Source organism: bacterium, assembly GCA_016703265.1.
Taxonomy (GTDB): domain Bacteria; phylum Krumholzibacteriota; class Krumholzibacteriia; order LZORAL124-64-63; family LZORAL124-64-63; genus CAINDZ01.
In genome coordinates this window covers 1-57,671 of the sequence record JADJCK010000012.1, presented here as the reverse complement: position 1 = coordinate 57,671, position 57,671 = coordinate 1, and the positions used below count along the sequence as shown (strand labels likewise).

The following is a 57,671-nucleotide window of genomic DNA, read 5'->3' as shown; positions in this document are numbered from 1 at the left end:
CCAGGCCGGCGCCGCCGTACTGCTCCTCGACGTTCATGCCGAGCAGGCCCAGCTCGCCCATCTGCTTCACGATCTCCTTCGGGAAGCGCTCGGTGGCGTCGAGTTCGGCAGCCACCGGCACGATGACCCGGTTCGTGAAGTCGCGCGCCATGTCGCGGATCATGCGTTGCTGTTCGTTGAACTGGAACTGCACGGGAGTCTCCCGGGGTTGGGAACGCCGGCCGCCCGCTGGTCACAGGCTCCGGCGTCCAGCCTATTTCTGCTCGTACTCGTAGAAGCCGCGGCCGCTCTTGCGACCCAGGTAGCCCGCATCGACCATCCGCTTCAGCAGCGGGCAGGGCCGGTACTTGCTGTCGCCGAAGCCTTCGTAAAGCACGTTCATGATGTCCAGGCAGATATCCAGGCCGATGAAGTCGGCCAGGGTCAGCGGCCCCATCGGGTGGGCCATGCCCAGCTTCATGACGCTGTCGATGGCGTCACGCTCGGCCACGCCCTCCATCAGGCAGTAGACCGCCTCGTTGATCATCGGCATGAGCACGCGGTTGCTGATGAAGCCCGGGTAGTCCTGCACCGTCACCGGGATCTTGCCCAGCTCCTGCGAGGTCTTCGTCACGAACTCCAGCGTGGCCGGGCTGGTGGCCTGGCCGCAGATGATCTCCACCAGCTTCATCACCGGCACGGGATTCATGAAGTGCATGCCGATGACCTTGTCGGCGCGCTTCGTCACCGCCCCGATCTTCGTCACCGAGATGCTCGAGGTGTTCGTGGCCAGGACCGCTTCCGGACCGCAGGCGGCATCCAGCGCCGTGAAGATCTCCTTCTTGACCGGGAAGCTCTCGAAGACCGCCTCGACGACCAGCGCGCTGCCGGCTGCAGCCTTCAGGTCGGTGGCCGTCTTCAGGCGGCCGAGGGTGGCCTTCGCGTCCGCTTCGCTGATGGCCTCCTTCTTCACCTGGCGCATGAGGTTGCCTTCGATCGTCCTGAGGGCGCGCTCCGCGAACTCCGCCTTGACATCGATCAGGGTCACGTCGTGACCGTTCTGGGCGAACACATGGGCGATGCCGTTGCCCATGGTGCCGCCGCCGATGACCGCCATCTTCATGTCGCGTTCCTTTCGGTTTCCCTCTGCGGGTCAGGGCAGGGTGATCGCCAGCGAGACGGCGTCGCCGCCACCCAGGCACAGGCTGGCCAGTCCGCGACTGACCTGGCGGTCCTCCATCGCGTGCAGCAGCGTGACCAGGATCCGCGCGCCCGAACAGCCGATCGGGTGGCCCAGGCTGACGCCGCCGCCATGCACGTTGACCTTGGCCGCGTCGACCTCGAGCTGGCGCATGACGCCCAGGCTCTGCGCCGCGAAGGCCTCGTTGAACTCGAAGAGGTCGTAGTCGGCCAGCTTGCTGGCCGTCTTCTTGAGCAGGTTCTTGACGCTGGTGACCGGCGCCATCATCACCTGGTGCGGCTCGACGGCGCCGGTGGCGGCGCCCTCGATCACGGCGCGCACCTTCAGGCCGTTCTTCTTCGCGAACTCCTCGCTGCACACGAGCAGGGCGGCGGCACCGTCGTTGATCGTCGAGGCGTTGCCGGCCGTCACCGTGCCGCCATCGCGCTTGAAGGCGGGCTTCAGCTTCGCAAGCGAAGCGGCGGTGACATCGGCGCGCGGGCCCTCGTCACGGGCCACGACGACGGGATCACCCTTCTTCTGCGCGATGCTCAGCGGCGCCACTTCCCGCGCGAACTTGCCGGCCTCCCAGGCCGCGATGGCGCGACGATGGCTCTCGGCGGCAAACGCATCCTGGTCCTCGCGGCTGATCTTGTAGGTCTCGACGACCCACTCGGCCGTCATGCCCATGTGGAAATTGTTGTAGATGTCCCACAGCCCGTCGTGCACGAGCAGGTCGGTGATGGTCCCGTCGCCCAGGCGCAGGCCGTCACGGGCGCCCATCAACGCGTACGGGATGCGGCTCATGTTCTCGAAGCCGCCGGCGATGACGCAGGCCTGGTCGCCGGCGCGGATCGCCTGGTCGGCCAGCGCCACGGCCTTCAGGCCCGAGCCGCAGACCTTGTTCACCGTCATGGCGCTGACGGTGTGCGGCACGCCGCCGAAGATCGAGGCCTGGCGGGCCGGGTTCTGCTGCAACCCGGCCTGGCAGACGTTGCCCATGATGACCTCGCCCACGAGCTTCGGGTCCAGCTGGGTGCGTTCCAGCAGGGCCTTCACGCAGTGCGCGCCGAGTTCCGGCGCACGCACGCCGGCCAGTCCGCCCTGGAACCTGCCGATGGGCGTGCGGACTGCTTCGCAGATGACCGATCGCTTGCTCATGTTCTTGGCTCCCCTGTCCTGTCCTGCTGTCATTGTGCTGCCCCGCGGGCGGCGGACCTTCCGGCGCCCGTCTTCGAACCGGTCGGGCTCAAAGGCCCAATGCGTAGCGCCCGATCACCAGTCGCTGGATCTCGCTCGTGCCTTCGCCGATGGTGCACAGCTTGGCATCGCGGTACATGCGCTCGACGGGATACTCCGTTGTGTAGCCGTAGCCGCCGAGGATCTGGATGGCGCGGTCGGTGACGAACATCGCCGTTTCGCTGGAGTGCAGCTTGGCCATGGCCGACATGTGGCCGAAATCCTCACCGGCGTCCTTCAGACGGCAGGCCTCGTAGGTCAACAGGCGCGAGGCCTGGATCTGCGTGACCATGTCGGCGATCATGAACTCGATGGCCTGGAACTCGGCGATGGCCTTGCCGAACTGCTCGCGCTGGCGGGCATAGGCGCGGGCCGTGGCCAGCGCGCCCTCGGCCAGGCCGAGCGCCACCGCGGCGATGGAGATGCGCCCGCCGTCGAGCGTCTTCATGAAGTACTTGAAGCCGTCACCCTCCTGCCCCAGCAGGTTGGCATGCGGCACGCGGACGTCGACCAGCGTGAGCGGCGCCGTGTCGGAGGCGCGCATGCCCAGCTTGTCTTCCTTCTTCTCGACGGTGAAGCCCGGCGTGTCGGTGTCGACGATGAAGGCGCTGATGCCGCGGCTGCCCGTGGCCGTCGGATCGGTCTTGGCAGTGATGATCAGGGCTGCCGCGTAATGCGAATTCGTGATCCACATCTTCGAACCGTTCAACACCCAATGGTCGCCGTCGCGCACCGCCATGGTGCGCGTGCCGCCGGCGTCGCTGCCGGCGCCCGCCTCGGTGAGCCCGAAGCTGAGCAGCGACTTCCCGGCCGCCGCCGCCGGCAGGTACTTCCGTTTCTGTTCCTCGGTGCCGAACGCGGCAATGGGCCAGCAGCCGAGGCTGTTGTGGGCCGCCACGGTCAGCCCGTGGCTGCCGCAGACCCGCGACAGCTCCTCGACCACCAGGGCGTAGCTGGTGATGTCCGCGCCCGAACCCCCATAGGCCTCGGGCACCGACAGGCCCATAAACCCGAGTTCTCCCATCTCCCGCACGGTGGCCTCGGGGAAGGTCCCGTGCTTGTCGATGTCGTGGGCGATGGGGGCGATCTTGGCGTTGGCGAAGTCCCGCGCCATCTGCCGGATCATGCTCTGGTTCTCGTTCAACTGCATGGTGTCTCCCGGGAGAGGGCACGCGCCCGGACCGCGGGCGCGTAACAGGACGAAACGGCACCTCGGCAGCATAGCGGTTGACCCGGATACAGGAAAGCGAAAACAGTGGGAAACGGCCCGTTCAGTGGGTTTTGGCCGGTTCCGGCCCCGGGGCGCCCCCTGCGGAAAGGCGACGGCCCGGGACTCCATTCCCGGGCCGTCGGGCGACCTCACACCGCCGGAAAGGGGTCAGCGGTAGGTCGCCTTGACATCGCCGAAGCTGGCGGCCTCGGTGGGCACCTGCTGGCCGCAGAGATTCGGGGCCCCGGGGCTGGGCGCGCAGCCGCTGCCGACCGGCTCCACCACGCCCGGGTACGGGTTCAGGACGTCGAACAGCAGCCACTCGACATGGGCCGCGTCGAACCCGCAGGACCGGTCGTCCTCGGCCCCGTGGTCGTAGATGCTGACGGCGAACATCAGCTCGTACTGCACCGGATCGGTACCGGGGATGGTCCTCAGCAGCTGCACCAGGTCACCGGTGTTGTTGAGGGCGAAACCGGTCTGCGACAGGCCGTTGGCCGCCTGCCAGGCCACCGAGTCCGAACCGAAGAAGACGATGTGCTCATCGGGATCGGCCATGCCGCTCAACTGCAGGTCGGGCGTGTCGCCGGAACTGTCGCGCAACCAGTACTGCGACAGGTCGATCGGCACCGTGTCGATGTTCCGGATCTCGATCCACTCGTCGTTCTTCGCGTCGACCACGCCGTCGCCGTTCCAGTCGAGGGCCGGGTCGGCGAGCACTTCGTTGATGATGATGCCGGGGTCCAGCTCGGCGCGGGCGGTCTGGGCGGGCAGCGCCCAGGCCAGCAGTACCGCCAGCACCGTCAGCGCCAGCCAGCCGGCGGCGGTTTGTCCTCTGCCATGGGTCATGTTAGGCTCCATCCTCGGGAGGCAGGTAAACGGGAGACAGGTACACGGGAGGGCGAGGACGCCCCGCAGCCAGAAGCGAGCCATGGCCATGGAGTTCAGGATCGGGATCATCGGCGCGGGCGCCCACGGCGAGCGCTATGTACGGCACGGGCTGAAGGATGTGCCGGGGCTGACGGTGACGGCCCTGTGCCGGCGCGACCCGCAGGCCGGCCGGGACCTGGCGAGCCGCTACGGCGTCCGTTACCTGCCGGAGGCGGCAGCGCTGGTCGCGGATACGGCCGTTGACGGCGTCGTTGTCTGCACGCCGCCGTCATCGCACCACGACCTGGCCGCCGCCGTGCTGGCGGCCGGCAAGCCGCTGCTGCTGGAAAAGCCGATGACCGGGACGCTCGCCGAGGCTGAGCGGCTGGCAACGCTCGACGCCGGTGCCACCCACCCGTTGTTCCTGGGCCAGTCCCTGCGCTGGAACCCCGTGATCGCCAAGGCCCGCGAGTTGTGGCCGCAGCTGGGGCGCGTCCACCTGGTACGCCTGGCCCAGCGGCTGGCCCCCACCGCGCTGGACTGGCAGCGCGACCCGGGGCAGACGGTCGGCGGCTCGGTGCTGCTGACCGGCGTGCACCTGTTCGACCTGGCGCGGTTCCTCAGCGGCCGCGAGTTCGTCGCGGTGCAGGCACGGCACAAACAGGTGTTGAACCCGGTGGTCGAGGATCTGTTCCTGGCGCGCGGCGAACTGGACGACGGCTGCTGGGTCTCGCTCGAGGTGAGCAAGTACACGCAGTCGCGCGCGGCCTGGCTCGAGGTGGTCGGGCAGGACGGCCAGTTGTGGGCCGACTACCTGGAAGGCGGGCTGGTGCTGCGCCGCGGGCGCAGCGAGGAACGGTTCGACGTGCCGGCCACCGTGCCGACGTTGCCGCTGGTGCTGCAGGACTGGCTGCGCTGCGTGCGGGCAGGTACGCCGCCGGCGGTCGGCGTCCGCGACGGGCTGGCCACGCTGCGCATGGTCGACGCGTGCTACCGCTCGTCGGCGAGCGGGAAGGCCGAACCGGTGGCGGGTGCAGGGCCGGCACGTTCCTGAGCGGACGAGCCGCCGTTCGCGGCGCCGGTGGCCGCCGTGCGCCCGGCTGACGCGCTCCTGACCACCGCATCCTGCACCACCAGCCCCGCCAGCATCATCCCGAAGATGGCCGTCATGTGCACCGCCGTGCCGTTGATGACCTTTTTCTCGGAGCACCAGTCGCGGTGCTCGGCTTCATCGGCCGGCACGAACTTCGGGCAGTAGCAGGTGTGCGTGCCGCAGGCCACGCTGGTGGCCTCGACCGGCTCGATGAACTCCGGCGACCAGACCACCGGAAAGTCGCCCTGGAATCCCGACTCGCGCAGGCGACGGCGGATCCACTTGGCCAGCGGGCAGCCGGTCGATTCCCAGATCGAGGTCACCCGCACCTGCGTGGGGTCGAGCTTGGCCGCCGCCCCCATCGCCGAGAACAGCGTGCAGCCGGCGGCGTACGCCGCCCGGATCAGCGCGACCTTGCAGGTGATCGAATCGATGCAATCCAGCACGTAGGTGTATTGCCCGACATGGAACGTGTCGACGGTGGCCGGCTCGCAGGCGCGCATGACCGGCGTGACCTCGCAGCGCGGGTTCAGCAGGCGCAGGCGGGCCGCCAGCTCCTCCACCTTGGGTTTGCCCACATTCTTCGTCGTCGCCTGCAACTGCCTGTTGACGTTGGTGATACAGATCACGTCGTTGTCGACCAGGGTGATCGCGCCGACGCCGGAACGCACCAGGGCCTCGGCCGTCCAGGAGCCGACACCCCCGATGCCGAAGACCGCCGCGCTGGACGCCCCGAGGTGATCGAGGGCCGGCGTGCCGGTGACCAGCTGGAGCCGCTGGAAGAGGGGATTGGTCGTCATCGGCGTTCCCGGGCTCGAGGTGGCGGCAGATGGATCAAGGCCCCTGCAAAGCGGCGGGGCCGGAATCCCGACGGGCCAAGATAGCACCGGGCGCGGCCTGTGCCCAACCGGAGCCGCGGCCCAGCGGCAGTTGCGCTGATGGTCCTTCCCGGATACACGCGGTCCCGCACATGTGTTATCATCCATTCTTGTCCCACCGCATTTTTTCTTGTGCTTGTCGCTTCCGGAGGCCCGCTGATGAACCGCCCCTGCCGCGCCCTGATCCTCCTCGGCCTGCTCGTATCGATGATGGCTGCCGTCGCCGCCGCCGCGCCCGCCCCCACTGTGGCGCCCGGTGTCGCGACCGCCCTGGCCGACCCCGCCTTTGCCGGGCGCAACGCCGACGGCACGGTCGCCGTGTGGGTCTGGTTCCGGGACAAGGGCCTGGCTGGTGCTGAACTGGAAGCTGCGCTCGATCGCGCCCAGGCGGATCTCGACGAACACGCCCGCGTGCGGCGCGCCAAGATGGGCGCCGCCCAGGCCGGCCCAGGCAAGCGGGCCCGCCTCGTCGACGCCACCGACCTGCCGGTGGCTTCCGCACACCTCGACGCGGTGGTTGCCACCGGCGCGCGGCTGCGCCGGGTCTCGCGCTGGCTGAACGCCGCCAGCTTCGATGTCGACGCCACGCAGGTCGCCGCACTGGCCGCCCTGCCGCACGTGCGGTCGGTCACGCTGGTGCGGCGGGCCCGGCCGATGCCGGCTGTGACTTTGAGCGCGCCCGCCGGGCTGCCGCCGCTGGGCACCGACAGCACGCAGTGGTCCATCAACTACGGCGGCAACCTCGCGGACCTCGAGCAGATCAGCGTGCCGCAGGTGCACGACGCCGGCTACCACGGCCAGGGCGTCATCATCGGCATGCTCGATTCCGGATTCCGCACGACGCACGAATGCCTGTCGCCGCTGCCGGTGCTGGGGCGCTGGGACTTCGTCGACAACGACGGTGTCGTCGAGAACCAGCCGGGCGACCCGTCCGACCAGGACAGCCACGGCACGATGACCATGTCGACGATCGCCGGCTATGCGCCCGGCAGCCATGTCGGGCCGGCGTTCGGCGCCACGCTCGTGCTGGCGAAGACCGAGGATGTCTCGCAGGAAGTGCCGGCCGAGGAGGACAACTGGGTGGCGGGCATCGAATGGTTGGACACCTTCGGCGTCGACGTGGTCTCCAGTTCGCTGGGCTACATCGACTGGTTCACGTTCGCCGACCTCGACGGCAACACTGCAGCCTGCACCATCGCGGCCGACCTGGCCGTCGGCAAGGGCATCGTCGTCTGCAATTCGGCCGGCAACGAACGCGGCGGCGCGTGGAACCACATTGTCGCGCCCGCCGACGGCGACAGCGTGATCGCGGTCGGCGCGGTGACGAGCAGCGGCACCTACTCCAGCTTCTCTTCACCCGGCCCCAGCGCCGACGGCCGCATCAAGCCCGACATCTGCGCCCTCGGCTCGGGCAACCACGTGGCGTCGGTCGGCACCATCAGCGACTACGAGACCGCGTCGGGGACGTCGTTCTCCTGCCCGCTGTCGGCGGGTGTCGCCGCGCTGGTGCTGTCGCGCGTGCCGTCGCTGACGCCCTTGCAGGTTCGCGAAGCGATGCGCGCCACCGCCAGCCGCGCCGGCGCGCCGGACAACGACTACGGCTGGGGCATCCTCGACGCCTATGACGCCGTCTTCTACTTCGGCGCCGCGATCGGGCACGCGCCGCTGGGCGACACCGAGAGCACCGCCGGCGACTACACCGTCACGGCGACGATCACCGACCGCCTGACGCTGGACCCGGCCCAGTTGCAGGTGCACTGGCGCGCGAACGGTGGTGCCTGGCAGGTTGTCGCGCTCGCGGCGGCCGGCGCCGACACCTGGACGGCGGTCATTCCCGCGCAGGCGTCCGGTACCGACATCGAGTACTACCTCTCGGCGGGCGACACGGCCGGCATCGTTACGACACTGCCAATCGCCGGTGCCGCGGCTCCTTTCGCCTTCCATGTGGGCCCCGATGTCACCGCACCCGTGGTCACGCATGTCGCCATCGGCGACCAGCCGTTGCTGACCTGGCCCGCGCAGGTCCGCGTGCACGCCACGGACAACCTCGGCGTGGCCGCCGTGACCGTTGACTGGGAGCTCAACGGCGCGCCGCAGCCTGCGTTCGCCCTGGCCGCCCTGGGTGGCGGCGACTACGCCGCTGCGTTCCCGGTGGCGGCCGGCTCGCTGGTCACCGGCGACACGTTCACCTACACGGTGACGGCCACCGACAGCGCCGCGGCGCCCAACAACGCGAGCTCGGGACCGCACACCTTCGCGATCATCGACGCGCTCGGCGTGGCCCTGGTCATCGACGACACAACTGCAGCCAAGTCCGCTGCGGTCGATGAGAAGTACGACGCCGACAAGCGCCCCCTGGCCCCGGCCGCCGACAAGGCGGCGCCGGCCGACCTCGACCGCTGGCTGCGCGAGGCCGGCTATGTGACGCATAAGGTAGCCGCGGCCGATGTCGTCGCCGCGGACTTCGCCGGCCCGCAGTTCGTGGTGCTCACCTCCGGCGCCAACACCGCGCCGGTCGCGAGCGCGCCCCTGCGCACGCTCGTGCAGGACTGGGCCGCCGCCGGCGGCAAGCTCATCGTCGAAGGCGGCGAGGTCGGCTACGACGCGATCTCCTCGCCCGGCTATCCCGCGTTCGCGAGCGGCGTCCTGCACGCCACCGCCTGGCGCGCCGACAGCGCCGGCGCGCTGCAGGTCGCGCAGGCTTCCCACCCGCTGGCCATGATCCCCCACGCCCTGCCGGCAACGCTCAACGTGACCTACGGCAGCTACGGCGACGAGGACGGCCTGACGGCCGCCACGGACGCCACGGTCGTCTTCGACACCGCCGGCTACCCCGGCGCCGCCGGCGTCCTGGCCTACGACGACGACAACGTGCCGCAGGCCGGGCAGGTGGTCGTGCTGGCCTTCAACGTCGGCGCCCTGGCCGACACGACGGCGGCCCGACATCTCGTGGAGAACGCAGCCGCCTGGCTGCTGGCGGACCAGGGTGACGCCTCGGCCTCTCTGTACGGGCACGTGATGGCCGTGAACGGCGGCGGTTCGACACCGCTCTCCGGCGCGACCGTGAGCCTGGGCGCCGGGCACAGCACCACGACCGGTGCCGACGGTTCGTACCTCCTCGAAGACCTTTATGCCGGCGCCTACACCCTCTCGGTGAGCGCCCCCGGCGTGAGCTCGTTGAACCGTGCACTCGTCCTCGGGGAAGGGCAGTCGCTGCGCCACGATGTGCAGCTCTACGCGATCGCGACCGCCGACTACGTGCGGGCGGTGCCGGTGGCCATCCCCGACGACAACGCCGCGGGCATCACATCGGTGATCAACGTGCCGCTGCAGGCCGAAGTCTCCGGCGTCACCGTCGACATCGCGCTGACCCACACCTGGCGCGGAGACCTGACCGTCTCGCTGACGTCGCCCGGCGGCACCACGGTGCGCCTGCACAACAGGACCGGCAGTTCGGCCGACAACATCAACGGCACCTACGGCACCACGCTCACCGTGGACGGCCCCGGCACGCTGGCCGATTTCACCGGCGACGCGGCCTACGGCAACTGGACGCTGTTCGTCTCCGACACGGCGGGCACGGACACGGGCACGCTGAACTCGTGGGGCCTGCACCTGACCTACGCGCTGGCGGCCTCGGCAACGCCCGACACGCCGGTGTCCGCGTTCCGCCTGCTGCCCAACCGTCCGAACCCGTTCAACCCGCGGACGGAGATCAGGTTCGAACTGGCCCGTGCGGGCAGCCCCCGGCTGGCGATCTACGACCTGCGCGGCTCGCGCGTGCGCGAGCTGCTGGCCGACCAGCCGCTGGAAGCCGGCGCCCACGCCGTCATCTGGGACGGACGCGACGACACCGGACGCGAGGTAGCCAGCGGACTCTACCTGAGCCGGCTGGAAGCCGAAGGCACGCCGGTCGAGCGCAAGCTGATGCTGGTGCGCTGACCGCACGGCCACTGCCTTGAAGAATCGACGATGAAAAGATGCGCCCCGGGCAATCGTCCCGGGGCGCATCGTTCATAGGGGCGGGCAGCCGCGTCAGGGAAACATGCGTGCGTCAGCGGTAGAGCGCCTTGATGGACCCCCACGATCCGCCCTCGACCGGCACGGCCACTTCGTTGGCGTCGTAGCCCGAAGTGATCGAGAAGCCGGGACCGAACTCCTGGGTCAGGGAGTTCGTGTAGGTGATCGAGTTGCCCGCCATCCAGTTGTAGCCGGTCGAGCATTCGCCCAGATACTGGGCGGTGAGCCCATCGAGGTCATAGGCCTTGAAATTCACGACGAGGAACGGCGAACTGGGCGGCGAATACTGGTAGGTGAACGTGGTCGCCGGCCAGGATGGGTTATTGTTGCCGTCGATGACGGACGTGACCCCGATCAGCGTCCCGTCCACGCGCACCTCGATGTAGCAGTCGCTGTCGCCTTCGAGGAAGCCGTCGGCATCCGGCAGGACGGCGGACATGGGCCCGATGATGACATCGGTGACGGCGACGGCAGGTCCGGCGGTCAGACCCAGGAGCGTGGCGACGGCAAGGACGATGCCCTTCGAATTGGCGATCCGCATGGTGGTCTCCTGATCCGGGGTCTCGGAGGTTCGGCCGGTCTACGATTGTACACCGGCCAGCCCGCAGGGGTCAATCCAAGACTCCGCCAGTCGCCATTCAGGCCGTTGAGACCCGGGCCGGCCCTTTCAGGCCAGGCGACGAACGGTCGCCCGCGTGAGCAGCTCCTCCACCACGCCGCGCCGGGCGATCTCGGTGCCGTCGGTGGTCGCGGTCGCCGCCCCGGCGGCCGAACCCCAGCGGAGGGCTTCGGGCCAATCCCTGCCGTGACAGAAGGCGGCAAGCAGGCCGCCCAGCAGCGAGTCGCCGCTGCCGATCGTGCTGCGCGGGTGGACCGCGACCGGAGGCACGAAGAAGGAGCCCTCGCCGGTCGCCGCAACGGCACCCTCGGCGCCCATCGAGACGATCACGGCCGGGTCGACGGCCGCACGTGCCATCATGGCAGTGCGCAACTCGGCAGCGGCAGAGGCCGCCTGTTCGACGCCCGCGATGGGGCGCCCGAGCAGGCGCGACGCTTCGTTGAGGTTGGGCTTGATCAGGTGCGGGCCGCCTTCGAGCCCGAGCCGCAGGGGCTCGTCATCGGCATCCAGGAGGATGCGCACCGGCAGCGGCCGCAGCAGGCCGATGAGGGTGCGCCAGGCATCGACCGGAATCCCCTCGGGCAGGCTGCCGCCCAGGCAGACCCAGTCGGCTTCCGCGGCCAGCTCGACCACCATCCGCGTCACCTGCTGCCACTCGTCGCCGGTGATGGGCCCGCCCTTCATGTTGAAGGTGGTCGGTGGCCGGTCCGAACCGTCCTGCACTGAAATGTTGACCCGCGTCTGCGCCTGCGTGTGGACGATCGCGGGCGTCACACCCTGCACTTCGAGCACGCGCTGGACATGCGCCCCGGTGCCGCCGCCGAGCAGCACGCAGGCGGTCGTCTTCGCACCGAGCTCGGCCGCGACGCGCGACAGGTTCGTGCCCTTGCCGCCGGCATCCTCCTCGCGCGTGACGACGCGGTTGGTGTCGTACGGCAACAGCCCGTGCGTGCCGAGCAGCAGGTCGATGCAGGGATTCAGTGTCACCGTGAGGATCATGTCCGCTTGCCTCCGGCGGCAGTGCGCCCCGGGGTTCGGGAACCCCGGGGCGCGTCGTGTCGATCAACCCGTGAGCACGACGCCAACCGCTACCCGGCGAGGATACGCTCGATGCCCCCGCGCGCGATCGGATGGTAGCCGCCGCCGTGCTCGGCGAACGTTTCCTTCGCCAGCGCAACGGTGTCCGGGTTCTTGTGCAGCGCCGTATAGAGCGGCTTGAGGTACTTCATGCGGCCGACCTCGCCGAGGAACGCCCGCGTGCGCGCGCGCGTCGCGGCATAGCCGCTGTTGGCGGCGATCGCCAGCCAGCTGCAGAGGATCTCGCAGTTGCCCTGCTTCGACAGCTGGAAGTTCTCGTCAAGCCACCGGCAGTCGGCTTCCGACAGCTGGCGCGGCAGCGCCTGCAGGTAGATCTGCCAGTCCTCCGGCTTCCACTTCTTCGCCACGGCGGGATCCGGGCGTTTGCCGCGAGCCCAGCCGGCAGCCAGGTCCTTCAGCATGGTCAGCTGCGCCGAGGTGAAGCTCGGTGCGTTGGCCGGCACATCCGGCTGGCGGATCCAGGCCTGCGCGCCCACCTGCGCCGCCACACCCGGCAGTTCCTTGTCCAGGAACTCCTCGAACTGCTCGGTGGTGATCGAGGTGAACGAGAAGTGCTTGATGTACTTCTTGATGAAGGCATCGAACTTCTCGCGCCCGACGGTCTGCTCGAGAAGCGACACGAACAGGAATCCCTTCTCGTAGGGAACCAGCGAGTAGAACTCGTCCGGATCCTTGCCCGAGCCATCGGTCTTCAGGCACGTGAACGGCGAGCCCGGGCCGAAGGAAGCCAGCGCGTCGTTCAGCCCGTTGCGGCCGATCGCCGCCGACAAGGCCTGCGCCTCCTTGCCGTACAGCTTCTCGTGGATGCGCCGCTCGGCCCACACCGTGAAGCCCTCGTTCAGCCAGAAGTCGTCGATGGTCGCGTTCGTCACGAGGTTTCCGGTCCAGCTGTGCGCCAGCTCGTGCGCCAGCACGTTGACCAGCGACCGGTCGCCGGCCAGCAGCGTCGGCGTCAGGAACGTCAGGCGCGGGTTCTCCATGCCTCCGTAGGGGAAGCTCGAAGGCATCACCAGGAAGTCGAAGCGGTCCCACAGGTACGGGCCGAACACCTCCTCGGCCGCAAGCAGCATGCTGTCGACGTCGGCGAATTCCCAGGCGGCGCGATCGAGCGTCTTCGGCTCGGTATAGACGCGCGAGCGCGGGCCGAGGTCGCGCGAGACGATGTCGCCCACGGCGAATGCGAACAGGTACGGCGGGATCGACTGCGGCATCTCGAAGGTGAACGAACGCGTGCCGGCGCGGGCGCCCGCCCCCTGCGCACCCGGCGCCGCGGCCATCACCACGGTCAAGGCTTCGGGCACCGTCATCTTCGCCTTGAACGTGAAGCGCGCGAGCGGCGAATCCTGGCAGGGCAGGACGCTGCGCGCGTGGATCGCCTGGCACTGGCTGAACAGGTACGGGTGCTTGCCTGCCCTCGGTCTGCGCCGGTTCGAGCCATTGCAGCGCGCTGGCCTCGGGGCTGGTGGCGTAGGTGATGCTCACGGCCGTCGTGCCGGCCGGCAGTTGCAGGCGCAGGCGAGCGCCCATCACCGGGTCGGTGGCCGCGAGTTCGAACGGGACGTTGGCGCCGTCCTGGGTGGCCGCATTGGTGATGGTCAGCGTGCGCGTGTCGAGGTCCAGCGGGCCGCTCGCGGCGGCGGCCAAGCGCAGGCGCGCGACACCCGTCAGCTTCCTGGTCGCGAAATCGACATCCAGGTCCAGGTCGACATGGGTGACCCGGCCCTGCTCGAGGTCGGCGTATGAATGCGGGTCGCGACGGCTCACGGCGGCACCTCCGGCCAAAACGGTTTTCGGGCACATGGCTCAACCGGACCATTGTCGCCCGGCCGGGGCGCGGCCGCAACCATTCCATGGCGGGCGCGGCACGGGCACCGGTTACGGGCACTTGGTACACGCACCCGGTACGGGCACTTGGCGAAGGATCCAACCCATGGTATTGTCTCACGATCCGGGACGGCGACCAGAGCCGGGACCGGGGCCCCGCAAGCCGGAAAGGAAGACCGCGATGCGCGACGGCATGATCCGCGTGGAGACCTATGGAACCGAGCTCGAGGCCGAGATGGCCCTGGGCCAGCTCCAGGCCATGGGCATCAGCGGCTTTTTGGAGATCGATGACGCCGGCGGCATGGCGCCGTCGCTGGACGCCCAGCGGGGCGTCAGCGTCCTGACCTACCCCGAGGATGCCGCCCAGGCCCGCGCCATCCTCGCTGGTCAGGGCGGCGACGGCTCCGGCGCCTGGAGCTGCCCGGCCTGCGGCTCGGACGGCGAACCCGGCTACGACGCCTGCTGGAACTGCGGCCGCGAGCGGATGTGACGACCCGGCGCCGACAGGCGCCGCGCCCGGGCCAGGCATGCTGAAACGCAGCCTGGCCTTTGTCGTGCCGGCGTTGGCCATGATGGTATGGTGCGCACTGTTCCAGCCGACCGGCGCTACCGCCGCGGATGAACCCGCGGCCACCATCCTGCCTGCTCCCTGCAAGCGCTTCGAGGCACACGTCCGGTCGGGGCAGGCCATCGCCCTGACCGACACGCCCCCACCCCGGGCCGATGACCGCGGCGTCGACATCCTCAGCTACGACCTCGACCTGGTCCTTGATCCATCGCCCGGGCCCACCGCCGGCGTCGTGGCGCTGACCGGCCGTGTGGACATCGGGCTGGTCGCGGTGCGCGCCGGCCTCGACACGCTGGTCCTGGACCTGGTCCCCAGCTCGCCTGCGACGCCGTGACGCTCGCCGGCGTCCCGCTGGTCTACACCCGCGAGGGCGAGGAACTGCGCATCGCGCTGCCGCACGCGCTGGCCACCGCTGCGCCCGAAACGGTGACGGTGGCGTGGCACGGCCGCCCGCCCCGGCACGGCAACCTGTACGTCGGCCTGATGTACCGCCGCGACGACAACGGCACGCCGGCCGTAACGGCCGATGATATCCCGCTGATGTTCTCGATCAGCGAACCGTGGTCGGCGCACGCGTGGTGGCCCTGCAAGGACCATCCCGCCGACAAGGCCCTCGTTTCCCTGGCGGCCACCGTGCCCGCGGGATTGAGCGTGGTCGCAAACGGTACGCTCGGCCAGGTGGTGGAAGGGCCCCCGGGCTGGGTGCGGTACGAATGGCGCGAGGCTTATCGGCTGCCGACCTACCTCGTTTCGGTGTCGGCTTCGCGCTACGTGAGCTGGAGCGAGGACTGCCGCCCGTCGCAGGCCCCGGCCGTGCCGCTGGAATTCCACGCGCTCGAGCGTGATCGCGCGGCGGCCGAGGTGCTGCTGGGCCGCAGCTGCGCGATGGCCGACTTCCTCACCGGGCGCCTGGGGCCGTATCCGTTCGCCGGCGAGAAGTACGCCCAGGTGGAAGTCATCTGGGGCGGCGCCATGGAGCACACCACCGCCACGAGCATCGGCCAGTTCATGTACACCGGCGATCGTCGCTTCGAGCAGGTGGTGCTGCACGAACTGGCCCACCAGTGGTTCGGCGACAGCCTGACGCCTGCGGGCTGGCAGGACATCTGGCTGAACGAGGGCTTCGCCACCTATGCCGAGGCGTTGTGGCTGGAGCACAGCGAAGGTCCTGCCGCGCGCGACGACTTCCTGCAGCTGATCGGACCGGGGCGCCACCCGGCCCTGTTCGCGGGCGAGGGCACGCTTGCCGAGCCCTCACCGGTGTTGCCCAACACGCTGGTCTACGACAAGGGCGCCTGGGTCCTGCACATGCTGCGGGGGATCATCGGCGACGAGGCGTTCTTCCGGCTCCTGCACGACTACGCCAACGACCCGCGCATGGTGCAGGGCCTGGTCTCCACGACGGACCTGGTGGCCCACGCCGAGGCTGCCGCCGGCCGCGGGCTGGGCGCGTTCTTCGACGGCTGGCTCACCACCGATGCGGTGCCGGTGCTCAGCCTCGAGCCGCGCCCTGGTCGGCCCGGGACACCGCCGGGATCTGCCGGCGTGCGCCTGCGCCAGCACCAGGCACCGTTGATGATGCTGCCGGTCCCCCTGCTGCTGCACACCGCCGCCGGCGCCGTGCCGGTCACGGCCGTCCTCGAGGAGCGCGAACAGGACTTCCAGTGGCGCCTGGGTGCCGCGGTCGACTCGGTGACCGTGGGCGCGCAGCCGCTCCTGGCGCGCTGGCTTGCGAGCCCGCCGCCGGCCCTGGACGTCCGGGGACCGATGCCGAATCCGGTCACGGGCGACGAGACCGCCTTCGAGTTGATTCTTGATCAAGGCACACAAGTGACTATTTCCATTTATGATATGCGAGGCCTGAAACTCTCGGAGGCGGCTCTCGGATTCATGCCGGCCACTGAGGCCGGCCAGGGCGGCACCCTCTGGCTCTGGCGCCGCCCCTCCGGTGCGGCGGCCCTGCCGGCGGGAACCTACTGGTTCGAATTCCGCGCCGGGGAGCACCGGGCCGTGCGCCGGGCAACCCTGCTCCGCTAGGCCGCCCACGCCGGCGGCCGGCCTGACGGGCCGGACAAGGAGCGAATCGGTCCCATTGACACCACGGCCCAACGCCGCTAGCGTGGCGGGCATGCGAATCCCCAGACAGACGCTCCGGCCGTACACCGCTCGCGGAAGCGCCGCCTTGGCCGCTCTCGCGACTCTGTCGTTGCTGCTGGCACCCCTGGCCGCGGCGGGGCACCACCACGAGGTCACGCCGTGCAGCGGCGGCGACAGCGCGTGCACCGTCTGCCTGTGGCAAGCCCATCACGCGGCCGACCTGACCACTGTCGGCAGCCTGCCGCCCGCGGCCGGTTCGCGCCTCTCCCCCGCTCCCTCGGCTCCCGCCGCCCCTTCTGCCGCGCTGCCTGGCTGCATCGCGCGCGGCCCGCCCGCCCTCCAGGCCTGAGTTCACCCCGTCACCTGACGCCAGAGGCCCGCGCCAAGCCCGCGGGTCCCGTGAAACTTCTGCGGCACGCGACCGCCTGCCATCCGGCCGGCCCTTGCTGCAGCCGAACCTGGAGGACTGACCATCATGAATCCCTTCGCCGGCAACGCCGTCCTGCGCGCCGTGACGCTTCGTCGTGCCGCGCCGCTGCATGCCGTTCAGGCCGCTCTCGCCGTCATCGTCCTCGTGGCCGTGCACGGGGCGCCCCTGGCCGCGCACGCCGCGACCGGCAATCCCAACCTGTCGGTCATCGCCCAGCCCCGCCTGACGGTCACGAGCAACGCGGATGATCCCGACCACGACCGCCCGGTGTGGGACATCGGCGAGACCGAGTTCGTGCTCGACGACTACCTGAACCCGTTCGTGCGCGGCAACCTGACCCTGGCCTACACCACCGACGAGGGCCTGGCCCTGGAGGAAGGCTACATCGATGTCGTGCGCGGCCTGCCGGGGACCCTCAACCTGCGGCTGGGCCAGTGGCGCTCGGGCTTCGGGAAGCTGAATCCCCAGCACCCCCACACCTATCCGTTCGCCGAACGCCCGGGAGTGCTGGCAGCCTTCCTGCCGGGCGAGGAGGGCCTGAACGAAACCGGGCTGCAGGCCTCGCTGCGCCTGCCTTCGCCGGGCGACTGGGCCATCACGGCATCGGCCGACTGGATGCAGGGCGATTCATTTCGCCTCGAGCGCGAGGACTCGGGCTTCGAGTCCGACCCGTTGACGGCCTCGGACGAGGGCGACCGCAGCGAGGAAGCGCGCCCGGCGATGCTCGGGCGCCTGAGCGCGTTTGCCCCGGTGGGCGAGCGTTCGGGCCTCGAACTGGGCCTGTCGGCCGTCGAGGGCACCAACAACGCGGCAGCCGGCACGAAGACGCGTGTGCTCGGCTTCGACGCCAAGGCCAAGCTCTGGAACAGCGAGCGCTCATACCTCCTGTTGCAGGGCGAGGCGCTCCAGTTGCGGCGCGAGGATGCCGGCTGGGACGGCGACCGCTACACGGACGAGGCCATCTCGCCGTGGGGCTGGTACCTGATGGCCGACTACAACTGGAACCAGCGGTGGAACGCCGGCGCCTCGTTTGAACGCTTCCAGGCCGAGGATGAGGACGGCTGGAACCGGTCGCTGGGCCTGTTCGCCGGCTTCGCGGTGATGGAAGAGACCACGGCGCTGCGCCTGGACTGGCGGCGCGAGCAGGCGGCGGCGGCCGGCGATCCCGAGCCCGACGCGATTGATGTCGTGACGCTTCGCGTCATCTGGTCGATGGGCCCGCACAAGGCGCACCAGTTCTAGGAGGCAGGCATGAAACCGACATCGAACCGGAAGCCGGCGCTGTTGTTCGCCGCCTTCCTCCTGGTCACCGGCCTGGCTTCCGCCGCGCATGCGTCCGGTCGCCTCCAGGTCGTGGCCTCGATCAACGACCTTGCCTCGATCGCCGCCAGTGTCGGCGGCGAAGACGTGGAGGTGGCGGCCATTGCGCGCGCCACCTCCGATGTGCACCGGGTCGAGGTGCTGCCGTCGTACATGGTTCGCGTCGCGCGGGCCAAGGTGTACCTGAAGGTGGGACTGGCGCTCGACCAGTGGGCCGACCAGATCATCGACGGCTCGCGCAACACGAAGCTGGCCGTGATCGATTGCTCGCGCGCCATCACGGCGCTGGACAAGCCCGCCGGCCGCGTCGATGGACGCGGCGGCGACGTGCACCCCGACGGCAACCCGCACTACTGGCTGGATCCGCGCAACGGCGCCCTGGTGGCGGCCCTGCTCGCCGGCGAGTTCACGAGGCTCGACCCCGCGCACGCCGCCGGCTTCCAGGCACGTGCCGCCGCCTTCGGCGACAGTTGCCGTGCACGGCATGAAGCCGCGAATGCGGCACTCGCCGGACTGCCCACGCGAGAGATCGTGACCTACCATTCGTCATGGGTGTACTTTGCAGCCGCCACGGGACTGACGGTGGCCGCCACCGTCGAGCCGGTGCCGGGCATTCCGCCGACCGGCGGCCACCTGCAGAAGCTGGTCATGCTGGTGAGGGAACGCCGGCCGGTCGTGCTGCTGCAGGAACCCTATTTCTCGGATGAGGCGGCCGGGTTCCTCTCCCGGGAAACGGGGCTGCGTACGGCCAGGGTCTCGCCGTCGTGTGCTGAACCGGTCGCCGGGAGCTACCTGGCCCATTTCGATGCGGTGGTCGCCGCGATCACCGCCGGCCGCTGACCGACTGGAGTGGGGGCCGGGCCCGCGCCCGGTCCCCGGTTCGCGTTCCCGAAAGGAACCGCAAATGGAAGCGCTTGGCCTGCCCTTCTTCCGCACGGCGCTGCTTGCCTGCTTCCTGCTGGCCGGCATCCATGCCTATCTCGGCTTCCATGTCGTGCGGCGGGGGGTCATCTTCGTCGACCTGGCCCTGGCCCAGATGGCCGCCCTCGGCGTGGCGCTGGCCGTGGTGCTGGACCATCACGACAACGATGTGCTGACCTACGGGCTGGCGCTGGGCATGACGTTCGTGGGCGCCGCCTGCTTTGCCTGGCTGCGCGGCCAGGAGCGTCAGCACGTGCCGCTCGAGGCGTTCATCGGCATCGTCTTCGCGACGGCCCAGGCTGCCGTTTTCCTGGTGCTGGAAAAGTCGCCCGCCGGCCCCGAGCACCTGAAGGAGACCCTGGTGGGCGCCCTGTTCACGATCGCCCCCGGGCACGTGCTGAAGACGGCGCTGCTCTACGCCGCGGTCGGCGTTGCGCACTGGCTGTTGCGCAAGCCGTTCTTCGAGATCACCGGCGACGCCGAGGGCGCACGCCGCCGGGGCCGTCGGCTGTTCTGGTGGGACTTCCTGTTCTACGCGATCTTCGGCTTCGTCGTCACCTCATCGGTGCAGATCGCCGGCGTCCTGCTCGTGTTCGGGTTGCTGGTGATCCCCGCGGTGGCCGGCCTGATGGCCTCGTCACGCACCGCCGTCTCGCTGGCCGTGGGCTGGATCTTCGCCTTCGTGGCCTGCCTGGCCGGGCTCCTGGGCTCGGTGCGGTGGGACCTGCCGGCAGCGCCGAGCGTGCTGGTCGCCCTCAGCGGCCTGCTGGTGGTGCTGGGCATCGGGTTGCGCGTGGTGCGCGGGCGGGGCCACGCCGCCGGGGCCTGACCCGGCGGCTGCGTCGGCACGCCGGAGCCGCTCAGTCGATCGGCACCAGCGGCGCGAACTTCGGATTGAGGTGCTTGCGCCCGTAGTCGGGGAAGTCGACGGTCACCTGGAGGTCGTCGCCGGTACCCTCGACGCGCGCGACGGTGCCCGAACCGAAGATCCCGTGCGAGACCGACTGTCCCTCGAAATAGGGCGCCTGCTGCTGCACGTCGTCATCCCAGCTGTGCTGCCGCTGCTCGTCGGACCCGCCTTCGGCGCCGGGCGCCGGGCGAGCGCCGCCGCGTGGCCGGTTGCTGCTGCCCCACTCGCCAGGGCTCACGCGGCGCGAGGCCGAGGGACCCTGCGAACCGCCGCCGCCGTTCCAGTTGCGGCTGTTGCCGCCGCTCCAGGTGCTCGGCCGCACCGGTTCGCGCGAATGGGCCCCGCCGCCCTTCGAGCCGCCCCCGCCCGAACCGGAACCGCCGAACAGGCTGCGCGTCATCCCCGCGCCGGCGCCGGCGCCGTAGCCGAGGTTCAGGCGCCGCCGCTCCACAAGGGCGTCGGGCACCTCGCGAAGGAACCGCGACGGCAGCGCGTCCTGCCACGTGCCGAAACGGCGACGGCGCATCGCGTGCAGCAGGTAGATCCGCTTCTCCGCACGCGTCAACGCCACATAGAACAGGCGGCGCTCCTCCTCGAGGCCCGCCTCATCCATGGCACTGTTGATGTGCGGCAGGATGTCGTCCTCGCAACCGGCCAGCACCACGACCGGGAACTCCAGGCCCTTGGCCGTGTGGATCGTCATCAGGCGCACCTGGCCCTCCCCGTCGCGGATCGTGTCCGGGTCGGAGACCAGCGCCGTCTGCTCCAGGAACTGGCCCAGGCTGCCGCCGGCCGATGCCTCGTGGAAGTCGGCCGCCGCATTGACCAGTTCGGCCACGTTCTCGGCCCGCTGGGCGGCGCTCTCGGGGTCATCGGACTCGAGGTGTTCCTGGTAGGCGATGTCCTTCAGCACCTGCTGCAGCAACTCGGGCAGGGGCATGGCTTCGGCCGCCAGGCGCCGCCAGCGGGCAGCCTGGTCGAAGAACGTGCGCACCCGGCGACAGACGGCGCCCGACATCTCGCTCTCGAGCAGGCCGTGCTCGGCCGCCGCCTCGCCGCAGGTCAGCCCGGCGTTGTTCGCCAGGGCCAGCAACCGCGCCACCGTGGTGTCGCCCAGCTGCCGCTTGGGCACGTTGATCACTCGCTGCAGCGAGATCTCGTCGGCCGGGTTGGCGATGAACTTCAGGTAGGCCAGGACATCGCGAACTTCCTTGCGCTCGTAGAACTGCAGGGAGCCGACGATCTGGTACGGCAGGTGGGCGCGGCGCAGGGCATCCTCGAGCACCCGCGACTGCGCATTCGTGCGGTAGAGGACGGTGACGTCGGCGCGCGTCAGCCCGCGCGCGATCTCGGCCCGCACGATATCCACCAGGCGCGCGGCCTCGTCCTCGCCGTCGAGGAACTCCTCCTCGACCAGCTGCTCGCCGCGGTCGCCTGCCGTCCACAGGTTCTTGCCCTTGCGGCGCTGGTTGTGGGCGATGACCGCGTTGGCCGCATCCAGGATGGTACCGGTGGACCGGTAATTCTGTTCCAGCCGGCAGGTGACGGCGCCGGGGAAGAAGTCGTCGAACGCCAGCATGTTCTCGATGCGGGCCCCGCGCCACGAGTAGATCGACTGGTCGTCGTCGCCCACGGCGAACAGGTTCCCGTGCTCGCTCTGCAGCGCCTTGATCAGCACCAGCTGCAGCGGGTTCGTGTCCTGGAACTCGTCCACCAGCACGTGATGGAACCGCTCGGCGTATTTCAGGCGCACGCCGGCGTCCTGTTCAAGTAGGTGAACCGTGCGCAGGATCAGGTCATCGAAATCGAGCGCCTTGCAGCGCACGAGGCCCTTCTCGTAGCCGCCATAGATGGCCGCGTTCTTCTCCTCGACGAAGGTCGTCGCGCGCGCCGCGGCAGCGACGGGATCCACGTCGTCGTTCTTCCAGGAACTGATCATGGAGCGGGCGCCGCTGGGCGTGAACTGCTTGGCGTCGATCTTGAGTTCGTCCAGGACCTGCTTGATCAGGCGCTTGCTGTCGTCGGTGTCGAAGATCGAGAAATCGGAAGGCACGCCGATGGCAGCCCCGTCGCTGCGCAGGATCCGCAAACCGGTCGCGTGGAAGGTCCCGATCCAGAAGGGCGCCCGTCCTTCACCGACACTCCCGGCCACCCGCTCCTTCATCTCGCGGGCCGCGCGATTGGTGAAGGTGAAGGCCAGCACGGCACCCGGGTGCACGCCGCGCTCGCCCAGGAGCCAGGCCACGCGGGTCGTCAGGACCCGGGTCTTGCCGGAACCGGCGCCGGCCACCACGAGGACCGGGCCGTCCGGGGCGGTGACCGCCCCCAGCTGCGCATCGTTCAACTTCGCCAGGATGTCGTTCACGGCAGGTTCGGCTCCGGCTCGGGGTCAGGCGACTTGGGGTCAGGCGACTTGGTCCAGGCTGCGCTGGGAACGCGGAACAATGCCACCGATCGCCCGTCGCCGCAACCGTGGGCCGCAGGCGACCGGCGTCAGTATTCGAAGCGGTATTTCAGGTCCAGGTTGTACGTGGAATCGCCCTGGTTCTCGTCGATCCGGCGGCGCAGTTCCGACTGCAGGAGCAGGTGCTGGTTGATCTGGTACTCCAGCAGCACGTCGCGGTCATCCTGGCGCACGCCCTGCGCGTACTTGAGGTACAGGTCCGAGCCGATGTACTTGCCGACACCGATCAACGGGTCGAATCCCATGGCGCCGGCGGCATCGCTCTCGCGCTGGATCTGGTCGATGTCGAACGTGTCGAAGACAGCCAATTCGCGGGCGATCTCGCGTTCGATGAGGTTGAGGCCCGCCGTGATGGAACTGGACGCCAGCCGCGAAGTGTCCCCGCCACCTTGCCCGGCGCCTTCCGGATCCAGGCCCAGGAGCATGCGCTGGATGGCCTCGCGCGAGTAGCCCCGTTCGCTGGAAAAGTCGACGACGGGGGCCGCCAGCGTGCCGCTCACGTGCACGCCCAGCACCTCGATGGTGGTATTCGCGGCACTTGATGCGCGCAGGCGATAGCGGGTCTGGGCGTCAATATCCAGCATCGGGTCGAAACCGAGTCCCTGGCTGAAATCAAGACGGCCGCGCTGAACCTCGAAGGCGTTGTTGAAGACGATCAGGCTGCCGCGGTTCACGTCGAGCGAACCGCGCATGTGCAGGCCTTCCTCGGTGCGCAGAAGGTCGAGGTCGCCGCCCAGGTCCAATTCCATCTCGCGGTTCACGATGTGCCCCACGCGCGGCGCGGCGTGCAGCCGCAGTTCGGCCAGCCAGTCCGGGGCCACCGTGGCCAGGCGCGGGTCGGCGGCGCCGGGCGTCTCGGCAAAGGTGCCGGTGTAGCGCGCCTTCAGTACCTCGAGGTCGCCGCTGAACTTCGGCACGAGCAGCGAGTCGGGCCCCACCTTCACGCCGGTGATGCGGCCGCCCCGCCCGCTGACCAGCGCCCGCAGGTCGGGAATAGAGGCGACCAGGAACCGGTCCAGGTCCAGGCGTACGTCGAACGTCTCCATCTCCAGCCCGCGGAAGGTGAGGGTGCCATCGCCGCCGAAGCTGCCGGTCAACCCCTCACGCCCGACGATGTCCTTCAAGTGCACGATATCGCCACTGAAGATGGCGTCGCACGACGCCTCGCTGTAAACCTCCTCGAGATGCCTGATGACGAAACCGGCATCGCGGATGTGCGCCGAGCCCTCGTACAACGGGTGCGCCAGCGGTCCCGACACGCGGACGTGGGCCTCGCCCGTTCCGTTGCTGGCCACGAAGGCGTTGGTTGCCGGCGTCAGCGCGGCGAGATTCGAGCCGGGCGGGATGTCGATCTCCATCAGGAACGGCCCGTCCAGCGGCGATGTCGGCTCGCTGAGGAAGTCCAGCTTCAGCGGGACCTCCAGCCGTCCGGTCATGCGCAGGTCGTCCTGCACGGCCACCAGGTCGCCCAGGGCCAGCTGGTTGCGATCGGCATGCACGGTGCCGGTCAGTTCGTCCAGGTGCAGCCAGTGGATGTTGAACGGGGAGCTGCGCAGCTGTCCATCCACGACCGGGTTGTCCGTGGTGCCGGTCACGCGGATCTCGCCGCCGAAACGCCCGTTCAGCCGCTTGAGGGCAGGCAGCTTGAACTGGTCCATGAACGACCAGTCGCCGTCGGGTATCTCGACCTGCAGGTCCATGGTCGCGCCCGGCCAGTAGTCCTTCACCGGCGCCCCGGGGTTCGCTACGGTGCCCGAGGCCCGCAATTGCCCGTACGGCGTGCGCAGGTCGAGCCCCTTGATGTCGACGGCGCCATGGGCGTAGACGGCCTCGACATGCATGGAGTCGACCCTGGCGATGGCGAACGGAGCCTCCAGCAGGTCGGCTGACAGGCTGACGGTCGGTGCGTCCGGTTCCCCGCCGAGGACCACGTCGGCGGTCAGGCGCCCGGTCAGCGGCGCGCGCGTGGAAACGAACGGGTTCAGCAGTCCCAGGTCGAAGCGCCGCAACTGCAGCGCGCCCGCGACGAGGTGGCGCCGGTCGTACACGCCGCCGCCGCTCACGGCGCCCTGGTCCGAGGACAGCGACAGGTCGCGCACCGCCAGGTAGCCGTCGCCGATGCCGACGCCGAGCGGCCGGTCCAGGGCCCAGCGCGTGCCCTCCATGTCGAGCCGGAATTCCTCGACCTGGAACCGGTCGACGGTGTCCGAGAAGGCGACCTGGAGCCTCAGCAGGCCGACCGTGTCACCGTAGGCACACAGGAACGTGTCGAGCCGGGCGCCGGCCGCATCGGCGGACCCGAAGGCCCGGTAGTTGCCCAGCGGCACGCCGCCCATGCGCAGGCTGTCGCCGGCCACGGCGCCGCTGAAACTCGGCGTGCCGAGCGCGTCGGCGATCTCCACGTTGGCGATCAGGTAGGAGGTGCGGGCCGGCCCCAGTTCGACGTCGCCGGCCGTCACGGTTCCAGCCAACGCCAGCGCATCCAGCGGCCCCGACACGGCCAGCTCACCGGAGGCATGGCCGCCCAGTGCCGGCCAGTTCCACTGCGCCGGCAGGGTCCCGAGGTCGTTGGCGGCGAAACTCAGGTTGCCGTCGAAGACGCTCAGGCTGTCGGCCGCCCCCGTCAGGATGGCGCGCAGGTCGCGGTGCCGCAGGTCGACGTGGTTGAACTGCACGCCTGCCGGCGTCGCCTCGACGTCGATCTCGCAGGCGTCGAAGGGCATGATCTCGATATGCCCGTCCTGCACCAGCCCGGTCACCCGCGTCCACATGGGTTTGTCGGTATGCTCGATGCGAAGGCGGCCGTTGCCGCTGGTCTGCGGCAGGTCTGTTTCACCCGGAATCAGGCCGTTGGCCAGGTTGATCCCGGAAGCATCGCCTTCGAGCACGAAGGTGACCGCACGCGAGTCGGTGATGTCGAAGTGGCCCCGCCCCTCGAACGTGGCGCCGTTGACGTTGCCTGCCAGGTCCTCCAGCCAGACATCCTTCTTGCCGATGAGGGCGCGGCAGGTCATGCCGGAGATGTCATATCCCTCGAGCACACCGGTGAAGACGCCTTCGTAGACCAGCGAGTCGGGTCTTCCGCGCAGGGTGGCGTCGACATCGCCCTTGGCCTTGAAGCCCAGGCGCTGCCTGATCAGCGCCTCGATCTCGCGGATGTCGACGCCGCGCGCCGACACCGTCAGGTCGAGACTCTCGTCCCAACCGCGGCTGCCGCTCACCTTCACCGGGTTGCCGTTCAGGTTGCCGGTCAGGTTCCGGGCGTGAACACCCTTGTCATCCAGGCCCACTTCGCCGAACAGGCTGTCGAGGCGACTGCCGTGTGTCTGCCAGTCGACGGCGCAATCGCGCAACACCGCGCGTGTCACCGGACCGGCCTCCACGCTCCCGCGCCACGAAAGGTACGGGATACGCTCCTGCACGCGGCCCCCGGCATCCGCGAGTTCCAGGTATCCCAGGGAGACGAGCAGGTCGTCGATGATCAGGGTGGGCAGCTTAGGGGCGGTGACGGACTTCTTTTCCTTGTCGGACTTGCCCGAGTCGGTGTCCGCACGCACGAAGATCTCGGGGCGCCGCACTACGACACGGCGGAAGCGAGGAATGTCCGCCAGCGCCTCCTTGATCACGTAATCGACCTGGACCGTGTCGGCGGTCACCAGGACCTGGCCGCGGCCGCTGCCGGGCACGGTCAGCGAGACGCCGTACAGGTCCACGCCGTCAAGACCCCAGACGTGGAAGTCGCGCACGCGCAGGCCGCTGTCCTCAAGGCGGAGCAGATGTCGGCCGACCAGGTTCGACAACTGTGGCGCATACAGTTCCGTACGCCCGCCCAGGTAGATGAGCACGGCCAGGAACACCGCCCAGGCGGTCAGGACAGGCAGGCGTGCCGGGCGGCTCCAGTGCATCAGAACGGATACCCCACCGAGAAGTGCCAGACTGCCGAGGGATCCTTGTAATCCCGTGTCGCGCCCAGGTAGTCGCTCAGGTAGCGCGCACGCTTGAGCGGGAAGCCGACGTCGATCCGGACGGGGCCGAACGGCGTGTCGAAGCGCAGGCCGGTGCCCAGGCTGTAGCGGTAATCCCAGTCCTTGGTCGAACCGGAGTCGGTCGGGAGGCCCGGCTCGGAGGTGAGGCGAAACCCGCGCAATTGCAGGTCGCGCAACTCGGCCCAGACATTGCCGCCCTCGAAAAAGACGACGGTAGCCAGTCCCCACTTCCTGAGAACCGGCAGCGGCACGCGCCACTCGGCGTTCGTGAGCAGGAGGTAGTTGCCGCCGCGCGCCGGGTTATCCGGCAGGAGCACATCCGACGTGTAGTTGAGGTAGTTCAGTTCGTCCTCGTCGGAGACCTGCGGACCCAGCGAATTGTTCGCATAGCCCCGAACCGTCGAGGCACCGCCGGCGAAGAAGCGGTCGTCGTAAGGCACTCCGTCGGCGCCCTGGTCCAGCGAGGCGCCGTAGGTCCGCGTTCCGCCGACCTTGACGCGCAGGGCCAGCGTGCCCACCGGCATCTTCCGGTAGTCGTGCCAGGCCGCCGTCCACTTGAAGAAGTGGTAGTCGCCGCCGAGCAGGCCGCCGGCAAGCTGGGCCGTCAACACCGAGTAGATGCCGTCCGTCGGATGGAACAGGTCGTTGCGATGGTCAACGTACATCGCCCAGTTCAGCGAGCGCACGCGGCTGATCGAAGGATTGACGGCATTGAAGCTTGCCTGCGATTCCTCGGGTGCCTGCGGATGAATCTCCGGCTCGGTGACCTTGTAGCCGAGGGAGACGTTGTTCGTCACATACCGATTCGAGCGCCAGAACGTGCCGACGTTGGCGCCCCAGCCGAACAGGTTCAGCCCCGACTCGCCGCGCGTCTCGCGCGACAGGAACAACGTCGTGTCCAGGCTGTAGCGCCCGTCGCGAAGGCGCGGGTTCACGTACGAGACCTCGCCGCGGTAGTTGATCTGCCCCTGGTCGAAGCTGATCTGGCGCCCCACGACATCTTCAACGTTCCACGATCCCCGACCGCGTACCTGCACGCGACGGCCCGTGCCCCAGAGGTTGTTGTGGCCCCATGCCGCCAGCAGGCGCACGCGCTCCAGGCTCCCGACACCGACGCCCAGCTCGTAGTAGGCGGGGCGGCGTTCGATGACGTGCAGCGAAAGGTTGGCGGTGCCCGCGACCGTATCGGTGTGGATGGCATTGATGTTGACGTCGCGGTAGAGGCTCGTGCCCAGCAGGTTGCGGCGGGTGTCCTCCACCTTGCCCCAGCGCAGCGGATCGCCGGGCGCGACTTCCAGTTCACGCTGCACCAGCCGGTCGATCGTCAGGTTGTTGCCCGAAATGACGATCTCGTCGATGCGGTACGACTTGCCGATCACCACGCGATAGTTGAGGTCGGCCGCAAAGCCCGCGTCGTCCCCGAGGGGTTCGAGCGTCAGTTCCGGGTACACGGCGGCATCCAGGTAGGTCTCGTCGCGCAGCAGTTCCCGCAGGGTGTAGATGTCGGCGCCGAACGCGTTGAGGTCGGCCGGCGCGGGACTGCCCTCGCGCAGCGTGACCGCCGTGCGCAGGCGGGCCTCCGAGACCGGCTCGAAACCGGAAAATGTCAGCCGGCGGATGTAGGTGCGCCGGCCCTCCACCACCGAGATATGCAGGACGTCGCCGCCGCCACCGTCGACGGTGATCGAATCGACGCTCGTGACAACCTGGTGGAACCCGCGGTTGCGGTAGTAGTTCCTCAGCAACCGCACCTGCGTCTCGACCAGGTGCGGCTGGTAACGGGCGGCACGGAGCGGCCGCATCCAGCTGCCTTCCTGCAGGCGCATGATGCGCTTGAGCTGGTCGGTCGGGAAGGTGATGTTGCCGTTCAGCTCGACCCGGGAAAGCCGGTGCGTCTGCAACCCGAAATCGAGCTCGTCGTCGGCGCGGGCCGCCGCGGCCGGCAGCAGGCAGGCCAGCACAAGGATGGCGATCCGGAGCGCAACGGAGGATGGCGCCAAGAAGTAAGGCGCCAAGAAGCAAGGCGCCAAGGCTCGGTTCGCTGCCCGGAAGCAACACTGCACAATGCCGGCGGCGGCCCCTGCGGGCCTCCTGCCGGTGTTGGTCGATGTCGCCTCGCCGGCGCTGGCATCCACGATGGTCGCTCCGTCCGGGCGCCCGTCCGGAAATCCCGTGACAAGGAGGCGTCCCGATGTTATCCCCGACCACGCCCGAATGGTGGTCCCTGCTTCCTGACCCGGCAGCGCCATTGACGGCGATGCCCGCACCCGAGGTGATATCCGTGCCGCTGCCCGCGCTGCCGACTTCCCGGTGCACCACCGGCTTCTGCGCCGCGGTGCGCGCGGCGACGGCACTGGTCCTGGTCCTGACCATGCTCCTGGTCCTGCTGGCAGCCGCCGGTGGCTGCGCGCGGCGCGAGCGACCGCTGACGCCGCGCGACCTGACCGACGACGAGTCGGTCTACGTGACCCGCATCCTGGTTCTCGAACGCGTTCGCGCTGCCCTCGTCGACGACCCCGTCCGGGGCGCCGTACTGGGCGATTCGCTTACCGCCGCCTGGGGCGACAGCGCCCGGGCCCGCACGCTCGACCTGGCCCCGACCGACCCCGACCGCGCGGCGCTGGTCCACGAACTGCTGCTGCGCCTGCTCGCAGCGGAACAGGATTCGCTGCTGCGCCTCGGCGGTCGCCGCGCCATCGACGCGGCGTGGCCCGCACCCGCAGACAGTGTCCCGGGTGCAGGCTTTCCCGGCGCTTCCCGCGGTCGCGGCGACGACTGACGCCGGGACCGTTTCGCCCGCGCCCCGCGGCTCCTAGTGCCCGGTCACCTTCCACACGTCGAGCACGACCACGAAGGTCATGAACAGCAGCAGGATGATCAGCCCGACCTGCGTGGCGATCGCCTGCATCCGTTCGGGCACCGGCTTGCCGCCCCGCGCCACTTCAAGCAGCAGGAACAGCACGTGGCCGCCGTCGAGCACCGGGATGGGCATGAGGTTCAGCAGGAACAGGTTGATCGAGAAGAAGGCGACGAAGTACATCAGGTGCGAGAAGCTCCAGCGCAGCATCTCTCCCGCCGCCTGCCCGATGCGCAGCGGACCACCCACCGCGTCCAGCCCCAGCTTGCGCTTCACGAAATCGCCGAGCACGCCCAGAGTGACCTTGATGGTGTCCGACGTGCGCTGCCAACCCAGCTGGATCCCCTGCCCGAAGCCGACCTTGTCGTAGGAGAAGTACGGCTCCAGGAAAATGCGGCCCTTGTTCTCGCCCGGAGCCACTTCGGTCTGCTCGGGCGTGACCTGCCCGCTGAGCTGCCGGCCGTCGCGCTCCCAGACCACCTCGGTCGGCTCGGCCGGTCGTTCATTGATGATGCCGGCGATCTGGCTGAAGGCGGTCACCGTCTGCCCGTTGACCGAGACGATGATGTCACCTTCGCGAAGGCCCAGCTTGTCGGCCGGTCCACCCTTCTGCACCAGGCCGACCGTCGTGTTCCACGGCTCCAGCCCCACGTTCCAGCCACCCGCCTCGGTGGCGAAGGTCGGCTGCAGTTGCAGGACAACGATGGCTCCGTCGCGCTCGACGGTGACGGCTACCGGTGGCGTGGTGCTCGCCTGCCGATTGGCGGCAGGCACCACGGCGTCCTCGATGTCGCCCCAGTTGTCGACCGGCACGCCGGCGACGGCCGTGATGCGGTCGCCCACCAGGAAGCCGGCCGTCGCCGCCGGCGAGGCCTCGTGCACCTGGCCTACCCGGGTGAAGGGGATGTTCTGCAGGCCGTTCCCGAGCACCAGCCCGGTGTAGAGCACGAACGCGAGCACGAGGTTCGCCAACGGACCGGCGATGAACACCAGCAGGCGCTGCCACGCGGGCTTGCTGAAGAAATGGCGGTGCGGCGGGATGTGGTCGTCCTGGCCGGCGGCCTCGGCGTTGCCCTCCTGCGTGCCCAGCGGATACTTGCGTTCCTGCCAGGTGCCGGTGTCCTGGATCTCCTCCATCAACCCCTCGCCCGCCATCTTCACGTAGCCGCCGAACGGGATGGCCGACAGGGCGTACTCGGTCTCGCCCCAGCGCTTGCGCAGGAGCTTGGGACCGATGCCGATGGAGAACGTCTTGACATAGACGCCGAACAGCTTGCAGGTCAGGAAGTGGCCGAGTTCATGGACGATCACCACCAGCCCCAGCGTGACGAGGAAGGCGAAAATGGTGATCGGGAGTGTGCTGCTCAAGCGAACGACCTTAATGGCCGGCAGCGGCACGGGCGTCCACCTGGACGGCCGCCTCCGTGCGGGCCCGGGCATCGGCGTCCAGCGCCGCGGACAGGTCGAGGACCGGTCCGTGGGGCAGGCGCGCCAGTGTATCGGCAATGACGCCGGGGATGTCCACATAACGTAGACGCCCGGCCAGCAGGGCGGCCACCGCGATCTCGTTGGCCGCGTTCAGGACGACCGGGGCGGTGCCGCCGGCCACGCCGGCCTCGCGGGCCAGTTTCAGGCAGGGGAACCGACCAATGTCCGGGGCCTCGAACACCAGGGGGCCCACATCCAGCAAGTCTAGCCTGCCTCCGCCCAGCGGCCAATGGATTTCCCCGGCAATGGCATACTGCAACGGTATCCGCATGTCCGGAGTTCCCAACTGGGCCAGGAAAGCACCGTCGACGAACTCCACCAGCGAATGGACGATCGAACCCGGGTGCACCACGACGTCGATCAGGTCGTAGGCGAGCCCGAACAGGTAGTGGGCTTCGATGACCTCGAGACCCTTGTTCATCAGGGTGGCCGAATCGACTGTGATCTTGGGCCCCATGCGCCAGGTCGGATGCGCCAGGACCTGCTCCAGGGTGACCCGGGCAAGGTCCGCGGCCGGTGTCGTCCGGAACGGCCCGCCCGAGGCGGTCAGGACCAGGCGCGCCACCTCGGCCCGGTCGCGCCCCGAAAGGCACTGGGCGATGGCCGCGTGCTCCGAGTCGACGGGCAGCAGTTCGGCGCCTCCGGCGGCAACCGCGCGCGCCACCAGCTCGCCGCCCACCACCAGCGATTCCTTGTTGGCCAGGGCGATGCGCAACCCCCGCGCAGCGCCCGCCAGGGTGGGCTCGAGCCCGGCCGCCCCCACCAGGCCGTTGACCAGGCACGACGGCGACTCGGCCGCGTTCACCGCCTCGACCAGCCCGCGGGCGCCCGGCGCCAGCAGGCGACCTCTCCAGCCCGGCACGGCCGCGGCCCGTTCGCGGGCCGCCGGATCCCACACCGCGATGAGCGGCAGCGGTGCCTCGGGCTGGACGGCGGCGAGTTCCGCCAGGGCGGCCGCCAGGTCGTCCACGCGATCACGGCAGCTGACGGCCGCCACCTGCAGCCGCTCCGGATGGCGCCGCACCAGGTCGAGCGCCTGCACGCCGATGGAGCCGGTGGCCCCCAGCACGATCAGCCGCAGCGGCTCCGTCAGGGAAAGGCGCGGCTTCCGGTACGGATAGAGCGGTCCCGTCGCGGCGTCGGGCTTGCGTTCGGTGGACATGGACGGGCACCTCCCCGGGCCGGTGGGTCCTCAGAAGATGAACAGGCGGAAGTAGTAGTAGACCACGGGCGCCGTGAACAGCAGGGAATCGAATCGGTCGAGGATGCCGCCGTGGCCGGGCAGCAACGGCGCCGTGTCCTTGATGCCCACGTCGCGTTTGATCATCGACTCGACGAGGTCGCCGAGCTGGGCCGCCACACCGGCCACCACGCCCAGGACGGTCCCGGCCAGCGGCGTGACGAACGGCACCAGCGCGCGGGTGCAGATCCAGCCCACGAGCCCGGCCGCAACCAGCCCGCCCACGGCGCCCTCGACCGTCTTCTTCGGGCTGATGCGCGGCGCCAGGGGCCGGCGCCCGAAGGCGACGCTGCAGAGGTAGGCCCCGGTGTCGGTTGCCCAGACCAGGGCCGCAAGGAGGAACACCAGCCGGGCGCCGAGCGCCTCCTCCTGGCCCAGTGCGTGCGGGAGCTGCCGCAGCAGCACGAGGTGGCTCGCCAGCCAGCCCAGGTAGAGGATGCCGAAAACCGTGACGGCGATGTGCGCCAGCGACTGCGACATCTCGCGCCGCAGCAGCTCGCGCACCATGATCGCCAGCAGGCTGCCGGTCAGGATCAGGGGCACGGCCACGCCCTGCCGCCAGGCATACCAGGTCAGGGCCACGCTGCAGAAATAGGCCAGTGCCGCGAAAGGCTGGTAGCCCTTGGCGCGCAGCAGCTGCAAGAGCTCGCGCAGGCCGAGCACGACAATGAGGTCGACGAGCAAAAGGAAGAAGATACCGCCACGCAGCGTGATCGCATACAGGCACGGCACGCCGGCGACGATGACGAGCACGCGCGGAATCAGGCCCGCGTTCAGGAAGCGACGGACCGCGGGCGGACGCCCGGGTGCGTTCACGGTCGGACCTTCAGCAGCCGGCGCCAGCGGTCGGGATCGAGTGGCGGGGCCGCCTCGGCCGGCCCCTCGATGGGCGCCTGGCCGGCCAGGGCGCCGAAGCGGCGCTCGCGGCCCTGGAAATCGGCCACGGCCAGCGTCAGGTCGCGTCCCGAGAAGTCGGGCCACAGCACGGGCGAGATCAGCAACTCGGCGTAGGCACCCTGCCAGAGCAGGAAATTGCTCAGGCGCGCCTCGCCGCTGGTGCGGATGACGAGGTCGGGGTCGGGCAGGCCGGCCGTGTACAGCCCGCGCGCGAATTCGGCCTCCGTCACCTCGGACGGCGCCAGTTCACCCGCGGCCACGCGCTTGGCCAGTTCCACGGCCGCATGCAGGATCTCCTGCCTCCCGCCGTACGCCAGCGCCAGGTTCAGCACGAGCCCCGTATTGCCGGCCAGCGAATCGACGGCGTCGCGCAGTGCGGCCTGGGCACGGGCCGGCAGCTTGTCAACGGCGCCGCAGGTCACCAGGCGCACATTGCGCCGATGCAGTTCGTCGCGCTCGGCGCCCAGCGTTTCCTGCAGGAAATGCCAGAGCGCCTTCACCTCGGCCTCGGGCCGGTTGAAGTTCTCCTGGCTGAACGTGTAGAGCGTCAGCACCTCGACACCGAGGCGCCCGCAGGCATCGACGCAGCGGCGGACGGCATGGCGCCCGGCGCGATGTCCCGCCACGCGCGGCAGGCAGCGCCGCCGCGCCCAGCGACCGTTGCCGTCCATGATGACGGCGATATGACGCGGCACGCACCCGCGCGCGCGCACCGCCTCGAGCAGCGCGCCGTCGTCCAGGCGCCTGAGCGCCTCCATGTGCTGGCTTCCGGACACCCGCTACAGCTCCGTGATCTCTTTCTGCTTGGCCTCGGTCACCGCGTCGATGGTGGCGCAGTACTTGTCGGTCAGCTTCTGGATCTCGTCGCGGTCCTTGTGGGCCTCGTCCTCGGTGATGTCGCTGTCCTTCAGTTCCTTCTTCAGCACGTCGTTGGCTTCCTGGCGCGCGCGCCGCACCGCGATCTTGCCTTCCTCGCCGCAGTCTCGCGCCTGCTTGGCCAGTTCCTTGCGCCGGTCGCCCGTCAGTTCCGGGACGTGCAGGCGGATCATCATGCCGTCGCTGGACGGGTTCAGGCCGAGGTTGCTGGCCTGGATGGCACGCTCGATGGCGTTGATGGCCGCGCGGTCGAACGGCTTGACGGCCAGCATGCGCGGCTCGGGAACGGCGATGGACGCCAGCTGGATCAACGGCGTCAGCGCACCGTAGTAGTCGACCTTGACGCCATCGAGGATGGACGGCGATGCCTTGCCGGTGCGGATGCGATGCAGGCGCTGTTTGACGCCATCGACCGCCTCTTCCATGGCCAGTTCCGCGTTTTCCTTCACTTCGGCGCTCATGACTGCGTCTCCTTGCGGATCCAGGTTCCCTGCTGGCGACCCTCGATCACCGCGACAAGGCTGCCGGGGTCGGTGATGTCGAACACGAACATGGGCAGGCCCTGCTCGGCGCAGAGCGTGACCGCCGTGAGGTCCATGACCTCGAGGCGACGTGCGACCACCTCGTCGTAGGTGAGATGGTCGAACCGGACGGCATCCTTGTACTTGTGCGGGTCCTTGTCGTAGATGCCGTCCACCTGCGTGCCCTTCAGCAACGCATCGGCGCTGATCTCGAGGGCGCGCAGCGCAGCCGCCGAGTCGGTGGTGAAGTACGGATTGCCGGTGCCGCCCGCGAAGATCAGGACATGCCCGCGCTGCAGGTAGCCGATCGCCTCGTCGCGCGCGAAGGAGCGGGTCAGCGGGCGCACCTCGCGCGGGCTGAGGATCTGGCTCTGCAGGCCCTCGCCACGCAGGTAGTCGCGGATGATGGCGCCGTTCATGATCGTGGCCAGCATGCCCACGTTGTCGGCCGTCACCCGGTCAACGATCTCGAGGTTGGCCGAACGCGCACGGAACAGGTTGCCGGCGCCGACGACGATACCGACCTGGACATCCATCTGGGTGACCTGGGCGATGGCCTGCGCCAGCTGGCTGAGCTTGGCGTGGCTGTACTGTTCGCCGTCGCCCATGAGGGCTTCGCCACTGAGTTTGAGCAGGACCCGCGTGAATTTCACCGGAGGGCACCTTTCTGGCGGGAGCCGGTCGCGCCTGCCCGGGCGGAGGCGCTGACGGCGCGCCGGCGGCGACCGTCGTGGCCGCTGCCGCGCGAAAAAAAAAGCCCGGGCGACGGGGCCCGGGCTCAAGAGGCGACGGGCTAACCGCCGATTTCGAAGCGCGCGAAGCGCTTGATCTGCATATTCTCGCCAAGGGCGCCGATGACCGACTTGAGGTAGTCCTCGATGGTCATGTCCGGATCCTTGACGTACTTCTGCTCGAGCAGGGCCACGTCACTGTAGTACTTATCCACCTTGCCGACAACAATCTTGTCGATCATGGCTTCGGGCTTGCCCTGTTCCCGCATCTGGGCGGCGTAGATCTCTTTTTCCTTCTCGACCAGCGTCCCGTCGACCTCGTCGCGCGACACGGCCACGGGACGCGCCGCGGCGATGTGCATCGCCAGGTTGTGCACGAACTCCTGGAAGGCCTCGGTCCGGGCCACGAAGTCGGTCTCGCAGGCCACTTCGACCAGCACGCCGACCTTGCCGCCCATGTGGATGTAGCTGCCCACGATGCCCTGGCTCGTGGCGCGGCCTTCCTTCTTGGAGGCCGAGGCGATGCCCTTCTTGCGAAGGTACTCGCCGGCCTTCTCCATGTCACCTTCGCACTCGGCCAGGGCCTTCTTGCAATCCATCATGCCGCAGCCTGTGGCTTCGCGGAGTTCCTTGACCAGCTTGGCGTTGATTTCCATGACTCCTCCAGTGCCCTCTTCGGCAGTACGTTTCGTCAGTTGGCGCCGGCCGGGGCCTCGTCGCCGGTGGCGGCGGGGCGGGCGGGCGTCTCGATGCGCAGGGCCTCGGCGTCCAGCGTGGCGCTGGCCACGTTGTCCTTCGTCGCGGCGGCCATGTTCACGGCGCGGTCGCGGCCTTCGGCGCCCATGCGGCGCCCCTCCTCGATCGACTCGGCCACGGTGCGCGTGAAGAGCAGGATCGAGCGGATGGCGTCGTCGTTGCCCGGGATCGGGTAGCGCACGAGCGTGGGGTCGCAATTCGTATCGACGATGCCGATGACCGGGATGCCCAGCTTGTTGGCTTCGCGCACGGCGGTCTCTTCCTCGGCCGTGTCGACCACGAAGACGGCGTCCGGCAGCTTCTTCATCTTGCGGATGCCGCCGAGGTTCGTGTTCAGCTTCTCGTACTGGCGGCTGAACTCGAGCTGTTCCTTCTTCGAGAAGTTCTCCATGCGGCCGTCGCGCATCATGGCCTCGATCTCCTCGAGCTTCTGCACGCTCTTGTAGATCGTCTGCCAGTTGGTCAGCATGCCGCCGAGCCAGCGCTCGGTCACGTAGGGCATGTCCACGCGGTCGGCCATATCCTTGATGGCGATCTTCGCCTGCTTCTTGGTACCGACGAACAGGACGGTGCCGCCCTTGGCGCCCACCGTGTGCAGGAAGTCGCGGGCCTGGTTCAGGGCGCGCAGCGTGCGCTGCAGGTCGATGATGTAGATGCCGCCCCGCGCGATGAAAATGTAGGGCTTCATCTTGGGGTTCCACTTGCGGGTCTGGTGCCCGAAATGGACGCCCGCCTCGAGCAGGTCCCTCAGTCCGACGTTAGCCATGATCGCCTCCCGGCAGGTCAGGTTGTTCCTCCCCGGCTTTCACCGGAACGGGGCAAGCACCGCGGGACATGTCCCGTGATGCCACCGGCCCCGTTCCTCCGGCCGGGTGTGTGATGCGATCCGGCGGTCCGCGCGAGGCGGCCGCCGGATCGTTGGTTCCAGCGCAGGATCGCGGTCTGATCCCGAAGGATCAGGGACCAGACGGCCGCGACTAGCGCTTGGAGAACTGGAAGCGCTTGCGGGCGCCCGGCTGGCCGTACTTCTTGCGCTCGACCATGCGGGAGTCGCGGGTCAGGTAGCCACCGCGGCGCATCGGCGAACGGTAGTCTTCGTTGGCCACGACCAGCGCGCGGGCCAGGCCGTGGCGCAGTGCGCCGGCCTGACCGCTGATGCCGCCGCCCTTGACGGTGCACCAGACGTCGAAGTCGCCCTGCAGGCCGAGCGTCACCAGCGGGCGCAGCGCCTGCTCGCGGACGGCCTCACCGAAGTACTCTTCCACGGCGCGGTCGTTGACCCGCACCTTGCCGGTGCCCTGCGTCAGCCACACCCGGGCCACGGCGGTCTTGCGGCGGCCTGTGGCGTAATACCGTTCTTCCAACTCGCGCTCCTTGGTCGTGTCGTTGCGGCCGGTCCAGCCGTCCGCGGTTGCCTGCGTTCGAACCCGGTTCATCCCCAGCCCGCGTGAGCGGGAACTAGAGCGTAATCGACTTCGGCTGCTGCGCCGTGTGCGGATGCGTCGCGTCCGCGTACACGCGCAGGTTCGTCAGCTGCGCCCGGCCCAGCTTGGTCTTGGGCAGCATGCCCTTGACGGCGCGCATGATGACTTCTTCCGGACGGCCGGCAGCCACCAGCTTGCTGACCGGCGTGAAACGCTGGCCGCTGGGATACCCCGTGTGGTGGATGTAGATCTTCTTGTCCGCCTTGAGCCCGGTCAACTTGACCTGGGCGGCGTTCAGGACGATCACGTTGTCCCCCATGTCCAGATTGGGAGTGAACGTGGGCTTGTGCTTGCCGCGCAGGAAGGTCGCGACCTGGGTCGCCAGGCGGCCCAGGGGGATATCCTTGGCGTCGACCACGAGCCAGTCCTTGGCGATCTCGCCCGCTTTCATGCTGTACGTACTCACGAGGCTTCTCCTCAACTTGTCCGGAATGGTGCGCGCAGGGGTCCCGTACCGGGATACACCCGCCGCGCACGCGTCGACGCCTTCGCGTCACCCATGACAGTGAACCGCGTAAACTGTTGCCATGCAAGCAGAAAGGTGTATGGCCGATGCGCGCCGGAGCACCCTCTGGACCGAAAACAACAGGTAAATCCGGTCGCTGCAGGCCCGCTAACTTAGCATTCGGCATAGGGTCTGTCAAGACGGAGGGTCGGTGCCCTCACCTCGGCCCGAACACGGCCAGGCTCTGCTCGAAGGGTGGCCGCAGGATGCCGTGCTCGGTGATGAAGGCCGTCACCAGTGCGGCCGGCGTGACATCGAAGGCCGGGTTCCAGGCCCCGACCCCGTCCGGGGCCGTGCGCAGCCCGCCGAAGGCCAGGACCTCGGCGGCGGACCGCTGCTCGATGACGATGCCGCTGCCGTCGGGCATGGCCGGGTCGAAGGTCGAGCCCGGGGCCGCCACGTAGAACGGGACGTCGTGGCGGTCGGCCAGGACGGCCAGCGGGTAGGTGCCGATCTTGTTCGCGGTGTCGCCGTTGGCGGCGATGCGGTCGGCGCCGGTGATGACGGCGTCGATCCCGCCGCGGCGGAGCAGCGACCCGGCCGCGCCCTCGCAGAGGACCGTGACCTCGAAACCCTGGTCGGCCAGCTCCCAGGCCGTCAGGCGCGCGCCCTGCAACAGAGGGCGCGTCTCGTCCGCGAACACGCGCACCACCTTGCCGGCCTCGCGTGCCGCGTAGATGACGCCGAGCGCCGTGCCGTAGCCCCCGGTCGCCAGGCCGCCGGCATTGCAATGCGTGAGCACCGTGGCGCAGTCGGGCAGCAGGGCGGCCCCGGCCTGTCCCAGACGGCGGCACATCGCGATATCCTCTTCATGCACGCGGCGGGCCTCGGCGAGCAATCCTTCGGCAACCGCCCGCGGCCCGCCCGCGGCCAGGTGCCCGGCGCAGGCGGCCAGGCGGTCCAGAGCCCAGAACAGGTTGACCGCCGTCGGCCTCGTGGCGGCCAGGTGCCGCCGTGCCTGCTCCACCGCCGCGAGCGTCCCGGCGGCATCCAGTCCGTCACGGACCGCCTGCCGGGCGGCCAGGGCCAGCCCGTAGGCCGCGGCGACGCCGATGGCCGGCGCCCCGCGCACCGCCAGTCGCGAGATGGCCTCGCCCAGTTCGGGAACCGTGGCGCAGGTCAGGAACACGGTCTGCCCGGGCAGGAGCGTCTGGTCGAGTACGACAACACGGTCGTCCTGCCACTGCACGACCGGGAAGGGGAACGGCAACGAGGTCATGATGCCCTTTCAGCCGGATCGAGCGGCGCGCAGCCGAGCGCCTGCGCAAGCAGGAGCCCGAGCCGGGCCAGCGGCAATCCCATCACGTTGAAGTAACAGCCCTCGACCCGCCGCACCATCATCGCGCCGTAACCCTGGATGCCGTAGGCCCCGGCCTTGTCCATGGGTTCGCCCGTGGCGATGTAGCGCTCGATGGCCGCCGCGGTCAGCGGCAGGAACTCGACTTCGGTCGACTCGGCCGCGCCCAGGTCGATCTCCATCGCACCCGGGGCGGCTCCCATGGTCCGCAGGGCGATCGCGGTGATGACGGTGTGCCGCCGGCCCGACAGGCGGCCGAGCAGGCGCGCGGCGTCGGCCTGGTCGCGCGGCTTCTCGAGCACATCGCCGTCCACGACCACGATCGTGTCGGCGCCCAGGACCAGGCGACCCGGCAGGCGCGCGGCCACGTCGGCGGCCTTCACGCGCGCCAGCTCCTGCGCATAGGCGACCGGCGTGGCGCCGGCCGAGGCCAGGTGGGCCGCCATGCCGGCCTCGACCTCGCCCGGGCGCTCGACCACGAACGGCAGGCCGGCCAGCTGCAGCAGTTCGGCGCGACGCGGCGACTGCGAGGCCAGCACGAGCACCTGACCCGCGGGCCAGTCCACGAACGGCGTCACGCATGGCGTCACGAACGCTGGCCCGCTCACGCTTCGTCTCCTCCTGCCAGCTCCGATTCCGCTGCGCGGCCGGGGGCCTCGCGATCGATGACCACCGTCACCGGCCCCTCGTTGGCCAGTTCCAGGCGCATCATGGCGCCGAACTCGCCCTCGCTGACCTGCGGCCACTGCCGGCGCAGGAGCCCGCTGAAGCGCTCGTACATGGCCTCGGCCGCAGCCGGCGACGCCGAGCCGGTGAAGTTGGGCCGGTTGCCCTTGCGGCAATCGCCGTACAGCGTGAACTGGCTGACCAGCAGGATGGCGCCGCCGACGTCGCGCAGCGAGAGGTTCATCTTCCCCGCATCGTCCTCGAAAATGCGCAGCGACGGCAGCTTGCGCGCCATCCACTCCATCTCCAGGTCCGTATCGGTGGGCGCGAATGCCGCCAGCACGACCAGGCCGCGCTCGATGGCGCCGATCCCGCGGCCATCGACGGTGACGCGGGCAGGCCCGCTCCGCTGGATCACGCAGCGCATCGCGCCCCCTGCGGCTCAGGCATGGTGGCCCCCGCCGAGCTGATAGCGCTCGACACCCTGAACACCGGGCACCTTCAAAACGGACTTGAGGATCTTCTCGAGGTTGTTCAGGTTGCGCACCTCGATGACCAGCGTCACGCGCGCCAGGTCGTCCTCGGACGAGAACTCGCCGCTGGCGATGTTCGTGTTCGTCAGGCTCAGCGAATTGCTGATGTCCTTCAGCAGGTTGTTGCGGTCATTCGCGGTGATGATGAGCTTCACCATGAACGTCTGGTCGGGCGCGGTGTCCCAGACCACGTCGATGAGGCGATCGGGGCCCAGGTTGGGGTCGCCCAGGTTGCTGCAGCCCGCGCGATGCACGGAAACGCCGCGGCCACGGGTGATCACGCCGACGATGCCGTCGCCGGGAATGGGCTGGCAACAGCGCGCATAGCTGACCATCAGGTTGTCGACGCCGGCAACGCGCACGCCGGTGGTCGACCGGCGCCGCAGCGTGTCGACCAGGTCGCGACCCTTGTGCAGCACCTTCTCGGCCGCCGATTCCTGCCGCGGCGTCACGCGGGCCGAGACCTTGCCCGGGGTGACCTCGCCGTTGCCGACGGCGGCCAGCAGCTTGTCGAGCTCGCCGAAGCCCATCTGCTGCGCAACCTCGACCAGCTCATCGACCTTCAGGTTGACCTTCGCGCGGCGCAGTTCGCGTTCCATGATTTCGCGGCCCAGCCGCACGCTCTCGTCGAACTGCGAGGACTTCAGCCAGCGCCTGAGATGGTGCTTGGCGCGGCTGGTCTTCACCACTTCGAGCCAGCTGGCGCTCGGCGCCGGCGTCTTGCTCATCAGGATCTCGACCGTATCGCCGTTCTGCAGCTCGTGCCGCAACGTGACGATGCGCCCGTTCACCTTGGCGCCGATGCAACGGAAGCCCACCTCGGAGTGGATGCGGAAGGCGAAGTCGAGCGGGTTGGCGCCGCGCGGCAACTGGAAGACATCGCCGCCGGGGCTCAGCACGAAGACCTCGTCGCGGAAGAAGTCGACCTTCACGTTCTCCATGAACTCGCGGGGATCGTCGACGTCCTCCTCCCATTCCATCAGCTGGCGCAGCCACTTGACCATGTCGGCGAGGTCGGCCTTGATGCCGCCGCCCTCCTTGTAGCGCCAGTGCGCGGCGATGCCCAGCTCGCACCGCTCGTGCATCTCCTCGGTGCGGATCTGAACCTCGATGTACTTGCCGCCCGGCACACGCACCGTCGAATGGATGCTCTGGTAGCCGTTGGGCTTCGGCGTGGCGATGTAGTCCTTGATGCGGTCGGCCAGCGGCGGGTAGTTGCTGTGCAGGATGCCCAGCGCGTGATAGCAGTCCGCCTTCGTGCCGACGACGACGCGCAGCGCCAACAGGTCGAAGACCCGGTCCAGGCCGATGTCCTGCGCCTTCATCTTGCGGTAGATCGAGTAGAAATGCTTGGCGCGGCCGGAAATCTGGCATTCGATGCCGGCCTCGCCCAGCTGCGTGCGCAGCGGCTCGACGATCTTCTCGATCAGCCGCTCACGCTCGGCGCGCGTCTGGTGGATGCCGGCTTCGACCTCGAAGTAGCGCTCGGGCTGCAGGACCTTGAAGGCCAGGTCCTCGAGCTCCCACTTGATCTTGGCGATGCCGAAGCGGTTGGCGAGCGGCGCGTAGACATCCATCGTCTCCTGCGCGATGTCGATCTGGCGATCGGGCGGCAGGAACGAGATAGTCCGCATGTTGTGGAGTCGGTCGGCCAGCTTGATGAGCACCGTGCGCGGGTCCTGCGCGATGGCCAGCACGAGCTTGCGGTAGGTCTCGGCCTTGCGCGCGTCGGCACTCACGGCCCTGATGCCGCTCATCTTGGTGACGCCGTCGACCATGTGGGCGACGTCCTTGCCGAACCGCTGGCGGATGTCCTCGAGCTCGTAGTCGGTGTCCTCGACCACGTCGTGGACCATGGCCGCGATCAGCGTGTCCACGTCCAGTCGCAGGTCGGCCAGGATGCTCGCCACCGTCAGGGCGTGCACGAAATAGGGCTGGCCGCTGCGCCGGAGCTGGCCTTCATGGGCGGACATCGCGAAGCGGAACCCGAACCAGAGCTTGTCCTCGTCGGCCTGCGGGTTGTAGACGCGCACCCGCGCCCACAGGTCCTCCATCATGGCCTGGAAATCGATGGCTTTCGGTTCCGAGGTGCTCATGACGCACCAGCCGGGCGGATGTCCACCAGCAACTGCTGCACCGGGTCGTAGGCGCCGCCGCGCGGGCGGAACGTGCTGCGCGTGAGCTGGAACAGGATGTCCCAGTCGCGCTCCTGCCAGGGAATGCCGGCCACGCCCCCGTTGTTGCCGCCGCCGGGAATCGGACCGTCGTCGCGCCGGCGCCAGGCCTCGCCGCAGCCGAAGGCCAGGAACTCGCGCCCCAGCGCCGGTTCGCCGTTGCCGTTCGCGTGCGCCGGGCCGCGGAAGCGGAACCTGAGATGCAGGCCTCCGCTGAGGGTTGTCGGCGGCGCGTGCAGCCGCAGCCCGCGGCTGCGGAAGACCGGCTTGCGGTTGCCGGAGCCGAACGGTTCCAGATTCTCCAGGTCCTGCACCAGCGCGGCGACATCGCGCATGCTCATCTGCGCCAGGTCCAGGTCGAGGTCGTAGGACTCGGGCACCGGCCCGGACTGCGGTTCCTCGCGCAGCGCCGCCAGGAACGCCTCGCGGAAGGCGTCGACGTCGCGCGCACGCAGCGTCATCCCGGCCGCCTGCGCATGGCCGCCGTGGCGCACCAGCAGGTGCGCGCAACGATCGAGGACCACCTTCACGTCGATATCGGGCACGCTGCGCGCCGAGCCGCGCGCCTCGTCGCCCTCGATCGAGATCAGCACCACCGGCAACTGGTACTGCTCGACGAGCCGCGCCGCGCCGATCCCGATGATCCCCTTGTGCCATTCCGACGAGGCCAGCACCAGCCCCGGGTCGCCGCGCAGCACGAACGGCAGCGCGGCCGCGATGGCTTCATCCTTCAGGCGCGCGTCCTGTTCCTTGCGGCGGCTGTTGGTGCGATCCGCTTCCTCGGCCAGCGTGCGCGCCACGTTCGGGTCGCGCGTCAACAGGAGTTCGAGCGCCGACATCACGCGCCCGATGCGACCGCAGGCGTTGATGCGCGGCGCCAGCTGGTAGGCGAAGTCGCCCGTGGTCACCGGGAACCCGCGGTCGAGCCCGGCCACCGAAAGCAGGGCAGCCAGGCCGGGGCGGATCGAGGTGCGGTCGTTGAAGCGTTCCAGGCCCTTCTTGACGAGGATGCGGTTCTCGCCCACGAGCGCCATCTGGTCGGCGACCAGGCCCATCGCCACCAGGTCGAGCACCGAGGTCAGGAACTCGTCGGGCAGGCTGGCCGGATCCGCCTGGCGCAGCGCCTGGGCCAGCTTGAAGGCCACGGCGACACCGCACAGGTCCGGATTCGGATAGGCGGCGCCATCGCGGCGCGGGTTGACCAGCGCCGTGGCGCGCGGCCTCTCTTCGAAGATGTGGTGGTCCAGCACGATGACATCGAGCCCGAGGTCGCGGGCCAGCCCGATCTCGGCCAGGGCGGCCGAGCCCGTGTCGACGGTGACCAGCAGCGTGACGCCGCGGTCGGCCCATTCACGCACCATGCGGCCGGCTACGCCGTACCCGTCGGTGGCGCGGTCGGGGATGAAGGCGGGCTCGCAACGCATTTGGGAGCCGTCGACCGTCAGCGCGCAGAACGTCTCGTAGAGCAGGGCGCTGCCGGTGATGCCGTCGACATCGAAGTCGCCGTGCACGGCCACGCGTTCGCCGTCGCGGGCGGCCTGGCGCACGCGCTCGACGGCGTGGTCCATCTCGGCCAGTTCGAACGGATCATGCAACTGGTCGAGCGACGGGTAGAAGAACCCCTCGAGGGCATGCGTACCGGTCACCCCACGAGCGGCCAGCACGCGCAGCAGGCAATCGGAAACCGGAACATCCAGGGGAACCTTGCGGCGCATGGCTGCGAGAACCGTCTCGTCGACGGGCACACCACGACGCCACGGCCGGCCGGTGAACATGCCGACCGGCTGGTCCGGATCCTGGGATTCGTTCCGTGGGTGACCCACGCCTGCTCGCTTCCTGCCCGGCCGCCTGGCGGCAGCCGACCCTGGCCCGTTTGCAGACGGGACCGTTGCGTTCAGACGTGAGAAGCCGGTCGTAAGCCGAGTTCTGTTGCCGCGCGTCCCTTGCGGGACCCGCGACGGCAGTCATGTATCTCGGACCGCCGTTGCCGACGGTCTCCAGCGACCTACCCGGGAGTGCTAACGAGACGGGCCGTCTCATCCTCCCCTATTTGGTCTTGCTCCGGGTGGGGTTTGCCCTGCCACTTCCGTCACCGGAAGCGCGGTGAGCTCTTACCTCGCCGTTTCACCCTTACCAGCACTTGCGCACTGGCGGTTTATTTTCTGTGGCACTTTCCGTGGGATCACTCCCCCTGGCCGTTAACCAGCACCCTGCCCTGCGGAGCTCGGACTTTCCTCGGACCTCCCGTATCACAGGATTCGGGAGGTACGCGACTACCTCCCCGGCTTCTCACGCTGTCAAGGATAACGCGCCAAAGCGGAGTTGTCACCGGGGTTTTCGGCGGTGGTCCGGATGCGGCGCTACCGGGCGGAGCAGCGCTCAGGCCGGTTCATCGAGCGCCTGGTTGGCCAGGGCGTCGGCGTGGGCGTTCTGCTCGCGGCGCAGGTGCGTGACCTCGAACTCCGCCAGGCCACGGGTGATGAAGACGACCTGCTGGTAGAGCGGGCGCAATTCCGGGCTCTTGACCCGGTACACCCCCAGCAGCTGCCGGGCGATCAGCTCACTGTCCATCTTCAGGTGCACCCGCTTGATGCCCCATTTCTGGCAGAATTCGAGCGCTGTGACCACAGCCCGGTATTCGGCCACATTGTTGGTGGCCCTTCCGATGGCCTCACGGTGCTGGGCCAGCGCCTCGCCGTCCTTCCGACGGAACACGATGCCGATCGCAGCCGGCCCGGGGTTCCCGCGGCTGGCGCCGTCAGTGAAGATCTCGAGCACCGGGCGGCCCCGCGTGGGCAGGGGGACTGCGGCTGAGGGTCAGCGCCGCCGGAAGGGGGGGCCAGCCGGCTCCCTCGTGTCCGGCAGGGGACACGGGCGTTTCATCGACCGCGTCGAAGGGCTCCGGTGCGGACGCCTGCAGGCGGTCGTTCAAGGCCGGCCCTTCGGCCGCGAACTCTTCCGGTTCGTGCTCGGCCTGCAGCTCGCGACGCCAGATCGCCAGGCGACGGCGCAGCTCGCGCACCGACAGGCCGCACTCGCGGGCCAGGGTACGCAGGTCACCGCTGCGCTCGAGGGCGCGCAACAGGTCGGTCAGGGTCTGCGGGTCGTTACCGCTCATCACGAATCCCCCGTCAAACATCTAGATGACCGCGCGCCCGCAGCCCGGACACCGGACCAGGGAACGACGGCGTTCCACTTCGCCGACCAGCACCGCGGGAAGCTGCCCGAAACAACCGCCGCAGGCACCGGAACGCACCGGCGCCACCGACTGGTCTCCGCGCGCCTGCAGGCGCCGCAAGTGGCGCGCCAGGTCTTCCGGCAGCAACCCCAGCAACCGGACCATCTCCTGCTCGCCGGCGGCAAGCGCGGCCGCGCCGCGATCGGCGGCCTCGGCCAGGCCGGACAATTCGGTGCGCGAACGCGCGGACTGGCGTCCGGCATCGGAATCGGCCTCGTCGACGGCGGCCTCCGCAGCCTCCAGCGTCCCGAGCAGCCCCAGGGCCTCCGCCTCCAGCGACTGCTTTCGCCGCTCGAGCGTCTCCACTTCCAGGCGCACCGCCACAGCCTGCCGGGCGTCGGCCACCGCAGCCAGGCGCTCCTGTCGCGAGGCGATGCCCAGTTCGACCTCGCGCAGTTCGCGATCCAGGCGCCGCAGGACGGCGTTCGCCTCATCGACCGCGTGCCGCGCCGCATCGGCATCGGCAGCCAGTTCACGGCCCAGCGCCCCGAGATGGTCGTCGCGGCGCGTGTGCCTGGCGCGGGCATCGCGCGCCGCGGCCAGCCGCTCTTCCAGCGCCAGCACTTCCGCCAGGATCGCGTAGACGACCTTAAGGTCCATGGCTTCCCCCCGGTCGCGCTGCCCGCAGTCCGTCCATCGCACGCAACCCGCGGCACCCATCATACAACGGGAATCGCGCGTCGCCGGATTCAAAACCGGATGGCCAAAAAAAACAGGTGCCGCAGCACCTGGTTCGCCTGTTCGCGATGTTCCTGCCAGAGTGCGACTTACGGATGGTGGGCGATACAGGACTTGAACCTGTGACCTCTCGCGTGTGAGGCGAGCGCTCTAGCCAGCTGAGCTAATCGCCCATCCGTAATCGCAAATTGTACCCATTCGAACCGTCTGCCAATTCGAACCGGTCGCCGCCGCGGCGCGACCCGGTCCGGGCCCGCGCGGCAGGCGTCACCGCCTCGCGTTGGAGACTGGTGGGCCTACCTGGAGTCGAACCAGGGACCGGCCGGTTATGAGCCGGCTGCTCTAACCAGTTGAGCTATAGGCCCAGCACCGGGACGCGGAAGATAGGCGATCACCCCGTGACGGTCAACCCGAATTCGGGCCCACCCGCCGGGTGCGCTCAGACCATCTCGCCGTAGCCCTTGAGCTTGCGGGCGCGGCTCGGGTGCCTCAGCTTGCGCAGCGCCTTCGCCTCGATCTGCCGCACGCGCTCGCGGGTCACCTTGAAGATGGTGCCCACTTCCTCCAGCGTGCGCGGCGTGCCGTCGCCGAGGCCGAACCGCAGGCGGATGACCTTCTCTTCGCGCCGCGTCAGCGTGCTCAGCACGCGCTGCAACTGGTCCTTGAGCATGCTCTGCGCGGCCTGGCGCGCCGGCGAGGGCGCGCTGTCGTCCTCGATGAAGTCGCTGAGGTTGCTGTCCTCGTCCTCGCCGATCGGGCGGTCGAGGCTCACGGGCTCGAGGCTCGCCTGCAGCACGCCCTGCACCTTCTCGATCGGCATCTCGAGGAAGGCCGCCACTTCCTCGGGCTTCGGGTCGCGCCCGAGTTCCTGCAGCAGCTGCCGGTTCGCGCGGTTGACCTTGTTGATCGCTTCGATCATGTGCACGGGCACGCGGATGGTGCGCGCCTGGTCGGCGATCGCGCGGGTGATCGCCTGCCGGATCCACCACGTGGCGTACGTCGAGAACTTGTAGCCCTTGCGGTAGTCGAACTTCTCCACGGCGCGCATCAGGCCGCTGTTGCCCTCCTGGATCAGGTCCAGGAATTCGAGCCCGCGGTTGGTGTAGCGCTTGGCGATGGAGATCACGAGCCGCACGTTGGCCTCGATCATTTCCTTCTGGGCCGCGTCGACCTGCTGCTTGCCGACCGAGATCTGCGTGCCGATGCGGTGCAGTTCCTCGGCGCTCAGGCCGATCTCGCGCTCGATGTCCTGGATCCGCTTGCGGTGCGCGCGCACGGTCTTGACGGCTTCCTGCAGGGTCTCCAGCGACTCGGGCGTCATTCCCGGCTTCTTGAGGGCAAGGGCCATGTCGGTGCTGTTGTAGCCGACGGCCTCCTCCACGCGCGTGATGCGGGCGTAGAGATCCTCGACCTTGCCGTGCACGAGCAACAGCTTCTGCGCCAGCTGTTCGACCTGCGAAGGCGCGAGCTGCAACGCCAGGAACGACTCGACGATCTTCTTCTCGCGGGCCTGCACCATGCGCAGCAGCGTCGCGGCGCGCGGGCCGTCGGTGACGCCTTCCATCTCGGTGCGCGCCTCGGCCAGTTCCTTCTGCAGCTTCTCGATGGCGTCGATCGACTTGAGGAGGCGCTTGCCTTCCTTCTCGGCCGAGAGGTGCACGTTCCAGGTGCTCGTATCCTGCTGCACGACCTCGTCGACATGCACCGACTGGGCCAGCAGCTGGTTGGCCGTCTGGCGCAGCTCGCGCAGCGAATGGCGGCTGCGCAGTGTCGCCTCGATGATCGCCAGGCGCCCGTCCTCCATGCGACGGGCCAGGTTCACCTCGCCCTGGCGCGTGAGCAGGGGCACGCGCCCCATCTCGCGCAGGTACATGCGCACCGGGTCGTCATACTTGACGTTGGTGCGGCTGACCTTGCGGGCGGCAGCGACCTTCTTCTGTTCCTTCTTCTTGCGACGGGAGAGTTTGGCGTGCGCGTCCTCGTCGGAATCGAAATACTCGATCTGGAGTTCGCCGAGCTTCTCGTAGATGCGCTCGAGCTCCTCGACCGAGAAATCGTTCCCCAGGAGGTTGTTGATGTCATCGAGCAGGATGTAGCCGCCCTTGGCGGTGGCTTCCCGGCGGATGGTCTCGATGATGGCTTCGAAGCGTTTGCTATCCATGCGCCGGTCCTGCTCCCGTGTCCGTGGTGACCGGATCATTGCCCGGAGGCGCGGGCGTCCCGCCCGAGCCGTACCAGACAGTCTGTGACCACCCTGACATGATCGGTGTGGGCGGGGATGTCGTCGCGGTCGAGCAGGCGACTCACATAGCCGCGATAACCCGCATCCCCCACGCCGTTCCAGCGCGACAACACCCACTCCCGGACGTCCGCCGTCGAGGCCGGACCCAGAGACCAGGCACGAAACTCCGCGGCCAGGGTGGCGGCCGCCGGTTCGAGCCCGGGCAGATCTCCCGCGGAAGCCACTTCGCGGGCCGCCGCTCCTGATTCGTCACGCAGCGCATGCGCCAGCATATCGGCCGCGATGCGCTCCACCTGCACCGGCACCATCGAGCGCCTGACGCGCGGGCCGCGTGCGCGCGCCGGCCGGTCGATGCCGGACGCGTCGACGCCGGACGCTTCGCCGCCGTCGCCACTGCCGGTCGCCGTCGCCGCATCGACCGTCGATGCCGGGGCGGTCGCGCCGCCGCTACGGTACTTGCCGTCGCGCTGGCCGCTGTCTCCCGGCCCGGGCGCGGGCAGCGAGTTCCGCAGCACGTCGCGCTCGAGGCCGACACGTCGGCCGCTTCCTGCAGCACGTATTCGCGCCGCAGCGGATCCTCGATCCCGGCCACCGTCGCCAGGATCTGCCGGACAGCGCGCTCGCTCAACGTCCGGTCGCCACCGCGTGCATCGGCCAACCGTTTCAGGAACGGCACATAGCCGATGGCATCCTTCAGCGCCTGCTCGATGGGCGCCGCGCCGCCGGCAATGGCAAGGTCGGCCGGATCCTTGCCCGCCGGCAACCGCACGATGCGGGGTTCAAGGCCGCACCGCAACGCGATGTCTGCCGAACGCACCGCCGCCTTCAGGCCGGCCTTGTCGCCGTCGAACATCAGGATCACATCGCGCGCCCCGCGCCGCAGCAGTTTCGCCTGCTCGGGCGTGAACGCCGTACCGCAGGTGGCCACCACGTTCGTGAACCCCGCCTGTGCCAATGCCAACAGGTCAAGATACCCCTCGACGAGCACCGCGCATTTCTGCCTGGCGATGGCCATGCGCGACGCTTCGAATCCGTAAAGGAGCTTTCCCTTGTTGAAGTAGGCGCTGTCGGAGGAGTTCAGGTATTTCGGTTCACCCTGGTCGATGATCCGACCGCCGAAACCGGCGACCTGGCGCGAAATGATCTTGACAGGAAAGATAATGCGGTTGCGGAAATAGGCAAACGGCTCGCCGCCGCGGTCGCTGGGACGCAGAAGATCGGCCCGCAGGGCCAGTTCCCGGTCCACTCCACCCTTGCACTGAGCGCGCTGGACAGGTCGATGTCGAGCGGCCGCGCGAGGATCTCCACCGCCTCGGGGAACGTGACGCCCTCGACTTCCATCAGGAACGAGATGACGTCGCCGCCGGTGCCGCAGCCGAAGCAGTGCCAGCGCGCGCGCGCCGGCGTGACGATGAAGCTGGGGGTCTTTTCCTTGTGGAACGGGCAGAGGCCCTTGTAGACGGCGCCGGCCGGCTTGAGCTGGACATGCTGCCGCACGATCTCGACGATGTCGGTCTCGTCCTTGACCCGGGCGATGATGTCCGCAGAGAGGACCGCTGCCATGTGCGCCTGCCCAGGCCTTCCGTTGCCGTTACCCTCGGGCGAAGTCGACGGTAACAGATCAGGATATCGCAATTGCCCGGCGGATGCAACCTGAAGGTGGCCCCACGCTTCGGGGCCCGGCGGGCCGGATTCAGGCCAGGCGGACCACGGTGGCGCCGCCGGCCTCGTCCTCGCGGAAAGAGGCGACGCGCCGGTCGGCGCGCAGGCGGGCGTGCAGGTACTCGCGCAGGCGGCCCGTCCCCTTGCCGTGGATGACCTCGAGGGCATTCAGGCCGGCGGGAATCGCGCGATCGATGAGCTGGTCCAGCCGCTGCCAGCCCTCCTCGCCCGTGGTACCGCGCAGGTCGAGGCTGGGCTCGGCGGACGGGGCCTCGCCCTGCCATCCCCAGCTGCCGGCAGTCACGGGGGTCGTATCGGGACGGGTCGGCGCAGGCGCGGGCGGGGCGCCGTCCTGGTCGTCCAGCGGCCGCACGGCGTCCGGGCCCAACGTGAGCCGCAGTCCCTCGGCCTCGGCCACCAGCCGCCCGCCGCGCACCTCGACGATGCGCCCGACCAGGTTCAGGTGCGGAATGCGCACACGCTGGCCAAGCTCCGGCGCGAACGGCTTGTCGCCGGCCACGGCAGCCGGTTCGTCGCTGACCGCGCGCTCGAACTCGGCCAGCCGGTCGCGGGCCCGGCGCACGGCCGGCGCCGCACCCTGCTCGGAGCGGATCTCGCGCACCGCGTTCTCGATCGCCCGGCGGCCTTCACGCACCGCCTTCTCGCCTTCGCGACGCGCCTCCGCCAGGAGCTGCTTCTTCTGCTTCTCCAGCTCGGCCAGGCGAACAGCCAGTTCGCGTTCGCGGCCCTCGGCGCGGTCGGCGGCCTCGCGCGCCTGCTCGCCCGCGGTCTTCAGTTCGCGGGCGCGGCGGTCAAGGTCGATGAGCAGCTGCTCCACCTGCACACGCTCATGGCCCTGCACGCGAACGCGCCCGCTCGATCAGGTCGGCGGGCAGGCCCATGCGGCGCGCGATGTCGAACGCGTGGCTCGTGCCGGGATCCCCCACGCGGAACGTGTAGAGCGGGGCCAGGTCGCGCTCGTCGAAGTCCATCGCCGCATTCTGCATCTGCGGGTGATCGTGAACCGCGGCCTTCAGCAGCCCGAAGTGCGTCGAGGCCAGGACCAGCGCACCCTGCGCGGCCAGCTGTTCCAGCGCGGCGAAGGCCAGCGCGGTGCCCTCCTGCGGGTCGGTGCCGCTGCCGATCTCGTCCGAGAGCACGAGCGTCCCGGGCGCGGCGGCAGCCAGGAACTCGCCCAGGTGCCGCATGTGGGCCGAGAAGGAGCTGAGTGACTCCGCGATCGACTGGTCGTCGCCAAGGTCTACCAGCAGCCGCGAAACCAGGGGCAGCACCGTGTCCTCGCGGGCCGGCACGTCCCAGCCGCACTGCGCCAGCAGGCACAGTACGCCGACGGTCTTCAGCGCGACCGACTTGCCGCCGGCATTGGGGCCGCTGATCACCAGCACGCGGCAGCCGTCGGGAATCTCCAGGTCGAGCGGCACCACGAGCGGGCGCCCGGTCACCAGGTCGCCGTCGCCGAGCGCAGCCATGAGCAGCGGATGGCGCCCCCCGTCGATGCGCGCACTGCCGGCTTCATCGAGCCGCACGCGCCGGCCGCGGACGGCCCGGCTCCAGAGCAGTCCCGCGCGCACCTCGTCGACCAGCAGCATCAGTGACGCCGCATCGCGCAGCGCCGGCGCCGCCAGTTCCACGGCGCGGTTCAGCTCGAACAGGATGCGGGCCTCCTCGGCCGCGATCTCCAGCCGGAGCGAGGTCAACTCGTTGGCCATGCGCACGACGCCGGCCGGCTCGACGAAGAGGGTGGCCCCGGTCTGCGAGCGGTCATGCACGATGCCGTCGATGCGGCGGCTGTCGCCCGAGCGCAGTGGCAGGTAGAAGCGATCTCCGCGCAACGTCACTTCGTCGGCGGTGGTCCACCCGGCGCTGCGCGCCCGCATCATGGCCTCGTTGACCTCACTGCGCACGGTCCGCTCCTGCGCCGCGGCCTGCCGCCGCAACGGGCCCAGGCGCGGGCTGGCCTCGTCGCGCAGGCGCCCGTCCGGCTCCAGCGCGCGCAGCAGCGCGCCGCGCAATCCATCCAGGGGCGAGGTGGCCAACGCCGCCTCGCCCCAGCGCGGGCACGTCGATCGGCGGTCCAGCAGGTGGTCACGAAGGGAATCGAGGTCGCCGGCCAGCGCGGCCACATGCACGAGGTCGGTGCCTTCCAGGCGCACCGGCGGCGGCTGGTCGATCAGCGCCAGCAGGGTCGAGGGGTCGTTCAGCGGCGGCCAGACGTTGCTTTCGCCGTCGGGTCGCAGTTCGTCGGCCAGTTCGTGCCAGGGGACGAGCAGGTCGGGATCGGCCAGCGGACGGCGCGCACGCACGGCGGCGGCGGCCAGGGGACTCTGGCAGCGGCCGGCGATCTGGCCCACGAGCCGGTCCCATTCGAGCAGGGCCAGCGCACGCGGCGAGGCGACCGGCGCGGCTGCCGCCGCAGCGGCAGCCAGACGCTCGAGCAGCGGGATCATGACCCTTCGTGGCGGGCGGCCGCTTCCTTGACCCTGGTCTTGCCGGCGGCAGCCGCCTCGGCGGCGCGGGTCGTGAACTTCTCCCAGGCAGCCTCCACGCGGCCTCCGGAGAGCTTGCGCGCCTGCAGGTACATATTCGGTGCGGCGTAGAAAATGGTGCGCCCGGCGAAGGAGCGGTCGCAGTCCGCCTGCACCGCCGAGCCGCCGCGCACCTGGCTGGCAGCCACCAGCAGTACGCTGGCGACCAGCAGGCCGAAGCACAGCCCGAGCAGGGCCCCGCCCAGGCGGTCGACCCAGACCAGGACCGTCAGGTGCAGCAGCTTCGCGATGAGCGAAGCCAGCAGGCGGCTGAGGATGAGACCGAGGATGAACAGCACGGCCCAGGTGATCAGCAGCGCGGGGCCCGTGCCGGCGCCCGTGCGGTCGCTGACCCACGGTTGCACGGCGCCGGCGAATCGCGCCGTCAACAGCAGCGCCGCGATGGCGCCCGCCACTTCGAGCACGCGCTTGACCACGCCGTCGCGCCAGCCGAGGGCGCCGAACAGCACGATGACCGACAGTCCGAAGATGAGTGGGGCGTTCAAGGGCAGCTCACTTCCCGCCGGCGAGCAGGCGCTTGACCATCGCGCTGACGCGCGACCCGTCGGCCTTGCCGGCCACCAGCGGCACCGCCACCTTCATGACCTTGCCCATGTCGGCCGGCGCCTGCGCGCCGCTCTCGGCGATCGCCTGCCGCACCAGGGCCTCCAGTTCGGCATCGCCGATCTCCGCGGGCAGGAACTCGCCGACAACGGCGAGCTCGGCCTCGGCGGCGACCTTCAGGTCGTCGCGACCGGTGCCTTCGGTCGAAGCGATCGTGTCCTTCACCTTCTTGGCGTACGAGGCGAGGATCTTCTGCACGTCGGCATCGGCCAGTTCCTTGCGCGTGTCGATCTCGACCTGCTTGATGGCCGCCTGCATCTGGCGCAGAATACCGAGGCGGTCCTTGTCCTTCGCTTTCATCGCGGCGATAACGGCCGCCTGCACGCGGGCAGCCAGTTCACTCGTGGCCATGGGATTCCTTTCGGGAGATTGCCTGCTCGACGGCCATGAAAGACCGCGGCGGGGACGCTGTCAAGATCGCTGCGGACCGGCCCCCGCAGCCAGCGCCCGCAGCGCCGCCAGCCCGACAATGGCCGCGGTCTCGGTCCTCAGCGTGAACGGCCCCAGGTCGAGCGGCAGGGCGCCGGCGGCGGCCAGTCGCGCCGCTTCGTCGGGTGTCCAGCCGCCCTCCGGCCCGATGAACAGCGAGAGGCCCGCGCATTCGTGGACGACCGGCGCCGGGGCAGGCCGGCCCAGCAGCGCGCGCTCGTCGGGAGCGCCGCCCACGTGGATCGCGTCGCCGGCGCAGGCCGTGAGGGCGCCGGCGAGGTCGAGCGGCTCGGCCAGCTCCGGCAGCCGGCAGCGCCCACTCTGCTTGAGGGCCGCCCGCATGAGCGACTCCCAGCGCGCGCGCCGCCCGTCACCCGGTTCGATCACGCCGCGCGCGGTCACCAGCGGCAGCAGCCGATGCGCGCCCAGTTCGACCGCCTTCTCGACGACCAGTTCGAAGTGACGCCCCTTGACCACGGCACAGGCCAGGGTCAGGCGCGGGGCGGCATCCTCGCGCGGGTCTGTCGCCACGGTGAGGATCTCGTAGGATGGGTGCTTGCCGGCTCCGGCAGCGCGGGCCGTGTAGCGACGCCCGCACCCGTCGACCAGGCACCAGTCGCGATCGCCGGCGCCGCGCAGCACGCCCTGCAGGTGATGGCTCTCGTCGCGGTCGAGGGTGACCAGGTCGCCGGGCTGCGGCGGTGCGGCCGGATCGACGGCAAGGAAGAACTGGCGCACGGATGGACCTCCCGTCACGGCGCGCCCATGCGCGCCGGCTGCCTAGTCCGCGCCGTGCCGTCCCGGCGGCGGCACGCGCCGCGCCAGGTCCGCCTGCAGCGCCTCGAGCTTCTTGACGAGGTCCTTTTCCAGGTCACCCGGCGTCCACGCGATCACGCGCACGAGCTGGTCGCCGGTGCCCGGACGGTTGACATGCGGCATGCCCTTCTTGCGCATGCGGAAGATCTTGTGGCTCTGCGTGCCCGCCGGGATCTTGAGGGCCACCTTCCCGTCCAGCGTGGGCACCTCGATCTTCGTGCCGAGCATCAGGTCGACCGGCGAGATGGGCACATCGATGAGCAGGTCGTCGCCGTGCCTCTCGTAGAGGTCGCTCTCGCGGACATTGAAGACGACGCGCAGGTTGCCGGCGCCGCCGCCGTGGTCGCCGGCATCGCCCTTGCCCTGGGGTTCCATGTAGTTGCCGGAGCTGACGCCCGCCGGCACGTTGATCTCGAGCGACTCCTCGCCGCGCACCGTGCCCGTACCGCGGCACGAACGGCAGGGATCCTGCACGATCTGGCCGCGTCCCTGGCATTGCGGGCACAGTCCCTCGGTGACCATCTGGCCGAGCAGCGACTGCCGTACCTGGCGCACGCGGCCGTGGCCGTGGCACTGCGGGCAGGTGGCCGGCTTGCTGCCGGCATTGGCACCCGTGCCACCGCAGTCGCCGCACGGCACCTGCTGGCGTGACGTCACCGTCTTACGCACCCGCGCCGCCTCTTCGAGCGACACCGCCAACTCGAGCTGCAGGTTGCGACCCCGCCCCCGGCCGCCGCCGCTGCCGCCGAACATGTCGCCGAAGCCGCCGCCCCCGCCCATCCCGAAATTCCGCAGGAACGACTCGAGCGCGTCATTGAGGTCGACGTTGATGCCGCCCCCGCCGTAGCCACCGCCGAAACCGCCGCCTTCCGGGGCGTGTCCGTGGCGGTCGTACTGCGCGCGCTTCTCCGGATCCTTCAGGACCTCGTACGCCTCGGCCGCTTCGCGGAACTTCTCCGCGGCACCGGGGTCATCCGGATTCTTGTCCGGATGGTACTTGATGGCCTGCGCACGGTAGGCCTTCTTGATCTCGGTGGCGTCCGCGCCGCGGGCCACACCGAGCACCTCGTAGTAATCGCGCTTGCTGCCGCTCATGCCGTCCCTGTCGTTCCTGTCGTTCCTGTCGTTCCGGTCGTTCCTGACTCTTGCCTGCCGGCGCCCTTCAGGCGCAGATGATCACCCGGGCCGGCCGGAGCACCAGTTCGCCGAGGCGATAGCCCGCCTGGGCCACCTCGATGATCGTGCCGGGCTCGCCGCCTTCGCGCGGCAACTGGCCCACCGCCTCGTGCACCAGCGGGTCGAGGTGCAGCCCAAGCGCCTCGATCTGGGTGATGCCCTGGTCCTGCAGCACCGAACGGATCTTCTGGCGAATCAGCTCGATGCCCTCGCGGAACGGATCGGGCGCGCCAGTATCGGCGGCGCCGGCGCTCGATTGCAAGGCCCTTTCCAGGTTGTCGAGGACGTCGAGGAAGCCCCGCACCGCGTCCGCCTGCGCGAACCGCCGTGCGTCGGCAACCTCGCGTCGCGTGCGCTTGCGCAGGTTGTCCATCTCGGCCATGGCGCGCAGCCACTTGTCCTGCGCATCGTCGCGCTCGCGGCGCAGCGTGTCCTCCGGCGTCGGCTGGTCGGCGGCCGCGGGCTCGATCCCGTCGGCGCCATCCGGGCCCTGGGCGTCGAACCCGTCGTAGCGGTCCGTTCCGTCGGAGCCGTCGGCAGACGGTCCACCGGCGCCGGCTTCCTCCTGGCGTTCCGACTGCGGGCCTGAGTCGTCGTGTCGTCGCTTCGTCATCGTGACCTTTCCTGTCTCAGCCGTTCACGCGCGGCGGATCCTGTCCCTGCGCCGCGCCGGTTCTCAATGCAGTGGCGAGGCATCCGGCGCACCCAGTTCGCGCCGCAACGCGTCAAGGCCGTGCAACGCCCGCAGGTACGGCATGCGGCGCGGACCGAGGATCGCGATCATGCCCATCCGACCGTCCAGAGGGATACGGCGGGTCATCACCGTGAAACAACGTAGCGAATCGACCGGGTTCTCGCGCCCGATCCAGACGCCGAAGCCGTCGGCCGTGCGTTCGCCCAGTTGCTGCAGCGTCTCCCGCATCGTCGTCGACGATTCGAGGAACCGCAGCAGGGCGCGCAGCGGCGCCGGTTCCTGGAACTCGGGCGCGCCCACCACCGAGGCGACCCCGTCGAACTGGATCTCGCCGGCCTCGGTTCCGCGCAACAGTTCGCGGCCGGCGCGCGCCAGGCGCGCCGCACAGCGCGTGACGGGCGTGTCGACCAGGTCCACCGCGTCGGGCAGCCCGACCGTGGCCTCGCTCAAGGTGCGCCCGGCAACACGCCTCGACAGCGTCCGTCCGGCCGCCGCGATCACCTGCTCCGGCGGGTCGTCCGGCAACGTCACGACCGCTGGCGCACGGCGGCCCCGTCCAGCAGCACTACCATCAGCCACACGTCCACCGCCGCGCCGGGTAGCATTCCACGCGGCGTACCGTCGCCTCGGCCAGGGTGGGGCCGGCCACGATGTTGAGACTGTCGGTCAGGCGCCGCAATCAGGCCGGCTACAGAAGCTTCGTTGTCCTGGCTTCCGGCCGCGCGCCGTACGCCCTGCCGCACCTGCTCGCCCAGGCCCGCCGGCGCGTCATGGCGTCTGAGCGCCCACCCTCCCAGCAGGTGGTCGACGTAGACACGGTAACCGGCGTCGGTCG

General features: G+C 69.5%; 50 protein-coding genes, 2 tRNA genes and 1 other RNA gene (1 of these 53 running past the window's edge). 10 read left to right on the top strand and 43 right to left on the bottom strand.

The features are described 5' to 3' along the window. The 5 genes from IPG61_18440 to IPG61_18420 form a co-directional block, all read right to left on the bottom strand. Positions 1–193 carry the 5' end (the start) of an acyl-CoA dehydrogenase gene (locus IPG61_18440; protein MBK6736010.1) on the bottom strand. It extends 950 nt beyond the left edge of the window, so 193 of the gene's 1,143 nt are visible here — the first part of the coding sequence; the start codon lies at positions 191–193; the stop codon falls past the left edge of the window. Positions 194–253: 60 nt separating this feature from the next. Further along, on the bottom strand, positions 254–1,102 hold the full coding sequence (locus IPG61_18435) for a 3-hydroxybutyryl-CoA dehydrogenase (GenBank protein MBK6736009.1): 849 nt from the start codon (positions 1,100–1,102) through the stop codon (positions 254–256). A 30-nt stretch (positions 1,103–1,132) separates the two neighbouring features. Next, positions 1,133–2,320 carry an acetyl-CoA C-acetyltransferase gene (locus IPG61_18430; GenBank protein ID MBK6736008.1) on the bottom strand — a complete coding sequence of 396 codons (1,188 nt, stop codon included), beginning with the start codon at positions 2,318–2,320 and terminating at the stop codon, positions 1,133–1,135. Positions 2,321–2,408: 88 nt separating this feature from the next. Next, positions 2,409–3,548 carry an acyl-CoA dehydrogenase gene (locus tag IPG61_18425; GenBank protein MBK6736007.1) on the bottom strand — a complete coding sequence of 380 codons (1,140 nt, stop codon included), beginning with the start codon at positions 3,546–3,548 and terminating at the stop codon, positions 2,409–2,411. Positions 3,549–3,776: 228 nt separating this feature from the next. Continuing rightward, a complete protein-coding gene (locus IPG61_18420; GenBank protein ID MBK6736006.1) occupies positions 3,777–4,457 on the bottom strand; it encodes a lamin tail domain-containing protein in 681 nt (226 codons plus the stop codon). Positions 4,458–4,539: 82 nt separating this feature from the next. On the opposite strand from IPG61_18420, the gene IPG61_18415 reads away from it, so the two are divergent. Beyond that, the gene (locus IPG61_18415) at positions 4,540–5,532 is read left to right on the top strand and encodes a Gfo/Idh/MocA family oxidoreductase (GenBank protein ID MBK6736005.1); all 993 of its coding nucleotides are present in this window, start codon (positions 4,540–4,542) and stop codon (positions 5,530–5,532) included. On the opposite strand, the gene IPG61_18410 is transcribed toward IPG61_18415, so the two are convergent. Next, the gene (locus IPG61_18410; GenBank protein ID MBK6736004.1) at positions 5,469–6,371 is read right to left on the bottom strand and encodes a tRNA threonylcarbamoyladenosine dehydratase; all 903 of its coding nucleotides are present in this window, start codon (positions 6,369–6,371) and stop codon (positions 5,469–5,471) included. The genes IPG61_18415 and IPG61_18410 overlap by 64 nt on opposite strands. 237 nt (positions 6,372–6,608) lie before the next feature. On the opposite strand from IPG61_18410, the gene IPG61_18405 reads away from it, so the two are divergent. Continuing rightward, complete coding sequence (locus IPG61_18405) at positions 6,609–10,391, top strand: S8 family serine peptidase (protein MBK6736003.1); 3,783 nt, start codon at positions 6,609–6,611, stop codon at positions 10,389–10,391. A gap of 112 nt (positions 10,392–10,503) precedes the next feature. On the opposite strand, the gene IPG61_18400 is transcribed toward IPG61_18405, so the two are convergent. From IPG61_18400 to IPG61_18390, 3 genes are all read right to left on the bottom strand, one after another. Further along, positions 10,504–11,010: a hypothetical protein gene (locus IPG61_18400; GenBank protein ID MBK6736002.1), complete on the bottom strand. Its 507-nt coding sequence runs from the start codon at positions 11,008–11,010 to the stop codon at positions 10,504–10,506. 126 nt (positions 11,011–11,136) lie between these two features. After that, positions 11,137–12,087, bottom strand: coding sequence for a 1-phosphofructokinase family hexose kinase (locus IPG61_18395; GenBank protein ID MBK6736001.1), 951 nt, complete (start codon positions 12,085–12,087; stop codon positions 11,137–11,139). 89 nt (positions 12,088–12,176) lie between these two features. Then, positions 12,177–13,580 carry a M1 family metallopeptidase gene (locus IPG61_18390; GenBank protein MBK6736000.1) on the bottom strand — a complete coding sequence of 468 codons (1,404 nt, stop codon included), beginning with the start codon at positions 13,578–13,580 and terminating at the stop codon, positions 12,177–12,179. Between IPG61_18390 and IPG61_18385 the strand changes: the two genes are divergently transcribed. The 7 genes from IPG61_18385 (at position 13,501) to IPG61_18355 (ending at position 20,175) form a co-directional block, all read left to right on the top strand. After that, positions 13,501–13,929, top strand: coding sequence for a hypothetical protein (locus IPG61_18385; GenBank protein ID MBK6735999.1), 429 nt, complete (start codon positions 13,501–13,503; stop codon positions 13,927–13,929). The two genes, IPG61_18390 and IPG61_18385, sit on opposite strands and share 80 nt — an antisense overlap. Before the next feature lie 262 nt (positions 13,930–14,191). Continuing rightward, positions 14,192–14,500: a hypothetical protein gene (locus IPG61_18380; protein MBK6735998.1), complete on the top strand. Its 309-nt coding sequence runs from the start codon at positions 14,192–14,194 to the stop codon at positions 14,498–14,500. Positions 14,501–14,537: 37 nt separating this feature from the next. Beyond that, positions 14,538–14,912, top strand: a complete 375-nt coding sequence (locus IPG61_18375; GenBank protein MBK6735997.1) for a hypothetical protein — start codon at positions 14,538–14,540, stop codon at positions 14,910–14,912. Further along, entirely contained in the window at positions 14,909–16,615 is a 1,707-nt protein-coding gene (locus IPG61_18370) for a M1 family metallopeptidase (protein ID MBK6735996.1), read from the top strand. The genes IPG61_18375 and IPG61_18370 overlap by 4 nt, the downstream gene beginning before the upstream one ends. 535 nt (positions 16,616–17,150) lie before the next feature. Next, positions 17,151–18,347 carry a hypothetical protein gene (locus tag IPG61_18365; protein MBK6735995.1) on the top strand — a complete coding sequence of 399 codons (1,197 nt, stop codon included), beginning with the start codon at positions 17,151–17,153 and terminating at the stop codon, positions 18,345–18,347. Positions 18,348–18,356: 9 nt separating this feature from the next. Beyond that, on the top strand, positions 18,357–19,265 hold the full coding sequence (locus tag IPG61_18360) for a metal ABC transporter substrate-binding protein (GenBank protein ID MBK6735994.1): 909 nt from the start codon (positions 18,357–18,359) through the stop codon (positions 19,263–19,265). Positions 19,266–19,329: 64 nt separating this feature from the next. Beyond that, the gene (locus IPG61_18355) at positions 19,330–20,175 is read left to right on the top strand and encodes a metal ABC transporter permease (protein MBK6735993.1); all 846 of its coding nucleotides are present in this window, start codon (positions 19,330–19,332) and stop codon (positions 20,173–20,175) included. A gap of 31 nt (positions 20,176–20,206) precedes the next feature. Here the strand turns inward: IPG61_18355 and IPG61_18350 are convergent, their stop codons facing one another. The 3 genes from IPG61_18350 to IPG61_18340 form a co-directional block, all read right to left on the bottom strand. After that, a complete protein-coding gene (locus tag IPG61_18350; protein MBK6735992.1) occupies positions 20,207–22,621 on the bottom strand; it encodes a UvrD-helicase domain-containing protein in 2,415 nt (804 codons plus the stop codon). Positions 22,622–22,749: 128 nt separating this feature from the next. Beyond that, on the bottom strand, positions 22,750–26,625 hold the full coding sequence (locus IPG61_18345) for a translocation/assembly module TamB domain-containing protein (GenBank protein ID MBK6735991.1): 3,876 nt from the start codon (positions 26,623–26,625) through the stop codon (positions 22,750–22,752). Beyond that, positions 26,625–28,706, bottom strand: a complete 2,082-nt coding sequence (locus IPG61_18340) for a BamA/TamA family outer membrane protein (GenBank protein MBK6735990.1) — start codon at positions 28,704–28,706, stop codon at positions 26,625–26,627. The genes IPG61_18345 and IPG61_18340 overlap by 1 nt, the downstream gene beginning before the upstream one ends. 191 nt (positions 28,707–28,897) lie before the next feature. On the opposite strand from IPG61_18340, the gene IPG61_18335 reads away from it, so the two are divergent. Next, complete coding sequence (locus IPG61_18335; GenBank protein ID MBK6735989.1) at positions 28,898–29,485, top strand: hypothetical protein; 588 nt, start codon at positions 28,898–28,900, stop codon at positions 29,483–29,485. Between the two features lie 33 nt (positions 29,486–29,518). Here IPG61_18335 and rseP read toward each other — a convergent pair whose 3' ends face one another. From rseP to IPG61_18180, 31 genes are all read right to left on the bottom strand, one after another. Continuing rightward, positions 29,519–30,931, bottom strand: coding sequence for an RIP metalloprotease RseP (gene rseP, locus IPG61_18330; GenBank protein MBK6735988.1), 1,413 nt, complete (start codon positions 30,929–30,931; stop codon positions 29,519–29,521). Between the two features lie 10 nt (positions 30,932–30,941). Then, positions 30,942–32,213: a 1-deoxy-D-xylulose-5-phosphate reductoisomerase gene (locus tag IPG61_18325; protein MBK6735987.1), complete on the bottom strand. Its 1,272-nt coding sequence runs from the start codon at positions 32,211–32,213 to the stop codon at positions 30,942–30,944. Positions 32,214–32,243: 30 nt separating this feature from the next. Beyond that, a complete protein-coding gene (locus IPG61_18320) occupies positions 32,244–33,107 on the bottom strand; it encodes a phosphatidate cytidylyltransferase (protein ID MBK6735986.1) in 864 nt (287 codons plus the stop codon). After that, complete coding sequence (gene uppS, locus IPG61_18315; GenBank protein ID MBK6735985.1) at positions 33,104–33,946, bottom strand: di-trans,poly-cis-decaprenylcistransferase; 843 nt, start codon at positions 33,944–33,946, stop codon at positions 33,104–33,106. The genes IPG61_18320 and uppS overlap by 4 nt, the downstream gene beginning before the upstream one ends. 21 nt (positions 33,947–33,967) lie before the next feature. Further along, positions 33,968–34,525, bottom strand: a complete 558-nt coding sequence (gene frr / locus IPG61_18310; protein ID MBK6735984.1) for a ribosome recycling factor — start codon at positions 34,523–34,525, stop codon at positions 33,968–33,970. Next, positions 34,522–35,238, bottom strand: coding sequence for a UMP kinase (locus IPG61_18305; GenBank protein MBK6735983.1), 717 nt, complete (start codon positions 35,236–35,238; stop codon positions 34,522–34,524). The genes frr and IPG61_18305 overlap by 4 nt, the downstream gene beginning before the upstream one ends. A 140-nt stretch (positions 35,239–35,378) precedes the next feature. Further along, positions 35,379–35,972, bottom strand: a complete 594-nt coding sequence (gene tsf / locus IPG61_18300; protein ID MBK6735982.1) for a translation elongation factor Ts — start codon at positions 35,970–35,972, stop codon at positions 35,379–35,381. Between the two features lie 35 nt (positions 35,973–36,007). Then, a complete protein-coding gene (gene rpsB, locus IPG61_18295; GenBank protein ID MBK6735981.1) occupies positions 36,008–36,838 on the bottom strand; it encodes a 30S ribosomal protein S2 in 831 nt (276 codons plus the stop codon). A gap of 211 nt (positions 36,839–37,049) precedes the next feature. Continuing rightward, positions 37,050–37,508 (bottom strand): 30S ribosomal protein S9, encoded by a 459-nt coding sequence (gene rpsI, locus IPG61_18290; protein ID MBK6735980.1) that lies wholly within the window; start codon positions 37,506–37,508, stop codon positions 37,050–37,052. Between the two features lie 22 nt (positions 37,509–37,530). Further along, entirely contained in the window at positions 37,531–37,962 is a 432-nt protein-coding gene (gene rplM / locus IPG61_18285; GenBank protein MBK6735979.1) for a 50S ribosomal protein L13, read from the bottom strand. A gap of 256 nt (positions 37,963–38,218) precedes the next feature. After that, positions 38,219–39,280, bottom strand: a complete 1,062-nt coding sequence (gene mtnA, locus IPG61_18280; protein MBK6735978.1) for an S-methyl-5-thioribose-1-phosphate isomerase — start codon at positions 39,278–39,280, stop codon at positions 38,219–38,221. Beyond that, positions 39,277–39,903, bottom strand: coding sequence for a septum formation protein Maf (maf, locus tag IPG61_18275; protein ID MBK6735977.1), 627 nt, complete (start codon positions 39,901–39,903; stop codon positions 39,277–39,279). The genes mtnA and maf overlap by 4 nt, the downstream gene beginning before the upstream one ends. Before the next feature lie 59 nt (positions 39,904–39,962). Next, entirely contained in the window at positions 39,963–40,451 is a 489-nt protein-coding gene (locus tag IPG61_18270) for a D-tyrosyl-tRNA(Tyr) deacylase (GenBank protein ID MBK6735976.1), read from the bottom strand. A gap of 15 nt (positions 40,452–40,466) precedes the next feature. Then, positions 40,467–42,653, bottom strand: coding sequence for a bifunctional (p)ppGpp synthetase/guanosine-3',5'-bis(diphosphate) 3'-pyrophosphohydrolase (locus IPG61_18265; GenBank protein ID MBK6735975.1), 2,187 nt, complete (start codon positions 42,651–42,653; stop codon positions 40,467–40,469). Then, entirely contained in the window at positions 42,650–44,554 is a 1,905-nt protein-coding gene (gene recJ / locus IPG61_18260) for a single-stranded-DNA-specific exonuclease RecJ (protein MBK6735974.1), read from the bottom strand. The genes IPG61_18265 and recJ overlap by 4 nt, the downstream gene beginning before the upstream one ends. Before the next feature lie 76 nt (positions 44,555–44,630). After that, positions 44,631–45,021, bottom strand: an RNA gene (gene rnpB, locus IPG61_18255) — RNase P RNA component class A. An 89-nt stretch (positions 45,022–45,110) separates the two neighbouring features. Then, the gene (locus IPG61_18250) at positions 45,111–45,509 is read right to left on the bottom strand and encodes a ribonuclease HI family protein (GenBank protein MBK6735973.1); all 399 of its coding nucleotides are present in this window, start codon (positions 45,507–45,509) and stop codon (positions 45,111–45,113) included. Beyond that, the gene (locus tag IPG61_18245) at positions 45,490–45,849 is read right to left on the bottom strand and encodes a hypothetical protein (protein ID MBK6735972.1); all 360 of its coding nucleotides are present in this window, start codon (positions 45,847–45,849) and stop codon (positions 45,490–45,492) included. The genes IPG61_18250 and IPG61_18245 overlap by 20 nt, the downstream gene beginning before the upstream one ends. Positions 45,850–45,870: 21 nt before the next feature. Beyond that, positions 45,871–46,569 (bottom strand): hypothetical protein, encoded by a 699-nt coding sequence (locus tag IPG61_18240; protein MBK6735971.1) that lies wholly within the window; start codon positions 46,567–46,569, stop codon positions 45,871–45,873. A gap of 174 nt (positions 46,570–46,743) precedes the next feature. Then, positions 46,744–46,820: transfer RNA gene (locus tag IPG61_18235), tRNA-Val, on the bottom strand. Positions 46,821–46,935: 115 nt separating this feature from the next. Next, a tRNA-Ile gene (locus IPG61_18230) sits at positions 46,936–47,012 on the bottom strand. A 74-nt stretch (positions 47,013–47,086) separates the two neighbouring features. After that, positions 47,087–48,808, bottom strand: a complete 1,722-nt coding sequence (rpoD, locus tag IPG61_18225; GenBank protein ID MBK6735970.1) for an RNA polymerase sigma factor RpoD — start codon at positions 48,806–48,808, stop codon at positions 47,087–47,089. Between the two features lie 142 nt (positions 48,809–48,950). After that, complete coding sequence (locus IPG61_18220) at positions 48,951–50,135, bottom strand: toprim domain-containing protein (protein ID MBK6735969.1); 1,185 nt, start codon at positions 50,133–50,135, stop codon at positions 48,951–48,953. A 447-nt stretch (positions 50,136–50,582) separates the two neighbouring features. Next, positions 50,583–51,413, bottom strand: a complete 831-nt coding sequence (locus tag IPG61_18215) for a Smr/MutS family protein (protein MBK6735968.1) — start codon at positions 51,411–51,413, stop codon at positions 50,583–50,585. Continuing rightward, positions 51,400–53,019: a hypothetical protein gene (locus IPG61_18210; protein ID MBK6735967.1), complete on the bottom strand. Its 1,620-nt coding sequence runs from the start codon at positions 53,017–53,019 to the stop codon at positions 51,400–51,402. Before IPG61_18210 ends, IPG61_18215 begins: the two co-directional genes overlap by 14 nt. After that, positions 53,016–53,603 carry a CvpA family protein gene (locus IPG61_18205; protein MBK6735966.1) on the bottom strand — a complete coding sequence of 196 codons (588 nt, stop codon included), beginning with the start codon at positions 53,601–53,603 and terminating at the stop codon, positions 53,016–53,018. Before IPG61_18205 ends, IPG61_18210 begins: the two co-directional genes overlap by 4 nt. A 7-nt stretch (positions 53,604–53,610) precedes the next feature. Further along, positions 53,611–54,072 (bottom strand): GatB/YqeY domain-containing protein, encoded by a 462-nt coding sequence (locus IPG61_18200; GenBank protein MBK6735965.1) that lies wholly within the window; start codon positions 54,070–54,072, stop codon positions 53,611–53,613. 60 nt (positions 54,073–54,132) lie between these two features. Beyond that, positions 54,133–54,888, bottom strand: a complete 756-nt coding sequence (locus IPG61_18195) for a 16S rRNA (uracil(1498)-N(3))-methyltransferase (GenBank protein ID MBK6735964.1) — start codon at positions 54,886–54,888, stop codon at positions 54,133–54,135. Positions 54,889–54,930: 42 nt separating this feature from the next. Further along, positions 54,931–56,061, bottom strand: a complete 1,131-nt coding sequence (gene dnaJ, locus IPG61_18190; protein ID MBK6735963.1) for a molecular chaperone DnaJ — start codon at positions 56,059–56,061, stop codon at positions 54,931–54,933. A 67-nt stretch (positions 56,062–56,128) separates the two neighbouring features. Then, positions 56,129–56,755 (bottom strand): nucleotide exchange factor GrpE, encoded by a 627-nt coding sequence (locus tag IPG61_18185; GenBank protein MBK6735962.1) that lies wholly within the window; start codon positions 56,753–56,755, stop codon positions 56,129–56,131. A 63-nt stretch (positions 56,756–56,818) separates the two neighbouring features. Then, positions 56,819–57,367, bottom strand: coding sequence for a hypothetical protein (locus IPG61_18180; GenBank protein MBK6735961.1), 549 nt, complete (start codon positions 57,365–57,367; stop codon positions 56,819–56,821). Positions 57,368–57,671: the final 304 nt, after the last annotated feature.

What these genes read in the sequence shown, in the direction of transcription:
- IPG61_18270 (MBK6735976.1), bottom strand. Translation starts at nt 40,451, where the DNA reads ATGCGCTGCGTGATCCAGCGGAGCGGGCCTGCCCGCGTCACCGTCGAT.
- rpsI (MBK6735980.1), bottom strand. Translation starts at nt 37,508, where the DNA reads ATGAACCGGGTTCGAACGCAGGCAACCGCGGACGGCTGGACCGGCCGC.
- IPG61_18405 (MBK6736003.1), top strand. Translation starts at nt 6,609, where the DNA reads ATGAACCGCCCCTGCCGCGCCCTGATCCTCCTCGGCCTGCTCGTATCG.
- IPG61_18345 (MBK6735991.1), bottom strand. Translation starts at nt 26,625, where the DNA reads ATGCACTGGAGCCGCCCGGCACGCCTGCCTGTCCTGACCGCCTGGGCG.
- uppS (MBK6735985.1), bottom strand. Translation starts at nt 33,946, where the DNA reads ATGGAGGCGCTCAGGCGCCTGGACGACGGCGCGCTGCTCGAGGCGGTG.
- IPG61_18420 (MBK6736006.1), bottom strand. Translation starts at nt 4,457, where the DNA reads ATGACCCATGGCAGAGGACAAACCGCCGCCGGCTGGCTGGCGCTGACG.
- tsf (MBK6735982.1), bottom strand. Translation starts at nt 35,972, where the DNA reads ATGGAAATCAACGCCAAGCTGGTCAAGGAACTCCGCGAAGCCACAGGC.
- IPG61_18245 (MBK6735972.1), bottom strand. Translation starts at nt 45,849, where the DNA reads ATGAGCGGTAACGACCCGCAGACCCTGACCGACCTGTTGCGCGCCCTC.
- IPG61_18375 (MBK6735997.1), top strand. Translation starts at nt 14,538, where the DNA reads ATGCTGAAACGCAGCCTGGCCTTTGTCGTGCCGGCGTTGGCCATGATG.
- IPG61_18395 (MBK6736001.1), bottom strand. Translation starts at nt 12,087, where the DNA reads ATGATCCTCACGGTGACACTGAATCCCTGCATCGACCTGCTGCTCGGC.
- IPG61_18365 (MBK6735995.1), top strand. Translation starts at nt 17,151, where the DNA reads ATGAATCCCTTCGCCGGCAACGCCGTCCTGCGCGCCGTGACGCTTCGT.
- mtnA (MBK6735978.1), bottom strand. Translation starts at nt 39,280, where the DNA reads ATGACCTCGTTGCCGTTCCCCTTCCCGGTCGTGCAGTGGCAGGACGAC.
- IPG61_18185 (MBK6735962.1), bottom strand. Translation starts at nt 56,755, where the DNA reads ATGACGAAGCGACGACACGACGACTCAGGCCCGCAGTCGGAACGCCAG.
- IPG61_18380 (MBK6735998.1), top strand. Translation starts at nt 14,192, where the DNA reads ATGCGCGACGGCATGATCCGCGTGGAGACCTATGGAACCGAGCTCGAG.
- IPG61_18360 (MBK6735994.1), top strand. Translation starts at nt 18,357, where the DNA reads ATGAAACCGACATCGAACCGGAAGCCGGCGCTGTTGTTCGCCGCCTTC.
- IPG61_18325 (MBK6735987.1), bottom strand. Translation starts at nt 32,213, where the DNA reads ATGTCCACCGAACGCAAGCCCGACGCCGCGACGGGACCGCTCTATCCG.
- IPG61_18335 (MBK6735989.1), top strand. Translation starts at nt 28,898, where the DNA reads ATGTTATCCCCGACCACGCCCGAATGGTGGTCCCTGCTTCCTGACCCG.
- IPG61_18355 (MBK6735993.1), top strand. Translation starts at nt 19,330, where the DNA reads ATGGAAGCGCTTGGCCTGCCCTTCTTCCGCACGGCGCTGCTTGCCTGC.
- IPG61_18400 (MBK6736002.1), bottom strand. Translation starts at nt 11,010, where the DNA reads ATGCGGATCGCCAATTCGAAGGGCATCGTCCTTGCCGTCGCCACGCTC.
- rpsB (MBK6735981.1), bottom strand. Translation starts at nt 36,838, where the DNA reads ATGGCTAACGTCGGACTGAGGGACCTGCTCGAGGCGGGCGTCCATTTC.
- IPG61_18210 (MBK6735967.1), bottom strand. Translation starts at nt 53,019, where the DNA reads ATGATCCCGCTGCTCGAGCGTCTGGCTGCCGCTGCGGCGGCAGCCGCG.
- IPG61_18435 (MBK6736009.1), bottom strand. Translation starts at nt 1,102, where the DNA reads ATGAAGATGGCGGTCATCGGCGGCGGCACCATGGGCAACGGCATCGCC.
- IPG61_18240 (MBK6735971.1), bottom strand. Translation starts at nt 46,569, where the DNA reads ATGGACCTTAAGGTCGTCTACGCGATCCTGGCGGAAGTGCTGGCGCTG.
- frr (MBK6735984.1), bottom strand. Translation starts at nt 34,525, where the DNA reads ATGAGCGCCGAAGTGAAGGAAAACGCGGAACTGGCCATGGAAGAGGCG.
- IPG61_18200 (MBK6735965.1), bottom strand. Translation starts at nt 54,072, where the DNA reads ATGGCCACGAGTGAACTGGCTGCCCGCGTGCAGGCGGCCGTTATCGCC.
- rpoD (MBK6735970.1), bottom strand. Translation starts at nt 48,808, where the DNA reads ATGGATAGCAAACGCTTCGAAGCCATCATCGAGACCATCCGCCGGGAA.
- IPG61_18430 (MBK6736008.1), bottom strand. Translation starts at nt 2,320, where the DNA reads ATGAGCAAGCGATCGGTCATCTGCGAAGCAGTCCGCACGCCCATCGGC.
- IPG61_18415 (MBK6736005.1), top strand. Translation starts at nt 4,540, where the DNA reads ATGGCCATGGAGTTCAGGATCGGGATCATCGGCGCGGGCGCCCACGGC.
- IPG61_18410 (MBK6736004.1), bottom strand. Translation starts at nt 6,371, where the DNA reads ATGACGACCAATCCCCTCTTCCAGCGGCTCCAGCTGGTCACCGGCACG.
- IPG61_18265 (MBK6735975.1), bottom strand. Translation starts at nt 42,653, where the DNA reads ATGAGCACCTCGGAACCGAAAGCCATCGATTTCCAGGCCATGATGGAG.
- IPG61_18425 (MBK6736007.1), bottom strand. Translation starts at nt 3,548, where the DNA reads ATGCAGTTGAACGAGAACCAGAGCATGATCCGGCAGATGGCGCGGGAC.
- dnaJ (MBK6735963.1), bottom strand. Translation starts at nt 56,061, where the DNA reads ATGAGCGGCAGCAAGCGCGATTACTACGAGGTGCTCGGTGTGGCCCGC.